The sequence below is a fragment of the Pantoea rwandensis genome (genome assembly GCF_002095475.1).
In the GTDB taxonomy this organism is placed as follows: Bacteria; Pseudomonadota; Gammaproteobacteria; order Enterobacterales; family Enterobacteriaceae; genus Pantoea; species Pantoea rwandensis.
In genome coordinates this window covers 1-52783 of the sequence record NZ_MLFR01000035.1, presented here as the reverse complement: position 1 = coordinate 52783, position 52783 = coordinate 1, and the positions used below count along the sequence as shown (strand labels likewise).

Annotated in this window: 41 protein-coding genes and 2 pseudogenes; 22 read left to right on the top strand and 21 right to left on the bottom strand. The window is 48.7% G+C overall.

Going from position 1 to position 52783, the window contains the following annotated elements; translation table 11 throughout:
• Positions 1-163: 163 nt before the first annotated feature.
• Entirely contained in the window at positions 164-898 is a 735-nt protein-coding gene (locus HA51_RS23530; RefSeq protein ID WP_084937493.1) for a flagellar brake protein, read from the bottom strand.
• Positions 899-1084: 186 nt separating this feature from the next.
• Here HA51_RS23530 and HA51_RS23525 point away from each other — a divergent pair, with 186 nt between their 5' ends.
• Complete coding sequence (locus HA51_RS23525) at positions 1085-1333, top strand: GlsB/YeaQ/YmgE family stress response membrane protein (protein ID WP_038647498.1); 249 nt, start codon at positions 1085-1087, stop codon at positions 1331-1333.
• Positions 1334-1395: 62 nt separating this feature from the next.
• On the opposite strand, the gene HA51_RS23520 is transcribed toward HA51_RS23525, so the two are convergent.
• Positions 1396-3492: a TonB-dependent siderophore receptor gene (locus HA51_RS23520; protein WP_084937491.1), complete on the bottom strand. Its 2097-nt coding sequence runs from the start codon at positions 3490-3492 to the stop codon at positions 1396-1398.
• 350 nt (positions 3493-3842) lie between these two features.
• Positions 3843-5522, bottom strand: coding sequence for an alpha,alpha-trehalase TreA (treA, locus tag HA51_RS23515; RefSeq protein WP_084937489.1), 1680 nt, complete (start codon positions 5520-5522; stop codon positions 3843-3845).
• A gap of 206 nt (positions 5523-5728) precedes the next feature.
• On the opposite strand from treA, the gene ghrA reads away from it, so the two are divergent.
• The 3 genes from ghrA to HA51_RS23500 are packed head-to-tail and all read left to right on the top strand — an operon-like array spanning position 5729 to position 8015.
• Positions 5729-6667, top strand: coding sequence for a glyoxylate/hydroxypyruvate reductase GhrA (gene ghrA, locus HA51_RS23510; RefSeq protein WP_084937487.1), 939 nt, complete (start codon positions 5729-5731; stop codon positions 6665-6667).
• 23 nt (positions 6668-6690) lie between these two features.
• Positions 6691-7428 carry a phosphatase gene (locus HA51_RS23505; RefSeq protein ID WP_084937485.1) on the top strand — a complete coding sequence of 246 codons (738 nt, stop codon included), beginning with the start codon at positions 6691-6693 and terminating at the stop codon, positions 7426-7428.
• A 26-nt stretch (positions 7429-7454) separates the two neighbouring features.
• Positions 7455-8015, top strand: a complete 561-nt coding sequence (locus tag HA51_RS23500) for a TorD/DmsD family molecular chaperone (RefSeq protein ID WP_084937483.1) — start codon at positions 7455-7457, stop codon at positions 8013-8015.
• On the opposite strand, the gene HA51_RS23495 is transcribed toward HA51_RS23500, so the two are convergent.
• On the bottom strand, positions 8016-9377 hold the full coding sequence (locus tag HA51_RS23495; RefSeq protein WP_084937481.1) for a CoA transferase: 1362 nt from the start codon (positions 9375-9377) through the stop codon (positions 8016-8018). It abuts the gene before it with no gap.
• A 47-nt stretch (positions 9378-9424) separates the two neighbouring features.
• A complete protein-coding gene (locus HA51_RS23490; RefSeq protein WP_084937478.1) occupies positions 9425-10309 on the bottom strand; it encodes a DMT family transporter in 885 nt (294 codons plus the stop codon).
• A 190-nt stretch (positions 10310-10499) separates the two neighbouring features.
• On the opposite strand from HA51_RS23490, the gene HA51_RS23485 reads away from it, so the two are divergent.
• A complete protein-coding gene (locus HA51_RS23485) occupies positions 10500-11219 on the top strand; it encodes a glutamine amidotransferase (protein ID WP_084937475.1) in 720 nt (239 codons plus the stop codon).
• Here the strand turns inward: HA51_RS23485 and HA51_RS23480 are convergent.
• Positions 11207-11770 carry a class I SAM-dependent methyltransferase gene (locus HA51_RS23480; protein WP_084937472.1) on the bottom strand — a complete coding sequence of 188 codons (564 nt, stop codon included), beginning with the start codon at positions 11768-11770 and terminating at the stop codon, positions 11207-11209. The genes HA51_RS23485 and HA51_RS23480 overlap by 13 nt on opposite strands.
• A 401-nt stretch (positions 11771-12171) precedes the next feature.
• Between HA51_RS23480 and exaC the strand changes: the two genes are divergently transcribed.
• Positions 12172-13692 carry an acetaldehyde dehydrogenase ExaC gene (gene exaC / locus HA51_RS23475; protein ID WP_084937470.1) on the top strand — a complete coding sequence of 507 codons (1521 nt, stop codon included), beginning with the start codon at positions 12172-12174 and terminating at the stop codon, positions 13690-13692.
• A 404-nt stretch (positions 13693-14096) separates the two neighbouring features.
• Positions 14097-14261, top strand: coding sequence for a hypothetical protein (locus HA51_RS27235; protein WP_169718798.1), 165 nt, complete (start codon positions 14097-14099; stop codon positions 14259-14261).
• A gap of 79 nt (positions 14262-14340) precedes the next feature.
• Here the strand turns inward: HA51_RS27235 and fumA are convergent, their stop codons facing one another.
• Together fumA and HA51_RS23465 are read right to left on the bottom strand one after the other, a co-directional pair.
• Positions 14341-15984 (bottom strand): class I fumarate hydratase FumA, encoded by a 1644-nt coding sequence (fumA, locus tag HA51_RS23470; protein ID WP_084937468.1) that lies wholly within the window; start codon positions 15982-15984, stop codon positions 14341-14343.
• 164 nt (positions 15985-16148) lie between these two features.
• On the bottom strand, positions 16149-17660 hold the full coding sequence (locus tag HA51_RS23465) for an anion permease (protein ID WP_084937502.1): 1512 nt from the start codon (positions 17658-17660) through the stop codon (positions 16149-16151).
• A 607-nt stretch (positions 17661-18267) separates the two neighbouring features.
• Between HA51_RS23465 and HA51_RS23460 the strand changes: the two genes are divergently transcribed.
• Together HA51_RS23460 and HA51_RS23455 are read left to right on the top strand one after the other, a co-directional pair.
• Positions 18268-21048: a flavocytochrome c gene (locus tag HA51_RS23460; protein ID WP_084937465.1), complete on the top strand. Its 2781-nt coding sequence runs from the start codon at positions 18268-18270 to the stop codon at positions 21046-21048.
• 344 nt (positions 21049-21392) lie between these two features.
• Positions 21393-22358, top strand: a complete 966-nt coding sequence (locus tag HA51_RS23455; protein ID WP_084937463.1) for an FAD:protein FMN transferase — start codon at positions 21393-21395, stop codon at positions 22356-22358.
• Here HA51_RS23455 and dcuR read toward each other — a convergent pair.
• From dcuR to HA51_RS23435, 4 genes are all read right to left on the bottom strand, one after another.
• Complete coding sequence (dcuR, locus tag HA51_RS23450) at positions 22352-23071, bottom strand: two-component system response regulator DcuR (RefSeq protein ID WP_084937461.1); 720 nt, start codon at positions 23069-23071, stop codon at positions 22352-22354. The two genes, HA51_RS23455 and dcuR, sit on opposite strands and share 7 nt — an antisense overlap.
• A complete protein-coding gene (locus HA51_RS23445; protein WP_084937458.1) occupies positions 23068-24699 on the bottom strand; it encodes a sensor histidine kinase in 1632 nt (543 codons plus the stop codon). Before HA51_RS23445 ends, dcuR begins: the two co-directional genes overlap by 4 nt.
• Before the next feature lie 117 nt (positions 24700-24816).
• A complete protein-coding gene (msrA, locus tag HA51_RS23440; protein WP_084937456.1) occupies positions 24817-25353 on the bottom strand; it encodes a peptide-methionine (S)-S-oxide reductase MsrA in 537 nt (178 codons plus the stop codon).
• A gap of 64 nt (positions 25354-25417) precedes the next feature.
• On the bottom strand, positions 25418-25984 hold the full coding sequence (locus HA51_RS23435; protein WP_169718797.1) for a flavin reductase family protein: 567 nt from the start codon (positions 25982-25984) through the stop codon (positions 25418-25420).
• 106 nt (positions 25985-26090) lie between these two features.
• On the opposite strand from HA51_RS23435, the gene HA51_RS23430 reads away from it, so the two are divergent.
• On the top strand, positions 26091-26594 hold the full coding sequence (locus HA51_RS23430) for a P-loop nucleotide/nucleoside kinase family protein (RefSeq protein ID WP_084937453.1): 504 nt from the start codon (positions 26091-26093) through the stop codon (positions 26592-26594).
• 14 nt (positions 26595-26608) lie between these two features.
• Here the strand turns inward: HA51_RS23430 and HA51_RS23425 are convergent, their stop codons facing one another.
• The 3 genes from HA51_RS23425 to HA51_RS23410 all read right to left on the bottom strand — a co-directional run bounded on the left by HA51_RS23425 (position 26609) and on the right by HA51_RS23410 (position 30256).
• Positions 26609-27037 carry a hypothetical protein gene (locus HA51_RS23425; protein WP_084937450.1) on the bottom strand — a complete coding sequence of 143 codons (429 nt, stop codon included), beginning with the start codon at positions 27035-27037 and terminating at the stop codon, positions 26609-26611.
• Between the two features lie 512 nt (positions 27038-27549).
• Positions 27550-29058, bottom strand: a complete 1509-nt coding sequence (proP, locus tag HA51_RS23415) for a glycine betaine/L-proline transporter ProP (RefSeq protein ID WP_084937445.1) — start codon at positions 29056-29058, stop codon at positions 27550-27552.
• Positions 29059-29653: 595 nt separating this feature from the next.
• Positions 29654-30256, bottom strand: coding sequence for a hypothetical protein (locus HA51_RS23410; RefSeq protein WP_084937444.1), 603 nt, complete (start codon positions 30254-30256; stop codon positions 29654-29656).
• Positions 30257-30922: 666 nt separating this feature from the next.
• Between HA51_RS23410 and umuD (HA51_RS23405) the strand changes: the two genes are divergently transcribed.
• The 7 genes and pseudogenes from umuD (HA51_RS23405) to HA51_RS27605 all read left to right on the top strand — a co-directional run.
• On the top strand, positions 30923-31345 hold the full coding sequence (gene umuD, locus HA51_RS23405; RefSeq protein ID WP_084937442.1) for a translesion error-prone DNA polymerase V autoproteolytic subunit: 423 nt from the start codon (positions 30923-30925) through the stop codon (positions 31343-31345).
• Positions 31345-31446, top strand: a pseudogene (locus tag HA51_RS23400) (Y-family DNA polymerase); the annotation flags it as partial. The gene umuD (HA51_RS23405) and the pseudogene HA51_RS23400, both read left to right, overlap by 1 nt.
• 71 nt (positions 31447-31517) lie before the next feature.
• Entirely contained in the window at positions 31518-32675 is a 1158-nt protein-coding gene (locus HA51_RS23395) for a tyrosine-type recombinase/integrase (protein WP_084937436.1), read from the top strand.
• 10 nt (positions 32676-32685) lie between these two features.
• Positions 32686-34296 carry a hypothetical protein gene (locus HA51_RS23390; RefSeq protein ID WP_084937433.1) on the top strand — a complete coding sequence of 537 codons (1611 nt, stop codon included), beginning with the start codon at positions 32686-32688 and terminating at the stop codon, positions 34294-34296.
• A 20-nt stretch (positions 34297-34316) separates the two neighbouring features.
• On the top strand, positions 34317-36152 hold the full coding sequence (locus tag HA51_RS27355; protein ID WP_245840258.1) for a site-specific integrase: 1836 nt from the start codon (positions 34317-34319) through the stop codon (positions 36150-36152).
• Positions 36139-36546: a TetR family transcriptional regulator gene (locus tag HA51_RS23380; protein ID WP_245840257.1), complete on the top strand. Its 408-nt coding sequence runs from the start codon at positions 36139-36141 to the stop codon at positions 36544-36546. Before HA51_RS27355 ends, HA51_RS23380 begins: the two co-directional genes overlap by 14 nt.
• A gap of 66 nt (positions 36547-36612) precedes the next feature.
• Positions 36613-36909, top strand: a pseudogene (locus tag HA51_RS27605) (integrase core domain-containing protein); the annotation flags it as partial.
• Positions 36910-37874: 965 nt separating this feature from the next.
• On the opposite strand, the gene HA51_RS23370 reads toward HA51_RS27605, so the two are convergent.
• Positions 37875-38204: a hypothetical protein gene (locus HA51_RS23370; RefSeq protein ID WP_084937427.1), complete on the bottom strand. Its 330-nt coding sequence runs from the start codon at positions 38202-38204 to the stop codon at positions 37875-37877.
• Positions 38205-38295: 91 nt separating this feature from the next.
• Between HA51_RS23370 and HA51_RS23365 the strand changes: the two genes are divergently transcribed.
• The gene (locus tag HA51_RS23365; RefSeq protein WP_084937425.1) at positions 38296-38502 is read left to right on the top strand and encodes a helix-turn-helix domain-containing protein; all 207 of its coding nucleotides are present in this window, start codon (positions 38296-38298) and stop codon (positions 38500-38502) included.
• Between the two features lie 604 nt (positions 38503-39106).
• Here HA51_RS23365 and umuC read toward each other — a convergent pair.
• A complete protein-coding gene (gene umuC, locus HA51_RS23360) occupies positions 39107-40369 on the bottom strand; it encodes a translesion error-prone DNA polymerase V subunit UmuC (RefSeq protein ID WP_084937423.1) in 1263 nt (420 codons plus the stop codon).
• Between the two features lie 2 nt (positions 40370-40371).
• Positions 40372-40791 carry a translesion error-prone DNA polymerase V autoproteolytic subunit gene (umuD, locus tag HA51_RS23355; RefSeq protein WP_084937421.1) on the bottom strand — a complete coding sequence of 140 codons (420 nt, stop codon included), beginning with the start codon at positions 40789-40791 and terminating at the stop codon, positions 40372-40374.
• A 434-nt stretch (positions 40792-41225) separates the two neighbouring features.
• Here umuD (HA51_RS23355) and HA51_RS27600 point away from each other — a divergent pair, with 434 nt between their 5' ends.
• The 4 genes from HA51_RS27600 to HA51_RS23340 all read left to right on the top strand — a co-directional run bounded on the left by HA51_RS27600 (position 41226) and on the right by HA51_RS23340 (position 48378).
• Complete coding sequence (locus HA51_RS27600; RefSeq protein WP_245840256.1) at positions 41226-41972, top strand: hypothetical protein; 747 nt, start codon at positions 41226-41228, stop codon at positions 41970-41972.
• Positions 41956-45648, top strand: coding sequence for an ATP-binding protein (locus HA51_RS23350; protein WP_342744886.1), 3693 nt, complete (start codon positions 41956-41958; stop codon positions 45646-45648). Before HA51_RS27600 ends, HA51_RS23350 begins: the two co-directional genes overlap by 17 nt.
• 65 nt (positions 45649-45713) lie before the next feature.
• Positions 45714-47090 (top strand): multidrug DMT transporter permease, encoded by a 1377-nt coding sequence (locus tag HA51_RS23345; protein ID WP_245840254.1) that lies wholly within the window; start codon positions 45714-45716, stop codon positions 47088-47090.
• 172 nt (positions 47091-47262) lie between these two features.
• Positions 47263-48378 (top strand): YecA family protein, encoded by a 1116-nt coding sequence (locus HA51_RS23340; protein WP_084937416.1) that lies wholly within the window; start codon positions 47263-47265, stop codon positions 48376-48378.
• A gap of 332 nt (positions 48379-48710) precedes the next feature.
• Here the strand turns inward: HA51_RS23340 and HA51_RS23335 are convergent, their stop codons facing one another.
• From HA51_RS23335 to HA51_RS27040, 3 genes are all read right to left on the bottom strand, one after another.
• Entirely contained in the window at positions 48711-49406 is a 696-nt protein-coding gene (locus tag HA51_RS23335; protein WP_084937414.1) for an SLATT domain-containing protein, read from the bottom strand.
• A 344-nt stretch (positions 49407-49750) separates the two neighbouring features.
• Positions 49751-51067: a hypothetical protein gene (locus HA51_RS23330; protein WP_084937411.1), complete on the bottom strand. Its 1317-nt coding sequence runs from the start codon at positions 51065-51067 to the stop codon at positions 49751-49753.
• Complete coding sequence (locus HA51_RS27040) at positions 51060-52121, bottom strand: hypothetical protein (protein ID WP_139810726.1); 1062 nt, start codon at positions 52119-52121, stop codon at positions 51060-51062. Before HA51_RS27040 ends, HA51_RS23330 begins: the two co-directional genes overlap by 8 nt.
• Positions 52122-52783 lie beyond the last annotated feature (662 nt).

Here is a 52783-nt window from a genome sequence, read left to right as displayed (position 1 = left end):
TGTCGGGGCGCCATTGACGGCGACCTTTGTCGTGAATATCCCCTGAACCTTGTCGGGGCGCCATTGACGGCGACCTTTGTCGTGGACATCCCCCGAACCCTGTAGGGTCGCCATTAATGGCGACCTTTGGCATGCAGTGATGTCAACGTGCGGGTTTCATGCATTACTGAAAACGGTTCGCCTTGTCGCGCGCCAAACGTTCCAGTGCAAAGATAACCTGCTGCAACTGACGCTCTTGCACCGGTTCGATAACGGTAAAGCGGAAGCTCAGACGTGGCGTGGTGCGCGTTTCATTTTTGCTGGTAATGGTGCTGCGTTCACCAATGTGCAGCAGTTGTGCCGTCACCTCAAAATGGCCATATTCGCCTAGCTCTACCCGCAACTTCTTAAAGGTGTCGCCACGATTTAACCCTTCAGGCAAAGCTTCATCCAGCAACACGCCAGCACCACCGAGCGAGAGATCTTGTAAGCGAAAACGTGCTTTGCTACCATCCGGCCATTCACTGTGACAGTAGAAGACGGGTTCCATCGGCGCACTGACACGGAAAAATTCACGGCGCTGAATCTGCCAAAGCAACTCGGGTAACGGGGCGGCAAAAGCGGGTAAACCCTCAAATTCGATGCGTTGTAATCCGGTCAGACCACATTCAACTTTGGCACCTTGGGTTTCGGCGGCGATATTCACTTCACCACCCTGCAGGGCTAAATCATTATCCAGCGCATTGCTACCAAGATCGAAGACAACCTGTTCTTCGTCGGCAGCGAGTAAACGGCTAATAAACTGGCCGCGAGAAAAATTGACCATCAACGGCGTCTGGTAACGTAACAGATCCTTCATCACGTTCAATACCGCCAACGTACCGCGTTTGAGGTATTGTTCTTTATCGGCTTCTTTCACGTCCTGCTCCACTTATCCGATTGTTATTATCATGAGTGCCAATGCCATCGATTTGTTATCGGCTTGGCTATAAAAAGCTTTAGCCTGCTAACGATTATTTTACCGTTGCGCTCACCAGGCAGAGTGAAAATCTCCGACTATACTTACCGCAGTGAACACATTGATTCATAACGTAAGGAGCAGTAAATGGGTATTCTTTCATGGATTATTTTTGGTTTGATTGCCGGGATTATCGCTAAATGGATCATGCCAGGTAAAGATGGTGGCGGATTTATTATCACCGTCGTGCTGGGTATTGTGGGTGCGGTGGTCGGTGGCTGGATCAGTACCCTATTTGGATTTGGCAAAGTTGACGGTTTCAACTTCGGCAGCTTTGTGGTGGCGGTGATTGGTGCCATCGTAGTGCTGTGGATTTACCGTAAAGTTCGCACCTGACAGTCCTCAATGATTTAACGAAATCCGCACCTCATTGGGGTGCGGATTTTTTTTATGGCTGATTAGAAATCGTAGCCCACGGTCGCCATCACGGTGCGTTCGGCACCTCGATAGCAATAACCCGTGCCGTAACAGGCGGTAAGATACTTTTTATCGGTCAGGTTATTAGCATTGACCTGTAACCATGCACCTTTCAGCTGTGAATCCCATGCACCCAAATCGGCGCGTACTGAAGCATCAAACAGCGTGACGGACGGCAAACGAGTGGTGTTTTCATTGTCCGCCCACTGTTTACCGATGTAACGCACACCTGCACCGGCACTCAAACCGTAATCAAACTGATAATGTCCCCAGAATGAAGCCATGCTGTTAGGGGTGACGTACGGTGTATGGCCGTCGTTACCGTCTACCGAATCCTTAAAGCGCAGATGGTTGAGGGTATAACCGGCGATAGTGCTGAAGCGTGGTGTCAGCTGGTTGCGCGCTTCCAGCTCAATCCCTTGTGAATGCACTTTTCCTGACGGGGTATAGGTGCTGTCGAGGACGTTGCGGTTAGCCACGTCGTTCTGCGTCAGGTCATACACGGCAATCGAGTACATATCCCGTGTACCCACCGGCTGATATTTCACACCCGCTTCGTACTGCTCGGACGTTGTCGGTTTCAGCTGGTTACCGTAAGGATCGGTGAGTGAGGCCGGGGTAATCGCCTGGCTCCAACTGACATACGGCGAGATGCCACTGTCAAAGGCATACAGCAGTGCAGCGCGACCACTGATGTGATCGTCCTGACGGCGGCTGGTGCCGTTATTCGACACGATGCGGTCATAGCGGCCAGAGAGATCCAGATGCCAGCGATCCAGTTGCAACTCATCCTGCAAATAGAGACCGGTTTGATAGTAGCGACGCGTGGACTCTGACCAGCTGTAATCGGGCATGGCGCCGACGGTTTCACCGGTCCATGGATTCAGTGAGCTGGCGTATCCGCTGGCCTTACTCAGATCGTTTTTGTAGCGATGGTATTCAGCGCCCAAAATCACCCGATGTTGCACTGCACCGGTCTCGAAATCGGCTTGCAGGCGATTGTCATTGGCCCATGCACTGAGTGATGAGCGTTCACCGGAGTAGTAGCGGGTCAGCAAATCAGGCTGAGTGGCATTCCAGCCAATTTGATATACCTGATCGAGATCGACATTCGAATGGCTGTAGCTGGCGGTGGAGGTGAACGACCAGACATCATTGAATCGATGGGAGAAGTCATAGCTGTAGATCTGTTCGTTACGCTTGAACTGATCGAGAGCGCTATCACCTTCGTAAAAGCTATCGCTTAACTTGCGTCCATTGTGGCTGTAGAGCGTTCCGTCAGCGGGTACTGAACCGTGATAACCGCCGGAAGGATCTTTTTGCAAATAAGCACGTAATAACAGGCTGGTGTCTTCGCTGGGTTGCCATTGCAACTGTGGCGAAAGGGCATATTTTTCTTCACGCGTGTGATCGTATTGCGTGTCGCTGTTACGCGTGATGCCGGTCAGGCGGAATGCCCATTGATCATTAATGGCATTGGTGTAATCAAAAGCGGCGCTGTTGGTGGCGTTGGTCCCAGTTGAGAGGCGGAAATGACCTTCCTCGGCAAATTGAGGACGCTTACTGACCATATTGACTAACCCACCTGGCACCGTCTGGCCATACAGCGCAGAGGAGGGGCCTTTGATCACATCGATACGGTCAAGGAACCAGTTGTCCACCTGCAGGATGTTGAAACTGCCACCGTCGCTCATGATGCGCAGGCCATCAAGGAAGGTGTTATCGACATCGCCGCCATGGAAACCGCGTAGTGCGATGGTGTCGTAACGCGTTGCCGCACCGCCGAAGTTGGTAAACACGCCTGGCGTATAGTTCAGTGCCTGGTTCAAATCCTGTGCGCCCTGATCCTCAATTTGCTGGCGCGTAATGACCGAGATGGATTGCGGTGTGGTGATTAAGGGCTGATCGGTTTTACTGCCACCGCTGCTATGTGTAGCGAGATAGCCCTGCGTGGGTGAGTTAGCGCTCTCCTGAGGTTGAGCGGACACGACCATAGAATCTTCGGCGAAGGTAGCAGCTGGCAGTGCTAAAGCTAAGGCGCAAAGCACGCGGCCACGACTGAGGGTGAAAAGCGACATCTGTAATCCTTTAACTAAAAGCCGTCTAAGTAGCGGTGATAGCTGAGATACCGCCACAAGTGTAAGAATGGGAATCGATATTAGAGTGATAATTATTATCTTTAAGTGAGGTGTGTTTCAAGATGTGAATTTGCGGGGAGGTGTAGCAGGGCGATTTATCGCGCAAAGTGCAATCGAATACGGCTGCAGAATGCGCGATAAATTGCACCGCTAGGGTTATTTTGCTGGGGCGAGCCTTGTCGCGCACCTGTTGGGCGGCCTGAAGGCCGTACCCTACAAATGCTTGACGTACAGGACGGTAGCCACTCCTCTTGCGCCCTTAAGTGGTGGTATTAACGAAAAAATTAAAGCTATTTCTCTGCACTCAACGCTGGGAGATTGGGAATATCACTGGCGTTGTTACAGGTCTTGTCTTTCGGACAATACTTATCCAACAACTTGAGCGTCACGCCATTGGTCCAGCCAAAACCGTCCTGCAAAGGATATTCCCCACCACCACCACCGCCGAGCTGTGCGCCTTCCACAACGTACTTCTCAACCAGCTTGTGTTCTTTGTCATAAGTGGTTTGCACATTTTGCAGGAAACGCTGACCAATCTCTTTTGCCAGCTTCGGCTGTTTATAGTGCTCCAGCCCCTCAACTGCCACCCACTGCAGAGGTGCCCAGCCGTTAGGTGCATCCCATTGTTGTCCGTTATTGACGGTGGTTGTCACCAGGCCGCCCGGTTTCAAGAGCTGTTTTTCAACGGCTGCAGCGGTACGCTCGGCTTGCTTCTCACTCGCCACCTGCATATAAAGTGGGAACAGCGTTGCAGCCGTGAGCTGCGGGTGAATCTGTTTTTTCTGCCAGTCGTAATCCGCGTACCAGCCCTGTTTCTCGTTCCACAGATACCGGTTAATTGCCGCCTGACGTTTTTCAGCATCGTGAGCAAACTGTTTGGCTTGGTCATCCTGATTCGCCAGTTTCGAGGCTTTCGACAACACCTGCTCAAGATGGAACATCAAACTATTGAGATCCACGGGTGCGATTTGTGTAGTACGAATCGAAGCCAAATTATGGGCGTCGGTAAACCAGCGTGAGCTGAAATCCCAACCCGATGCGGCACCTGCCCGCAGATCGCGATACACCTGCTGTTTGTTGCGATCCGGTGCCTTGTTGGCGGTATTGACGTCATCCAGCCAAGATTCGGTGCGCGGGGCATCACGATCATCCCAGTAGCGATTCAGCACCGTCCCATCGCTTAACTTGACTACGCGTTTACTGGCTTGTCCGGCAGCCACTTTATCGCTGTCTGCCATCCAGTAGTCATACTCTTTCTGCAACTGCGGCAGATACTGACGATAAACCTCATCCCCTTTATGTGTCGCCAGCAGATCCACCATCAAACTGAAGAACGGGGGCTGAGAACGACTGAGATAGTAGCTGCGGTTGCCGTTCGGGATATGACCATATTTGTCGAGCTCGGTCGCGAAGTTGTCCACCATATCCTGAACGCGATCCCAGTGCCCGCTCTCTGCCAGACCCAGCATGGTGAAGTAACTGTCCCAGTAATAGACTTCACGGAAGCGCCCGCCGGGAACCACATAGGGTTTTGGCAGCGGCAGCAGCGAATCGTATTGGCTGGCGCTGGGTGTGGAGCGGGTCAGCACAGGCCATAAACCGTTAATATGTTCGCGCAGGCTCTGTCCCGCGGGTGGCACATATTTATCCTGCTCTTTTGGCAGGGTGAAATTGGCATCGACAAAGTGCTTTAGGTCAAAGTTGCGCTGGCTTTTTTGCATCTGCCAATCGGCCAAAATCGAAGACGGATTGTATTTTGGCACCGCATCGGCAAAGGTTTTCTGGTCCGGATAAAATTTCGCCTGCTGCACAGCTTCAAAGAGCGGCCCTAAGCGAATATCGGGCGGCTGCGGTTGGCTGCTGAGCATACGGCTATCATCTGCAGCCTGCACGATGGGGGAACCGGCCAGCAGGGCCGCGCTCAATAAAAAGGTCAGGCGCGAGGGCGTAAATACGACATTTTTTATCATCGGTTTTTCTCCTTGTCCGAAAAGGTGGTGTGCTAACGCATTGACCACACGAACAACTTTAGTCGCTTATCTGCCGCTTATCCCCTTAAGGCGATGGAAATGTGAAGCGTTTGGAATTAATCACCGAAGAGATTGTACAAACCCTAAGGTTTTTGCTTGCCCCCAAACGGCATTTGCCTGAGTCTGAAGGAAAAAAGGAGAGCAGTATGGAAATCATCTGGTATCACCCCTCGATAAACCCGCAGAACTGGATAGACGGCATGCGCCAGCGAGTGCCACAGGCCACTGTCCGCCAATGGCAGCCGGGGGACAATGCCCCAGCGGATTACGCCATCGTGCGTTCACCGCCTACCGAGATGCTAGCGGGGCGATCCTTAAAAGCGGTGTTTGCCATGGGTGCAGGCGTGGATGAAATTCTGAGGCAGTTAAGTGCGCATCCAGAAATGCTTTCCGATGATATTCCGTTGTTTCGTCTTGAAGACACCGGCATGGCACGTCAGATGCAGGAGTATGCTAACTGGTGCGTGCTGGGTTGGTTCCGTCGCTTTGCCGAATATCGGCAACTGCAAGAGCAAGCGCAATGGTTACCTCTGGATGATCGTGAGCGTGAAAACTTTACGATCGGTGTCCTTGGCGCGGGCGTATTGGGGCGTAGCGTGCTGGAAAGCTTACGTCAGTGGGGATTCCCGCTGCGCTGCTGGAGCCGCACACCCAAAACCATCGACGGCGTGCAGGCTTTCCATGGACGTGAACAGTTGGACGCGTTTCTGGATGGCACTCAGGTCGTGATTGACCTGCTTCCTGCTACACCGGAAACCACTAATCTGATTGATGAGCGGTTACTCAGCGTGTTACCGCGTGGGGCCTTCTTCCTTAATCTGGCGCGCGGTGCGCATGTGGTGGAAGCGGATCTACTGGCCGCACTTAACAGCGGCCAGTTGGCGGGTGCGGCGCTGGATGTGTTCCAGACCGAACCCTTACCGGTGGATCACCCGCTTTGGTCTCATCCAGATGTCACAATAACGCCACATACTGCAGCCATGACGTTGCCAGCCGAGTCGATGGATTATATGGCGGGTGCCATACTTGCTCTGGAGCAAGGGCAAATGCCGAATGGCTTGGTCGATCGTCAGCGCGGTTATTAATTCACTAGTGTCAGGAGAAGAGGATGTATCCCGTCGATTTGCATATGCACACCGTTGCCAGTACCCACGCTTACAGCACACTGCATGATTATGTGGTGCAGGCGAAACAGAATGGCTTGAAGTTGTTTGCTATCACCGATCACGGCCCAGATATGGCCGATGCACCGCACTACTGGCACTTCGTTAATATGCGCATCTGGCCGCGTGTGATTGATGGCGTGGGTGTGTTACGTGGCATTGAAGCCAACATCAAAAATCAGCAGGGTGAGATTGATTGCAGTGGCCCGATGCTGGATGCGCTGGACTTGATTGTGGCCGGTTTCCACGAGCCAGTTTATGCGCCCCGTGATAAAGCCCATCACACTGAAGCGATGATTGCGGCGATGGCGGGTGGGTTGGTACACATTATTTCTCACCCAGGAAATCCAAAGTTCCCTATTGACATCCGTGCAATTGCCGAAGCGGCCGCGCATTATGATGTCGCGCTGGAGATTAACAATTCTTCCTTTACCCATTCACGCCCGGGTAGTGAACCGAACTGCCGCGCGATAGCCGAAGCGGTGCGTGATGCGGGCGGGCGCCTGGCCTTTGGCTCTGATTCGCATACCGCTTTCACGCTGGGTCACTTCGAACACTGCATCCGTATTACGCGCGAGGTGGATTTTCCTGAAGATCGCGTGTTAAATGTCACGCCACGCCGTCTGCTCGATTTTCTCGAACAGCGCACCGGCAAGCATATTGCTGAATTTGCAGACTTTTAACTTTTTACCTCAAGGAATTCTGTTGCATGAATGAGTTTTCCATTCTCTGTCGCGTCATCGGCTCGCTGTTCAACCGCCAGCCACAAGATCCGCTGTTAATGCCGTTATTCACCTTATTGCGTGAAGGCAAACTGAAAGAACAGTGGCCGCTGGAGCAGGATGAACTCTTGACGCGTTTGCAGCAGAATAGCGATCCGCAGGCGCTGGCTTCTGACTACAACGCGCTGTTTGTCGGAAGCGAATGCAGCGTGCCGCCATACGCGTCGCAGTGGCCAAACGGAGCGAAAGAGGAAGAGATTCGTGCGTTCCTGAGCTCACGGGGTATGCCGCTAAGCGAGGCACCTGCCGATCACTTTGGCGTGTTAATGCTGGCTGCCTCCTGGTTGGAAGATCAGTCAGCGGAGGACGAGTCTACTGCACAACTGGCGCTGTTCAACGACTATCTGCTGCCATGGTGCGGTGCGTTCCTCGGGAAAGTGGAGGCGCACGCCACCAGCGCGTTTTACCGTACGCTGGCAGCGTTGAGTCGTGAGGCTATTCAGGCCATGTACGATGAGTTGAACGAAGGCGACGACGAAGAAGCTTAATTACCAACTGGCTGCGCTGCTGCCGAGCTTCACGCCCGGCGTGGCGCAGATCATTGGCGTACCGGGCACATAGGCCGCGGCACGCAACCTCTCCGCTATCCCCCATGCATTAATCTCAATGGTGCCAACTGCATCGCCTTGCTGCGAGTGAATCCCGCTTTGTGGCTGTTGAGGCGCAGCGCCGTGCTGTTGCAACAACCGAGCGGTGCGCGCCAAAGACAAACGCGCCTGCCATCCCACATGATTCTCGCGTCGCTGACGCAGGCCTTCTAACACCGCGGCTGCCATTAAGTAGCCGGTGGCGTGATCGAGCGCCTGTACCGGCAGCGGAGTGGGTTTAGTGCCACCACTCCAGATCATGCCGCGTTCGGCAATGCCACATCCCATCTGCACCAGACTATCGAAGCCACGCCGATTGCGCCACGGACCGCTCCAGCCCCATGCATTAAGACTGACATCCACCAAACCGGGCGCGAGTTTACGGCGAGTTTCGGCATCCAATCCCAGCCTCTCCAGCGCATCCGCACGATAGCCATGTACCAGCACATCGGCGTGTTTGAGCAGGTCGATCAGTTGATCGCGTCCTGTTTTAGTTTTGAGATCGAGCCGCGCACAGCGTTTTCCACAGGTGATCTCCTCTTCCAGCGTGGGTTCTTCCCAGCCGAAGGGATCGATACGTAATACCTCAGCACCTAAGCTGGCGAGAAAGCGTGTGCAGACCGGGCCAGCGATGATGCGGGTCAGATCGAGAACGCGCACGCCGAGTAAGGGACGTGCGGTTGGGAGCCTCCAGCCAGGAGTGGGTGCGTCGTCAGTGGCTTGTTGCGCAATTAAGGCTTCGCTGTTGACGGCCATGCCTTGCGGATGGTGTTGCCACTGTTGCTCATTGCGCATTTGCGCCGCACAACCGCCAGCTTCAACCACTGTTTGCTCTAAGACTTCAGCCTGCCATTGTGCCACGACGCTGGCTAATGCCGCACGATCGGCGTGCTGGCCCAATACCTGTTCCATCGCGGCACGGTGATGTGGGGCATTGGTATGTAAGCGAATCCAACCATCTGCAGTGGCATAATCGCCGGCAAAGGGATCCCACAACGCAGCAGGCGGGCGATTGAGTGGCGTTAAGCTGTGTTGAAACCAACGCGAGGCGAGGCGCACATCGACGCTAACGGGAGTCGATTGGCCGAGTAAATCGCTCAGTGCCTGGCTCGCCAGCCCGATGCTGGTGGCTGCCAGTTCGCTGACGGCAAAAGCCGAGGAGAAGGTGTCGGTCTGGAGAAAGGTGAGTGCAGGACGTTGATCCGCACCCCGCAATCCCTGCCACAGTTGCTGCCATAACGCGGCAGCAGATTGAGTATCCATAGTGAGTCTCCGGAAAACACGCGAGACTCAAATATAGCAGAGTCGATTTAACGGCGACGCAACCGCGGGAAACGCGCGTGCATTCGCAAATTACGCAGGTTGATAACCGCAATCGCCGTGCCTAACACCACTAATGAAGCACCCAGAATTTTGAAGCTGTTCATACTATCGCCCAGCACCAGTACGCCCATTAAGACCGCTAAAACTGGCGTGAGTAGCGAATAGGGCATGATCAGATTGACGTTGTACTTTTTTAGCAGTGCGTACCATAGGGTATAGGCCACAATGGACGAGGCTAGCGCGCTATAAAGAATGCCAAACCAGCCGCGCCAGCCAGCATGGCTCAGCGCATAAAACTGCTGCGACTCAGTGAGCCAGGAGGCAGCACCGACAATCGGCACGGCGAGAAAAGAGATCCAGCCGGTGAGCGTGAGCGGTTTAATCGGCGGTGATTTCTTGACGATCATATTGCTGATGGCCCAGCCAAAGGCACTGCATAGCAGAATACACAGCACCCACCATGCGGGAATCGTCGGGCTGCCTGACAGCACTGCCACGCCACTGAGCGAGATCGCGATACCAAACAGCTGTACCAGACGCAGCTTCTCTTTCAGCACCACCATCGCCAACAGCATGGCAATGGGCGTACCCAGTTGCACGACAATCGCGCCCGTTCCGGCATCGGTATAGCGCATGCCGACAAACAGCAGAGAGAAGTGCATGAAACCAAAGGTGAAGGCAAGGGTAAGCAGCCATGGCAGTTGCTCGCGCGTGATGCGACAGAAAGGCACCAACACAATAGCCACCACCACAAAGCGCATCCAGGTGAGAAACAGCGGCGGAAGCTCCAGGAGTCCCCATTTTACCGCCACGTTATTGAAAGCCCAGATGGAGACCACCATCAGAACCATAAACAAATGCCGCACTGCCACAATGTTATCCTTTACATGAAAGGGGAGAATCACCGGTTAATCATGGCACGAAGCCATTCACTTCTGTGACATTGTGCAAAAATATTTTTCGATATCGCATGAGCATATGCAGGAAAAAAATAAGACAGGTCACTGATTTCCTGTCAAAGTGGATGTCCGAAAGCTGACTCCGTTAAGGAATGAATTCGGAATGACACATGCCCGCGCTTTACCTCTTGCCTTGATTCAACTCGAAGTGCCGCCACCGCAGGTTGTGGCGCAAATTGGTGAACAACCCGTCTGGTTTATCGATGCGCTGCAATTGCAGCCTGATGACTATGTCATTGTCCGTCCACACCTCGGCGAAGAACTGCCGACGTTCGATCGCGTCAGCGGCGCGATTCTCAGCGGTTCCTGGGCGATGGTCACCGATCATGCCGACTGGAGCGAGCGCACTGCAGCGTGGATTCGCGGCGCGCTAGAAGCTGAGCTGCCGTTGTTGGGGGTCTGTTACGGCCACCAGCTGATGGCGTATGCGCTGGGCGGTAAAGTGGGCGATAACCCGCATGGTTGGGAGCGTGGTTTGAAAACGCTGACGCACAATACCAGCCGCGATCCTTGGTTAGCTCCGCTGCCTCAGTCGTTTCAAGCGTGGCTTTCACATCGCCAGTCGGTGATCACGCCGCCGCCGCACGCTGAGGTGCTGGCGCATTCCGATCTTGATGGCTGCCAGATTTTGCGTTACTCCCCGCAGGCGCTCTCCGTGCAGTTTCACCCTGAATTCACTCGTGACATTATGACGGCCTGCTTACCGGATGGCCTCCGAGATGATGGTGCAGAGGTGACCGGGGAGGATTGGTCGCGCGAGTTGCTGCGCCGTTTCTGGTTACAAACGCGGCCGCAGCCGCGCGTGCAAGCTCAGGGTGCGTAATGCCGTGTGCAGCGATAAACCCAAGCGGGTGGCATGTTTTTAAGCACCCGCTGGCGCTGCCAGGTGAAGTAGCGTGACAGCGTCGGCTGGGTAAGCGAGGTGTATTGAAACTGCACAAATACGCCACGCGGGCCCAGCACATCGTGTACCGCGCTAAGGATCGCTTCACGCGTTTCTGGCGGCAGTGATAACAGGGGTAACCCGGAAAAGATCACATCATATTCGCCGGACAAATACTCGGCGGAGCAGGCACGCACTTGCATGCGCGGGTCGGTCCAGCCGCGCAGGTTCTCAACCAGTTCCGGGCTAATTTCAAACACATCCAGCTGCGCTTGCGGAGACATTCTGTCCAGAATGTGGCGAGTTAGTACACCGTCCCCGGCACCGAGTTCGGCAATACGCAGGCTGTGATCCCAGTTGGCGGCATCGCACATGGTGCGGCACAGCGCAGCAGAGGAGGGCGTGATGCTGCCCATCTTGCGCGGGTTTCGAATAAATTGCTGAACAAAGTTCGCTTTGGCGCGCATCAACGTCAGGGCTGAAGCCAACATCTCTTTCTCCTGATGAGTATCCTGTTTCATATTGACCAAAATCATTGCGCTTGTTTCGCTTTTCGCTGCGAATCAGTCAAAACTCGGAATTATCCGCAACGAAGCGGGAGGTTTACGCGTATTTCAGATGCGCATAAATGCGCATCCTACGAAAACCCTGCACGATGGTCGTAGGGTTGCCATTTATGGCGACCGAAAAAATGTTGTGACGAATGCTTCTCCTTAAATGGCAACCTTGGTTTAACACCTGTGCTAAATCTCAAAACAACAATCCCGGAATTTTCCTTCGATGCGGTCACAGTTTCCCGCTCTGCGATCTGACAGGCTGACATTGATCGATCAATGTTAATAACAGGTTTCATAGTTGTTATTCGCCACCCTGTCCCGCAAGGAGAAACACCATGCGTTACGCTGCTCCGGGAGAACAAGGTTCTCTCATCACTCTGCAATCGCGTTATGGCAACTTTATCAACGGCGAATTTGTTGCGCCGGTGAATGGTAATTACTTCGTCAACACCACACCGATCAATGGTTCCACCATCGGTGAGTTTCCGCGTTCCGATAAAGCGGATATCGATAACGCCGTGGCGGCAGCACAGGCCGCCGCTGATGCTTGGGGCAAAACCTCACCGCAGGCACGCTCGCTGGTGCTGCTGAAAATCGCCGATCGTCTGGAAGAGAAACTGGAATATATTGCGGTCAATGAAACTTGGGATAACGGCAAGCCGGTCCGTGAAACGCTGGCAGCAGACCTGCCGCTGGCGGTGGATCACTTCCGCTATTTCGCCGGTTGCGTGCGTGCGCAGGAAGGTACCGCCGCAGAAATCGATGAATTCACCGCCGCTTACCACTTCCACGAACCGCTGGGTGTGGTTGGGCAAATTATCCCGTGGAACTTCCCACTATTAATGGCGGCGTGGAAGCTGGCGCCAGCATTGGGTGCCGGTAACTGCGTGGTGCTAAAACCGGCAGAGCAAACGCCGCTGTCGATTACGCTGTTTATGGAAGTGATCAAAGATCTAGTGCCACCAGGCGTGATTAACGTGGTACACGGTTACGGCAAAGAAGCGGGTGAGGCACTGGCCTCACATCCGGGTATCGCCAAAATCGCCTTTACCGGTTCTACAGCAACCGGCGGTCACATTCTCGAACTGGCGGCGAAAAGCCTGATCCCATCTACCGTCGAGCTGGGCGGTAAATCCCCGAACATCTTCTTCGAAGACATCATGGACGCGGAAGAGAGCTTCATTGAAAAAGCGGCAGAGGGCGTGGTGCTTGGCTTCCTTAACCAAGGTGAAGTCTGTACCTGTCCGTCGCGCGCGCTGGTGCAGGAATCGATCTTTGAGCCGTTTATGGCGGCGGTGATGAAACGTATCAAAACCATTAAACGTGGCGATCCGCTGGACACCGAAACCATGATTGGTGCCCAAGCGTCCCAGCAGCAGTTCGATAAAATCCTCTCTTACCTGGAGATTGCGCAGCAAGAGGGTGCACAGGTGCTGCACGGCGGCGGAGTGGAGAAAATCGGTGAAGCGTTCGATAGCGGCTACTACATCCAACCCACGCTGTTGAAAGGCGATAACAGCATGCGCGTCTTCCAGGAGGAGATCTTCGGGCCGGTAGTCGGTGTGCTGACCTTCAAAGATGAGGCAGAAGCCCTCGCCATCGCCAATGATTCGATCTACGGCTTGGGCGCAGGCGTCTGGACGCGTGATATCAATCGTGCTTACCGCATGGGCCGTGCGATCAAAGCCGGGCGCGTGTGGACCAACTGTTATCACCTCTATCCAGCGCATGCGGCGTTTGGCGGCTACAAAAAATCGGGTATCGGCCGCGAGACCCACAAAATGATGCTCGATCACTATCAGCAAACCAAAAACCTGCTGGTGAGTTACAGCACCCAACCTCTCGGTTTCTTCTAAGCCCGCTGGCAGCGGGTCACACCGCTGCCATTTTTGTCATATGCCACTCTGGGCTGCTGGAGCCCAGAGTGGGTTCGTCCAGCGCGATCGGCGCTTCACACCGGATAATCCTGTTTTACTCACATGGCGGTGACCGTCGTGCGGCGAATCTAGCCTGATTATCCGGCGCTTAAACTGGATACGCAGCTACCACGTTGACGTGATCAGATGACTGGCGAACAAGATTGGCCCTGAATTGTACTGCGCATTCATCATCACCGTAAGAAATGTGCGTTACTTCTTTAATCTGACTGTCATTTAGCCGTGCCACAGTGCCAACATCACGAAAGCAGAATATTCCGCTACATTTTCGCCACAATTTGTCGATATTAAGCACTGTGGACACGGACTTTTAAGGAGAAAACATGAACACACTGTACAACTTTCAGGAACAGCATGACGACGTGCTGGATGCAGATGACCAACATATCATTACCGTGAATTTGCCGGGTCGTCAGGCGATCTACGTGATTGGTCAGAATGATGATGATGCCGATATGCTGTTAGACGTGCAACTCGGTGGAATGTAACTACCGCGCAGGTCCCAACCCATAAAAAAATCCGCAGCCCTTAGCCGCGGATTTTTTGTTTTTAACACGGCTTAAAGGCTTACTTTACGCAGGCTGAACACTGATTGTGAATCTGCTGGAAGAAGTCATTACCCTTGTCATCCACCAAGATGAATGCCGGGAAGTTCTCCACTTCAATTTTCCAGATCGCTTCCATTCCCAGTTCTGCATACTCCACGCACTCGAGGCTCTTGATGCTCTGTTGCGCAAGGACGGCTGCTGGGCCACCGATACTACCCAGATAGAAGCCGCCGTGTTTGTGGCATGCATCAGTGACTTGCTTACTACGGTTACCTTTCGCCAGCATCACCATGCTGCCGCCGTGTTCCTGCAACAGATCCACGTAGGAGTCCATACGGCCAGCGGTGGTAGGACCGAGTGAACCGGACGCGTAACCCTCTGGAGTTTTGGCCGGACCCGCGTAATACACCGGGTGATCCTTGATGTACTGCGGCAGACCTTCACCGTTGTCGATGCGCTCTTTCAGCTTGGCGTGAGCAATGTCACGCGCCACGATGATGGTGCCATTCAGTGAAAGACGAGTAGAAACCGGATACGCCGACAGCAGGGCCAGTATTTCGCTCATCGGTTGGTTCAGATCGACATTAACCACTTCACCTTCGCCCTGCTGACGCAGTTCCTCCGGAATGTAGCGTCCTGGATTGTCTTCCATCTTCTCAATCCAGATACCTTCACGGTTGATCTTGGCTTTGATGTTACGGTCCGCAGAGCAAGATACGCCCATACCCACCGGGCAGGATGCACCGTGGCGTGGCAGACGCACCACACGGATATCATGCGCGAAGTACTTACCACCAAACTGCGCACCCAAGCCCAATTCCTGTGAGGCTTTCAGCAGTTCTTGTTCCAACGCCACATCACGGAATGCCTGGCCGTGTTCGTTACCTTCGGTCGGCAATGAATCGTAATAGTGGGTGGATGCCAGCTTAACGGTTTTCAGCGTGCTTTCTGCTGAAGTGCCGCCAATGACGAAGGCGATATGGTATGGCGGGCACGCGGCAGTACCCAGCGACATCATTTTATCGACCAGGTAGTTCTTCAGCTTGGCCGGGGTAATCAGCGCTTTGGTTTCCTGATACAGATAGGTTTTGTTGGCTGAACCGCCACCTTTGGCAATGCACAGGAATTTATATTCGTCACCATCCACGCTATAGAGATCAATCTGCGCGGGCAGGTTAGTGCCGGTGTTGACCTCTTTATACATATCCAGCGCCGCGTTCTGCGAGTAACGCAGGTTGTCTTCGATAAAGGTGTTATAGACACCTTGCGACAGCGCAGCTTCATCGCCGCCACCGGTCCAGACGCGTTGACCTTTCTTGCCCATGATAATGGCGGTGCCGGTATCCTGGCAGGTGGGCAGTACGCCTTTGGCGGCAATTTCCGAGTTACGCAAGAACTGTAGGGCAACGTACTTGTCGTTTTTACTGGCTTCGTCATCCGCCAGAATCGCGGCAACCTGTGCCTGATGCGAGGCGCGCAGCATAAAGGAGGCGTCATGGAACGCCTGCTTAGCCAGCAGCGTCAGCGCTTTAGGATCAACTTTCAGGACCTCTTCACCATCGAAATTTGCTACCGACACGTAATCGCGGCTCAGCAGATAGTATTCGGTATCATCTTTGGCGAGAGGAAAGGGATTCTGATAATAGAAGGGTTTGTTCGACATGTTGGCTCACTTAGCTTCGTGTCGCCCGTCAGAGTGGCTGGCGACAAATTATGCGATCTGTTTTTTGATTTTCTCTCGCCAGCCCTCCGCAGGGGCTGACTGGCGAGCATCATAACACTTTCACGGTACTGCGCGGCTCCGTTTTTAACATCGGAGCAACATCATCAGAAGATCATCACCATCCATGGGTAGGCAATAACCATCAGAGCAACCAGGAACAGACCACCAAAGATGGTGCCGAGGCGCCAGTAATCTTTGGTTGGCAGGTAGCCGCTACCGTAGTAAATCGGGCTTGGGCCAGTGCCGTACGGGGTGATAATACCCATCACACCCAAGGACACACACATCATTAAGCAGAATACCGGCATGTTGATGCCAGGAATGGAGGCGGCGATGGTCAGCATGGCGGGCAACAGTGCAGTCGTGTGCGCTGTAGTACTGGCAAACAGATAGTGCAGTAGGTAGAAGGCGATGAGCAGCACCACTGCAGAGACCTGGGGATCATAGCCCTGCAACAGCATCGCCCCTTCTTTACCTAACCAGGCGATAAAGCCCACACGCGCCAGACCATCGGCCAGCGCCACCAGAGTGGCGAACCATGCAAAGGTGTTCCACGCCGCTTTATTACTGGTGATGTCATTCCAGTTCAGCACGCCGGTCCACAGCATTAATACGATGACAAGCAGAGCAGCCATCGCCGGTTCAATCCATGATGCAGCGAAGATCCACATCATCAGTGCTGAGACCACGAATATCAGCAACAGAATTTCATTGCGGGTCAGCTTGCCCAGCTTCGCCAGTTCAGCGGTCGCCCAACGTGGCACTTCATCATTGACTTTCACTTCCGGCGGATAGAGCCAGTAGGCCAGCAGCGGCATGATGAGAATCAACAGCACGCCCAGCGGCAGGAAGGCGAGGAACCACATGCCCCACGAGATTTCAAACCCGACGATGCTTTTTACCAGCGCAATCGCCAGCAGATTAGGCGCTAACGCCGAGAGGAACATCGAGCTGGTGATACACGCGGCGGTAATCGCGACCCACATCAGGTAAGAACCAATCTTACGCGCGCTTGGGTCGTTGGGTTTTGAGCCGTACAGCGGCGGCAGGTTAGCGATGATCGGGTAGATGGTCCCGCCGCTGCGCGCGGTGTTGGACGGCGTAAACGGTGCCAGCAACAGATCAGCGAAGGTGATGGCGTAACCGAGCGTCAGGCTGCGGCGGCCGAGATATTTCACCAGAATCAGCGCTAGGCGGCGACCGAACTGGGTTTTATCGTAGCCGGCGGCAAACATAAAGGCACCGAAGATTAGCCAGACGGTGGAGTTGCCGAAGCCGCTCACTGCCCATTTAAACGACTGCGCCGCGGTTTTGAACTTGGGATCTGCCAGCTCCGCCGGGCTAAACAGTACCCATTGGCTGAACAGTGAAATGACCACCACGCCGGTCAGGCCGATAACGGCACCTGGCAGCGGTTCAAAGATCAGTCCCACAATCACGCCAACAAAGATGGCAAAGAAGTGCCATGCATAAGGTTCCAGCCCGGCAGGGGTAGGGACCAGCAGCAACAGCACCGCCACAATGATTGGCAGGCACAACATAAGCAGGCGATTCTTTTTCCCCGGCGCCGCAGGAGGCACTACGGGGGAGGCACTCTGGGTTGTTTGTGTGTTCATAGTTTTGGTCTGCAAGTTAGAAAGAATGCGATTGATCGTCACGGACACACTGTTTTTTTACTTTCAACATGCGTGCAGCAGATGAGCCGTAACAATTTAAACTTTGCTCTTAAATGAATCTTTACTTTGCAAATTCGATACGCGAATTATCAATTGAATGCAGCTATGATGCGATTAATTAAAATATCTATTTTGATCTAGATCAATAAAAAATATGCACTCTTTTTTAGTTTTTAATCTTTGCTTTTTATTTATCTTTATGTCTGCTGTGGATTAAGCGCTGCACTTTAACGAAACGCAAAAAATCAAGCAAAATGAGGAAGGTGGATGGCTTTTATCTTTATGATAGTACTACATTTGTTTTAAAGGTAAGGAAAAAGTTGATTTTTGTCAAGTCTTGGTCAAAACTTAGCGGAGCGCCAATTCCAGCAATGAGCATCAAATATTAATTTTTATCGTAAAACTTATATAACTAACAATCTGGGTTATGTAATTAAATAAAATGGTATATTTGCGCCATGAAGTCGGACCACTTAAATAATTATAAATACTCTCCGAACTGCCAAAGAATTGAATACACAATTTCTTAATTCTGGAGTTGCTCATTATGAATACGCTCACCCCGATCCTCAACCCGCTCACGCTACCGGACGGTGCGGTGCTGAAAAACCGTCTGGTTATGGCACCGATGACCACCTGTACCGGTTACTTTGATGGCGGTGTCACCAGCGATCTTGTCGAGTACTACCGCGTGCGTGCGGGCAGCATCGGTACGGTCATCGTGGAATGCTGCTTTATTGATAACCGTGGTCCTGCCTTCCCCGGCGCACTGGGTATCGACAGCGACAACAAAATCGCCGGCCTGGCAAAAATCGCACATGCCATCAAATCCCAGGGTTCAAAAGCCATTTTGCAGATTTACCACGGCGGCCGCATGGTGGAACCAGCGCTGATTGGCGGTAAAACTCCGGTCGCTCCAAGCGCCATTGCTGCACCGCGTGAAGGCGCCACCAAGCCACAAGCGTTGACGGCGGAAGAAGTCGACGTAATGATCACCAAATTTGGTGATGCGGTAAACCGTGCGATCAAAGCCGGCTATGACGGCGTGGAGATTCACGGAGCCAACACTTATCTTATCCAGCAGTTTTACTCACCCAACTCTAACCAGCGTGATGACAAGTGGGGCGGCAGCCGCGACAACCGCGCACGCTTCCCGATGGAAGTGCTGGAGATTACCCACAAAATGGCCGATCGCTTTGCGGCGGCTGACTTCATCATTGGCTATCGCTTCTCACCGGAAGAGCTGGAAGTCCCCGGCATCCGTTGGGACGACACGCTGTACCTGCTGGAAAAACTGGCGGCGCGCGGTCTGGATTATGTGCACTTCTCGGTTGGGCAGCTGCTGCGCCCATCGATTATTGACACTCAAGACCCTACGCCACTGATTACTAAGTATCTGGCTGAGCGCTCTGAGACCTTGGCAAAAGTGCCGGTGATTGGTGTCGGCGGCGTGGTGAATAAAGAAGATGCGGAGAATGCGCTGGCGCACGGCTTCGACTTGGTGGCGGTGGGTAAAGCCTGTATTGCCTATCCGGACTGGGCCGATCGCATCATCAAAAATGAACACATGGATCTCTACATCGACAGCACCAAGCGTGAAGCGCTGACGATTCCAGAACCGCTGTGGCGCTTCTCGCTGGTGGATGCAATGATCCGCGACGTCAGCGATGGCCATCGCAAATACAAAGCCGGTGTTTATCAAGCCAAAGTGGAAGCCGAAGCGCTGAAGTTGAAAATCAACGTCACGCTCGACACCGACCGTATCACCGACATTTCACTGGTGCCGGATCCAAGCCTGGATGTGGACTTTACCAGCACCTTTGAAAGCCTGCGTGAACGCATGTTGGTGGCCAACAGCCCACACGTGGATGCAATTACCGGCGCGACCACCCAGAGTGAGGCGCTGAAAAAAGCGGTATCACGTGCGCTGACCACCTCCAGCAAAGAGTATGTGATTGACGAGGGCGGCAACCCGAATGCGCCGGTCAATTACGATGTGGTGGTGATCGGTACGGGCGGCGCAGGTCTGGCGGCCGCGATTCAGGCGCACGATGACGGCGCGCGCGTGGTGATTATCGAGAAGATGCCCACCATCGGCGGTAATACCATCAAAGCATCGGTGGGTATGAACGCCGCCGAAACGCGTTTCCAGAAACTGAAAGGCATCGAAGACAGCAAAGAGCTGTTCTATGAAGAGACGCTAAAAGGTGGCAAGTTCAAAAACAACCCGGTGCTGCTGCGCGAATTCGTCGAGCAAGCGCCGGAAGCGATTGAATGGCTGGCGGCGAAGGACATTGAACTGTGCGATATCACCATCACCGGCGGTATGAGCATTGACCGTACGCACCGCCCAGAGGATCGCTCTGCGGTGGGTGGCTTCCTGATCAGCGGCTTGGTGAAGAACGTCAACCAGCGCGAGATTGAAGTGCTACTGGAAACCTCGGTGGCAGAGATCCTGATGGAAAACGGTGCCGTGACCGGCGTGAAAGTGGTCGATGAGTATAACGACAGCCGTATTCTCAATGCTAAGAGCGTGATTGTCGCTACCGGTGGTTTCAGTGCCAACCGTGAGATGGTGGTGAAATATCGCCCTGAGCTGGATGGCTTCGTCACCACCAACCACAAAGGTGCCACCGGCAGCGGTATCGCCATGTTGCAGAAAATTGGCTCGGATACCGTGGATATGGGCGAGATCCAGATTCACCCGACGGTTGAACAAACCACCTCGTATCTGATCTCAGAGGCGATGCGTGGCGGCGGTGCCATTCTGGTGAGCCAGGCCGGTCACCGTTTCTACAATGAGATGGAAACCCGTGACAAAGTCTCTGCTGAAATCATTGCGCTGCCAGAGAAAAGCGCGTGGATCGTGTTTGACGAGCAGGTGCGTGCCAATAACAAAGCGGCTGACGAGTATATCGCCAAAGGCTTTGTGATCAGCGCGCCAACGCCGCACGAGCTGGCGGTGAAACTCAACATGGATCAGGAAGCGCTGCAAACCACTCTGGGACGTTACAATGAGTTTGTGATTAACCAGAAAGATGAAGATTTTGGTCGCACCACGGCGCTGCGTCATCCGCTGAACCAGGGGCCTTACTTCGCAATCCGTATTGCCCCAGGCGTGCATCACACCATGGGTGGCGTTACCATCAACACCGATACTTCGGTACTGGATGCGCAGAAACAGGTGATTCCAGGCGCATGGGCAGCGGGTGAAGTGGTCGGGGGTATCCACGGTGCTAACCGTATCGGCGGTAACGCGGTGGCGGATATCATCATCTTCGGTATTAAAGCCGGCCATAACGCGGCTAAGCTGGCGTTAGGTCATTAAAAGGCAGAAGGTCACCATGAAGCGTGTCATGCTTGTCACTTGAGCGTGTTTCGGTCGCCATTAATGGCGACCCTACGTTGATCGGTGCAGTGCGTATTAATGGTGACCTTAAATGAGTTGGGCGCGCATTAATGGCGTCGTACGTTGATCGGTGCAGTGCGCATTAATGGTGACCTTAAATGAGTTGGGCGCGCATCAATGGCGTCGTACGTTGATCGGTGCAGTGCGCATTAATGGTGACCTTAAATGAGCTGGGCGCGCATTAATGACGTCCTTAAATTGTTCGGTGTGATTTTTCGTAGGGTGCGCATTCATGCGCACCTTGCTCCATTGTTGAGGCGCTCATGATTTCAGACGCTGGCGTCTACTCCTACTCTGCCGTACTCATGGGCTCGCCCATTCTGCTCAAACTGTTTGATGACAATCCCACCTTAGCTCGGCAGGTGTTCCAGCTGATCAAGCAGCAGGAAAACCTGTTCACGGTGAACCGCGCTGAATCGGAAGTGATGTCGATCAACCATGCCGCAGGGCGCCATCCGGTGCGCGTCAGTGAGAGGGTATTTCAGCTGATTAGCGTGGCGCACGCCGTGAGTGTGATGCCAGGCAGCGCTTTCAATTTCACCATTGGTCCGGTGGTTAAACGCTGGAAAATTGGTTTTCAAGGCCGTGAAGTCCCACCCGCCAGCGACATTGCCGCACTTCTGCCGTTCACCGATCCGCATCAGGTGATCCTTAACGCTGAGGATCGCACCGTGTTCCTGCAGCAGGCAGGCATGGAGATCGATCTCGGCGCCATTGCCAAAGGCTATATCGCGGATGTGGTGCAGGCATTTTTGCGTCAGCAAGGCGTGCCGCACGCACTGATCAATCTGGGCGGTAACGTGCAGACGCTTGGCGCGCCGCCGCACGATCCACAAGGCTGGAGTATCGGCCTGAAAAAGCCGTTTGGTCGCGATGACGAGTTATTGGGGGTGTTGCAGGTGCAGGGAAAATCGGTGGTGACATCGGGTATTTACGAACGCTACTTCGAGTTGGCAGGCAAGTGCTGGCATCACATCTTTGATCCCAAAACCGGCTACCCGCTGGATAACGAACTGTTAAGCGTGACGGTCATCTCCGATCGTTCGCTGGATGGCGATATCTATACCACGTTGCTGTATGGCATGGGGGTGGATCAGGGGCTGGCCTATCTCGCCGACCAGCCCGATCTCGATGCGATATTTGTCACGCGCGACCACCAGATCATCTGCTCTACACCGCGCCATTTCCACTTTCAGCAGCGCGATGTCAGCTGGCAGCTGCGTTACTGACAGTACTGTTGTAGCAGCGAGTGATATTCCGGCTGTAAACGATAGCGGTATACCGGACGACCGGTGGCGCCGTAGTGAATACTGGTAAACAAAATATTAATCTGCGCGAGCCAAATCAGATATTTACGGCAAGACACGCGCGAAATGTTGACTTCTGCTGCCAGCTCATCGGTAGAGAATTCGTGGCCGGGATGGGCATCGATCCACTGACACAGCGTGCGCAGCGTTTGCGGCGTTAACCCTTTTGGCAAACGTTTATTATCGTGCTGGGTGGCTGGGCTACCATGAATCAGTAAATCCACATCCGACTGCTGATAGTAGTGCTGATTGTCCATCAACGACTTCTTCTGCCGCCAGCTGGTCAGCGCCTCTTCAAAACGCGGGAACTGGAACGGTTTAATCAGGTAATCCACCACGCCGTAGTGCAGCGAGGTTTTGATATTCTCCGCATCGGCCGCAGACGAAATGATGATCACTTCTACCTGGCTCTGGGCTTGGCGTAATTCAGGCAACAGATCGAGGCCATTTTCCTGCTGCATGTAAATATCCAGCAGCACCAAATCAATCGGCGTATCGCTGTTGAACAGGATCTCTTTCGCCTGTTGCAGGGTTGAAGCGGTGCCGCAGCAGTTAAAGCCTTGCACCTGACCGATAAAAGAGCGGTTCAGCTCGGCGACCATGGCGTCATCGTCGACCACTAACACGTTGATCATGCGGATTGGTTTCCTCCATCCCAGGGAAGTTGTACTAAAAATTGCGTAAACACGCCAGGTTCTGACTCTACACTCACGCCGCCACCGAGATTGTCCGTTTGCTGTTTCAGCAAGAACAGGCCCACGCCGCGATTTTCACCTTTGGTCGAGAAGCCCTTGTCGAAAATAGTGGCGAGATTCTCTGGCTCAATGCCTGGGCCGTCATCGCTCACTTCGCATGCCAGCCAACCGTTTTGATAGTGCAGCATCACGTGAATTTCGCCTTCGGTCTGCTCACTCAGTGCATCAATGGCGTTTTCCACCAGATTGCCAATCACGGTGATCAGTGCAGCCATCTGGTCTTCATTGCCGCTGTCTGGCACAAAGCTGGCATCGCTGATGGTAAGGCGATGACCGCAATCCGAAGCGCGGTTAATCTTGCTCAGCAGAAAACCGGCGATCACTGGCGACTTAATTTTATCCAGCAAATAGCCAATCTCGGTCTGGTAATTATTGGCGGTTTTCAGGATATAGCTCTCAACCTGCGCATAGTTTTTCATGTGTAGCAGGCCAAGAATCACGTGCAGCTTGTTCATAAATTCGTGCGAGCGCTCACGCAGCGCATCGACGTAGTTTACCATGCCGGTCAGACGCTGCATCAATCGGCTGATTTCGGTCTTGTCCCTGAAGGTACACACCGCGCCAATAATCCGCCCTTGACTGCGCACCGGCACCGTATTGCTCAACAGCAAGCGACCATTCACATTCAGCTCTTCATCCCGACGTGCGCGACCGCTGTGCAGCACATCTTGCAGATGATGGTTGATCACCGAAGCATCATCGATCCCTTCGGCGCTGAACAGGCCGTCTGACAGCGGATCGTTAAGCAAAGTGCGCGCAGCCTGATTCACCAGCGTCACCTGCGCCTGGTCATCCATCGCCACCACGCCTTCTTTTACTGAGTTGAGGATCGCCTGACGCTGCTCAAACAGCGTGGAAATCTCGTAAGGTTCGAGGCCAAATAAAATGCGTTTCAGTACACGCACTAATACTAACGTACCGACGGCGCCCGCCAGCGTACCAATCAGGATGGTCCAGAGGATACTCCAGCGGCTTTCGTTGATTTGATCGGTGACCGCATCCAGTGAGATACCAATCGCTACTACGCCTATTTGCCGGTCCTCGGCGTTATACACCGGCGTGAAGACGCGCAGTGCTTTTGCTAGCGATCCTTGATTAACGGAGACGTTTTCATGACCGCGCAGGGCAGGTTCGATATCTTCGCCAATAAAGTGTTTGCCAACCAGCTCAGGATTACGGTGTGAATAGCGGATGCCGTCCATGTTGGTGACGGTAATGAACAGCAGATTATTGCTCTCTTCAACGGCCTTGGCGATGGGTTGGACGTTCGCCGTCTCCGCGGGCAGGGTAAGTGCATGCTGGATCTCTGGCGACTTCGCCAGCGTGCGCGCCACGGCCATGGCTTTATCTTCTAATTGAGCGCGCGTAGAGGCACCAATCTGAAAGAAATAGAACATGTGCACGCTGAGTAGCACCATGACAATCACCGCGCTGAGCATCAGTGTCACCAGCGTATTGAGTTTCATAGGGCGCTTGCGCGCGGGGATTGCGGGTTGTGGCGTGCCCATCATCGCTCCCGAAGAGAAGAGGGCGCTATTATGACGGTTAAATGTAAAAAGGTCGTCATAAATGACGACCTTTCATGGCGATGAGCGGCCGGGATGCATCGCACCCCAAGGGCAGGATTAGCCCTGTTTCACGCGATTCGCAAAACTCTTACGCAGTTTCTGCAATTTCGGTGGGATCACTGCCATGCAATAACCATTGCGCTGACCGGCACCATCCCAGTAATCCTGATGATAATCTTCGGCGGAATACCACTCTTGCAGCGGCTCAATGGTGGTCACCACCGGCACGTTCAGTTCCGCTTGTGCACGTGCAATCGCGGCAATCGCTTCTGCTTCCTGCTCAGGATTGGCGGGGAAAATCGCTGAACGATATTGGGTACCGACATCGTTACCCTGACGGTTTAGCTGGGTTGGATCATGCGTGGCAAAGCTGATATCCAGCAAATCGCCATATTTCACTTGCTCGGGGTCGAAACCAACACGGATCGCCTCAGCATGTCCGGTCGCACCGCTGCATACTTGCTCATAAGTGGGATTCGGGCGCTCCCCGCCGGTATAACCACTTTCGACTGACTCCACGCCAATCACATCTTTGAACACTGCTTCGGTACACCAGAAACAGCCACCGGCGATGACCGCATATTCGGTTGCCATTGTTATTACTCCTGTCAGGTCGAAAGCATTACTGTGAGGGCGCTGTAGCGCGATTTCAACAGACTCAAATTAACATTTCTGGCTTAAAGTCTTGATGTTTGTCGAGCACGCTATTGCTCATAACGGTAAAACGTCCTTCGCCAGTGTAGTGCAGGGTGGGTGGAAATTCCGGTTGCGTGGCGACATGCGCTTTAACAATCTCGAAAATGAACAGGTTGTAGTTGTTCACCATGGAGTCGTCATACAGCTGGCATTCAAAGCTGGCAAAGCATTCGTCGATTAACGGCGCATTGACCACGCTGGCAGGCTCGGGCGTGAGTTTAAAGGCATCGAACTTATCGATGCGATCGCCATGGCTGTTACCAATTGCGACCACGCTATCGATCAACGCCGCCGATGGCACATTGATCACGCACTGACCGCTTTGCCGAATCAGCTCGTGGCTGTAGTTGCCACCAGCGATCATGCAGCCCACCAGTGAAGGTGAAAACTCCAGAATGGTGTGCCAGCCGAGCGTCATGATGTCGTGGTGATCTTCAAATTGGGAACTCAATAACACCACCGGACCGGGCTCCAGATATTTCCGCGCCTTGCTGACCGGAAAATCAATTTTGTGCAGGCGTTGACTCATCGTGTCTCTCCTCATGTTGGCTGAGATAGCTTAAGTGTAGCTGCCAGGCTTTACTGGACCGGCATTTCACGGCATGTTAGAGCGTCATTTTATCTGGAGCTGGCTAATGGAATCTGCGTCTGTGCCCACATCTCGTCCTGTCTTACATCTGCTGTGCGGCAAAATTGCCGCGGGAAAATCAACGCTGGCCCATCAGCTGGCGCAACAGACGGGTGCCGTGATCATCAGCGAAGACGCTTGGCTGTCACATTTGTTTGCGGAAGAGATGCAGGATGTCAGCGACTATGTGCGCTGTGCGGGCAAACTGCGCAATGCGATGACGCCACACTTAATCGCCTTGCTACAACGTGGCGTGTCTGTGGTGCTGGATTTCCCAGCCAATACCGTCAACCAACGGCAGTGGATGACAGCGGTGATCCAGAGTGCTCAGGCCGAACATCAGCTGCATTTTCTCGATGTGCCAGATGCGGTGTGCAAGAGCCGTTTGCATGCGCGCAATGCCTCGGGCAATCACGACTTCGCGGCGACGGATGCGCAATTTGAAGTGATCAGCAGCTACTTTGTCGCACCGCATGTGGATGAAGGCTTTAATGTGGTGGTGCACGGATAAGCGGATGGAGCTGGCTATTTATTGAGTTGATTGATGATTTTCTTGAGGGTGTTGTAAGGACCTTCGAGAATCATGCTATTGCCATCGTTGCGGATATAAATGCGCTGAGACTGAAAGCGTGTCAATTTCGCTACCTGAAGCTCATAGTAGTCATGGTCCGTTTGTCTGTACTTATATTTGTTTAAAACGGTGACTAATTCGTCTGTGTAAATGGGTGATTTAATCGTGAGTTCCGATATGTTGGTAAGCCAAAAGTTAACGAGGAGTCCGCTAATCATGCCAGAAAACCCGCCGATAACATTACCATGAGAAAATAGCGGTAAAATCCATTTAATGATGACTGAAAATAGCATCATGGTGAATACAAAAAATAAAACTCTAAAGCTGTCTTTCTGCCATTGAGCTTTCAGATTAAGTCTGTGAATTGAATAGTTGAATTTCAATTTTGAGTTCCTTTCAAAATATTCTCTCGGTGTGTCCCGCGAATGGTGGTTTCAAAATCTATTTTTTCACTAAATACTTATAGAAGAACCAGCTGAAGAAGATTGCTTGAATATAAACTGAGATTAGGTGCCAGTAAGCGTGAGGCTTCGTGCTGGAGAGCACATCGGATGTCTGAATAATCGCATTACAGACATAGATAGAAATGAGAAAGATGGCAATAACCTTGGTTAACTTTGTTGATAATTTCGTCATGAAAAATTCCCTCCTTGGTGATGTGGCTTACCTATTCCCTCTGCGAATGTACCATCGTTTAGCGATGATGATAATGGAATATTCTGCATGGGATTTATAGCCATGTAGAATTTAAGTCTTTAGTTACTGAGTTTCATTATGGACGTGTTCTCCTCGAATAGAGGACTGCCTTGATGATTTTTAGGTTGAGCAGGCTAGTTTAAAGCTGTGATTATACGACTGAGAAAAACCGCTACCAGTGAGGTAGCGGTGAGTATCATTACTTGACGATGTCAGGATGCTGAGCGACTAAATCCCGGCGCTTGTTTTTGAGCACTTCAATTTTTTCATCAATGTCCTCGATACGCTCTTCAATACCATCATGATGCTCTTGTAATAACTCTTTAGCTTCTTCAAGAGAAGAGGCTGCAGGTGTATCGCCATAGAGAGGCTTGTTAGCCGTTTCTCTCACTGTAATACCTGTCACTACGCCAATGACGCCCACGACCATTAGATACCAGGCTGGCATGTACAGATTGCCTGTTACTTCAACTAACCAGGCGGTAAGTGTCGGGGTAATACCCGCAACCAGAATAGAGATGTTATAAGTGCTCGCTAAGGCACTGTAACGAACCTCTGTAGGGAACAGCGCCGGTAAAGTTGAAGCCATCACCCCTATCAGGCAGTTCAAGATTACGGCCTGAATCAATAACCCAAAGAAGAGGGCCACTAAGCTGTGATGGGTTATCAGCATAAAGGACGGGATTGAAAATAAAACCATTGCCGTGCTGCCGATAATGATAAATGGACGACGTCCAAATTTATCACTGAGCAATCCCATCACGGGCTGAACAAAAAGCATCGCCAGCATAATGACAACAATAATCAGGACACCGCGGTCCTCTGAGTAATGCAGATTATGTGTCAGGTAACTCGGTACGTAAGTCAGCAACATGTAATAAGCCACATTGGTGGTAATCACGATTCCGATGCAGGAGATCAGATTCCGCCAGTGTTTACGCGCTATGTCTTTAAAGGGGACTGAGGGCCCTTCACTGAGCCCCTGTTTGGAGCCCTCTTCAAGTGAATCAATATGCTTCTGGAATGCCGGAGTTTCTTCGAGCGCATGACGCAGATACAGACCCACTAATCCTAATGGCAGTGCCATAAAGAAGGGAATACGCCAGCCCCAGTCATTAAACGTTTCCTGCCCTAATATTGTCGTCAGTAAGACAACAATCCCAGCACCACACACGAAACCCACCAGTGAGCCGAAATCTAACCAGCTACCCAAAAAGCCTCGTTTCCTGTCAGGGGAGTACTCTGCAACGAAGATGGAAGCGCCGGTATATTCTCCCCCGACAGAAAAGCCCTGTACCATTTTCGCGATGAGCAGCAGAACCGGCGCCCAGAAGCCGATGGTTGCATAAGACGGGATTAGGCCAATGCAGAAGGTGCTGAGTGTCATCAGAATAATGGTGATGGCCAGAATTTTTTGGCGACCGTATTTGTCACCTAACGCCCCAAAGAACATGCCACCTAAAGGTCGAATGATGAAGGGAACGGAGAAGGTGCCTAACGCAGCGATAATCTGAATGCCCGGTGAAGCATCGGGGAAGAAAACCTTACCCAGTACGGCTGCAACATAACCATAAACACCAAAATCAAACCACTCCATGGCATTGCCCAACGCGGCGGCGGTAATGGCTTTCTTTAAACGCGCGTCATCAATAATGGTGACGTCCTTCAGGCGCATGGGTTTAACTTTTTTACGTCTAATGCCTAGCATTTTTGTTCCTTTGAAATCCGAGACCCTTGGTTAAAAATCAAACAATTTAAACAGGTTGCAGAGTGTTTACTTGCCTCTGTGGCTGTTTGAACGGATTAAGGATAGACATAAATTTACAAACTGCCTGAGAACATTGAATTGTTGCCATTATTTCTCGTTTGGGTGGGGGAGTAGTGATGATAAAGATGCGAGATAAAGATGAGTTGTTGCGTATATGTGTGGTTTTTATCGTTGGTCGATTTAGGTTATGGCGGGACGGAAGAGGGGATTTTACACACTGGCAAATATTTGCAGACGAAAATGCCACGGTGTATTTATTAGGAGAGGAGTCGGCCTGCCTTAAGACCTAAAGGCGTTTGATCTAAGAATTTTCAGGTACGAATATAGTCCAAATAAGACAGTGTTCATGGTGGTGACGGGACGTTGAACTCACAGCGAAAAGTGGATATTCAAAGGCGTGAAACCATTTCGATAAAAAGACATCTTTGGAAGCCTCAATGTTATTTGAAAGCTTTTCGATGTCGCCTAATTTATTTTTAATAAAAACTGATCGTCAATGTCAATTAAAAAGGGTTAGATTACGGATTGCGTTATTCTAAAATTTCCCTTTGCATATATCTGACTTTGATAAGATATCATCGTCTCGACAGGCATTCTTAATTGCATTAACTTCATTGCCTTGGGCGAGAGGAGTCCAGTAGTTATCAACGACCATGTACTTTTGTCTTCTGTTAGTATCTCTGATCATAAGAAAATCCAAAGCTCGTTCAATATTCCTTATGACTTTGTTGTTAGAGCTTGTTTTATAATCAGCGTATACAATTATGGCCTCTGGAGTCATATAATTTCTTGCTGTGAGAGGAGGAATACGAAAGCTAACTTCTGACTTTGCTTCCAATACATAGCCATTCATTTCCTTATATTCAAAGGCAGGCATATAGGTAGAGTTCCCTCCTGGCAAAGTGATGCTATTTCCAGAAACAGTACCATAAACGGGCTTGTTAATTTTGAATAATATTGGCTGACCAAATTCAGGGGAAATCCTAAATTTATCAATTACTTGATTTGTAGAGCTTTTATTTATAAGTTTAAATTCATACCCTCGATCAAAAGATTGAATGTATTTGACCTGAACATCTCCTGTAAAGAAATCAAAAAGATAGCTGCTAAATACAGGTAAGATACCTATTGCTGCCAACCATAGGATGATTTTATTTGTTTTTCTCAGAGGGTTCCATTTTGTTTTGATCTTTTTTTATTATTTTTCGGTGTTCTCTGTTGTCTTTTATTTTTTTTCATTGCCATTTTATTTAATAATTACACTTTAATGATTGCTTATCTTGTCATGGATGAGACAGGAAGGTTACTAGGGTTTTTGTTATATTACAATATGTTATTAATAATGTGTCGTTAAAACATAATTTCATTTTCTACTTATGCTAATTAATTTGATCTCTCTTAACATACTGCAGAAATCATTCACGCATCTCCAGAGCAAAGACTCAATCAGCCCTGCAAATGCTAAGTTCATAAACGATACATGGCACATCGTAGTGCTGTTCTATCGGGAGAGTCATCTCCATAAATCAACCTGTCACGTTGTAAGCGACATCCGCTCCTGGCAGATATCACCTTCCATCCTCCAGCGACATCGACTTTCCCCCACCCGGCGGCAAGCCAAACAGCCCGCTGGTTGCACCCAAGGTGAAGATGGGTAGGGTAGCCATTTCGCCGTTAAAGATAGTCAAAACTAAATCTCCTTTCCTTCCAGTCATTTTGCAAAACGACGTGGAAGCGGGGCTTGATCAAACAAGGGGGATTAGTAATACTGTGTTTATATACAGTAAATTTAAAGGCCATTAACATGGTGTTTTATCAACCGGCGGAACTCCGCGCCATCCTCAATTTTCCCTTATTTATCAGCCGTGTGCCGTGCGGCTTTCCGTCACCGGCGCAGGACTACGTTGAGCAGCGTATTGACCTCAATGATCTCTTGGTCAGTCATCCCAGCGCCACCTACTTCATCAAAGTTAGCGGTGACTCAATGATCGAAGGTGGCATCAGTGACGGCGATATGCTGATCGTGGATAGCGCGCAGAAACCTGAGCAGGGGGATGTGGTGGTTGCCGCCATTGCGGGGGAGTTTACGGTAAAGCAATTGATGCTGAAGCCATATTTACATCTTAAACCGATGAATGCCACGCACGCGATTATTCCCATTCCTGATCCAGACTTGTTTGAGATATTTGGTGTTGTCAAACATGTCGTCAAAACGTTGAAAATGTAATGTTCGCCTTGGTGGATGTGAACTCATTCTATGCTTCATGCGAGACGGTCTTCAGGCCCGATCTCAGGGGCAAACCGGTGATTGTCTTAAGCAACAACGATCTGAGTGGTGAGAAACGTTAGTTAACCCTATGCTTTTAACATCATCTTATTCTTGATGGCGTGGGTGTGATATGAGGCTTGTATTTGCAACTCAAGATTTGACACTGGCTAACCGCTCCTTCGAGGGCTTTCCATTGCTGATTGGAGCAGATGGGTGGCCAGTTCAGCCAGCACAATCCTTTCTTTGGCACATCCTCATCGAATCAGGTGAATCACTAAGCACTCTGACCTGGGAAGCATATGGTCGGCGTTTGTATGACTACTTTGCTTTCTTGGAAGCCAATACGCTAGCCTGGAATGATGAAACCCCAGCTCACGGCCTCAGCGTTCTTTCGAGATACAGAGATTGGTCAATCGGCGAACTAGCGCTTAATCCGCGTACTGTTAACAACCGTCTGGCGTTGATTGTGAGATTTTATCGATGGGCGAAGCTGAACAACCTAATAAAGGTGCTGCCTTTTGGTGAGAAAAAAACTCATGTTGTTCCCCACGCAGGTCTTTTAAGCCATGTAACTCGGCCAGGAAAAGAAAGAAGTAAGATTTCATTAATGCTCCGCGAGCGAAAACGTCTAATAAAATTATTGACCAAAGATCAAGTCAAAGTATGCCTTGCCTTAGATGCCGATCCAAGCCATCAGATACTGTTCCACCTCATGGTGCGAACTGGACTTCGCTCCTGTGAAGCCAGATCTTTTCCTCTCAAATATGTGTTTAATCCCAGGTTGAAGAATGGGCTGCGCCATGGGCAGATGATAAGCGTTGCTCTAGATCCTTCAGATATGCAAATTAAGTATGACCGACCCAGAATCATTGATGTGCCTTGGTCGCTAATGGAAGACATGTGGTCTTATTCCCTTCATCAACGTGAGATGCGTAATTCTAGGAGAGATGGAAGTGTTACCGCGTTATTACTCACAAATGAAGGAAGGCAATACTCAAAAGATGCTGTCGTAGACATTATGAAGTCCTACGAACGTAAGTGCGGTTTCTATGTACGTGCCCATATGCTGCGTCACACCTATGGAACATATACTTTGCTTGCCCTCCGAAAAACTCAAGAATTTGAAGGTGAGCCACTAATGTATGTAAGAGATCGGCTGGGCCATTCAGATGTTCAAACAACGATGATCTATTTGCATCTTATCAATCAACTGGAAGCTCAATCCGTACTTGCGTATGAAGATGAAATTGACATGATGTTTATGGCCACCTCCATTAATCACGACTGAGGTAAATATATTGGCTCAGAAAAAGAACTATAAGGCAGTTCTGCAACCAGGCACTAAAAATTTAGAACCTGCCGTTGAAAATATCAAAATTGACTTACCAAGAAACCCGAGAAACCATAGGCAGATTGATCATTCTCAATACTTGGGTCTGGGTTTTGACGCTTGGGCAATTCAAAGCATTCATGTTATCAGAGCATTATTACAAGGAGGTAATTTTTCTGTCGCCACTTTAATTGGCTATTCGGGAACAGGATTGAAAAACTTTATGAAATTTTTAACTGGAAATATAATTGAATCTCCGCCTGCTACGCCAAGTGCTCTGACAAAACGCCACGTGCAACGTTATATATCTTGGTTGAAAATTAAATACCCAAACGGTTCGACGGCTAAGGATTATTATACAAGCCTCAAGTCACTGATTATTATTATGGCGGATTATGGGTTTATAGAAAACGTTCTTGACGAGCTCCTACCGCCTAATCCGTTCCCCAATAATGCGAAAAGTGCAAAAGATGCAGATCCGTTTACCATGAGTGAGATGCAAAGGTTGCTTAGTGCATTAAAGTGCGATTTTATTGATATATATAAAGGCACGTTTCTTGGTAATGAAGCTGAGAAAATGACAGTACTACTACTAATAACGGCTGCAAGGTCCGGTCTTAATACAACACCATTATTAGAGATGGAGAGAGACGCTTTAACACCACATCCGTTTCTACCAAATCTCAAACTTATTAACACTATCAAGCGTCGTGGAAAAGGTGCTCAGAACAAAACAATACGTCAAACAAATCTGCTGGATGAATATAGCTCCATTCCACTTGATGGGGTTGCAGTCTTGAATAAGGCACTTGCAATCAGCAAACCGCTTGTGGAGCTGGCATCAGACGAGATTCGTTCATATATATGGTTATATCGCTCAGGACAACGTGGGGGTGAGAACAAAATTGTTGCTCTTAAACCCAGTGCTTTATATATGTGTAGCAAAAGTATTTGTGAGCGTCATTCACTCCAAGATGATCAAGGAAATAGACTGAATGTCACTCTTAGTCGTCTGCGGAAAACAATGGAAAGCCGCCTATGGAAATTGAGTGGTGGAGACATCATCGAAGTGTCTTCGATTATGGGACATACCCCACAAGTTGCAGATAATCACTATTTGAAAATAAACGATGAAATCAAGACTGAGGGCGCGGTTTTCATCGGTGAGACTTTCCCTGATAAACTTCGTGGCATCACCATTACACCGACCCCATCAGGAGGTTGCAAAGACAGTCTTTATGGCAGTCTGGCGCCTATGGATGGCATCAATCATTGTTCTGAATTCATTCACTGTCTTGCTTGTCCTAGCTATGCAATTGTAGGAACTTTGGAGGATTTATACAGGCTGTTCAGCTACCAACAATTTTTATATGCCGAAATAAAATACTTTCTTACTGATGAGTGGGATGCATGGCGTAGGCGGCAGTTTAATTTTATTAAGTTAATAGATGATTTCACATCCCGAAAGTTCGATCTTGCGTTGGTCTTGCAAGCAAAGACTAAAGCTGAATCCTCTCCACACTTGTTCTGGAGTAAAAAGATCGAGTTCATGAAGAAAAAACTAGGTGGTGAAATATGAGCACAAGAAGCGCTAATGCTATGTTGCAGGCATATGATGTCCTCATCTCCCAGCCAGCTACAGCTAATGGACTAAGTTCTGCAGAACGGGATGCAATCGTCATCAGCGCTATTGTTAATGAAGTTGGTGAAACGCTGGTTCTTAGTCGGTTTGGCGATTCCCAGTGGGATCTACGCCCGTTTTTTGATCAGGCAAACGTTTCTTATTCTTATAAATTTATCAACTGGGATATGAGCATGCCTCGGGCGCTCATTGATGACAGTAAAGCTGTTGCTTATGCTTGGTTTAAGAGAGGAATGCCTGGGTCTAAACCACCTATCGCACGGGGCATCACTATTCTTGCTGTTGCCAGCGTGATGCCTTTTATTCGCTGGCTAAATAATTTGGGCGTTTCAAGTTTTGCAGAGATCACACCAATCCATATCAGCAATTACGTTCATTATTGCAAAAGTGAGTTGAAATTAAGGCCTCTTCCGCTGTATGGCCGATTAAGGATTATTGATTTTCTCTGGATATTCTCTACCGATATGATGTTCCCCCTCAAAAATTATCCCTGGGGGAGTTCAACATTGTGGCGTATTTGCGGGATTGCCAATATTAAAGGGTTAGATTCAGCAAATAAAAACGTTGGGCGAACGGATATCATTCCTCCTGATGAACAATCCAAGATCTTCAATTATTGTGAGGAAATTGTCCAAGATATGAAGGCTGAGTTGGCTGTCAGTGGCATTGGATATCATCCTAGCGATGAACAGATGTCAATTCGTTGTAGAGACGCTGTGCTGTATATAGTTTCAATCACTAGCGGTATGCGCAATGACGAAGCTATTGGAATTGAGGTCGGTGCTTGGCGTAAGGAGTTAAAGAATGGCATCACCTTTTACTGGGTAGCTACAGTCGAGCATAAAACAGGCAAAGGGCTAGTCGAGTATCTTGTACCGGAACTGACATTTGAAGCACTTAATCTTTTGGCGAGATATTCCGCATCTATCAGAAAAGAGTTGGAGCAAGAGATTAGGTTGCTTGCAAAAAATCAGAATTGTTCGAATTCAACCGAACACATTCTTAGGCTCGAAAAAGCTCGTAAGGATTCGAAAAAACTATTTCTGGGACGAAACAGCCAAGGAGGAAAAATTAAGGAAGGTTATCACGTTGAAGCGCTTAGCGGCCAAGGTTCTAATGTTGCATTTGGCCGTTTAGCTAAAGCTGCTGGAAGTAATTGGCCGTTAAAGACACATCAATGCAGAAGAACATATGCAAGGTGCTTTGTGGAGTCCTGTATGGGAAGAACTTCGCTTATTTTTCTCAAGTGGCAGTTTAAACACAGCAGCATGAGCATGACCCAACTGTATGCGTCTAACCCGCAGCAAGACTTGGCACTTTTTGATGAAATCTTACAGCAGATGACAGAATTCAAAATTGATTTGATCGAATCATGGCTCGATGAACAACAGCCTTTAGCAGGTGGCGCAGGTGAAAAAATCGTCAAGACGCGAGCTATTCCAATCAAAGATAGGGCCGCATTGCTTACCCAAACCGTCCCACATGCAAACATTCGTGCGACCGGACACGGCTGGTGTATTGCAACAGAGCGAGGTTGTGGCGGAGCCGGATTATACGAGGCAACACGCTGCCCAACATGTAAAAACGCGGTGATTGATGAGCTTTTCGCGGATACGTGGCAGGACATATACTGTCAACAGCAGGAGTTGCTTAAAATCGATGATGCTGGGCCTGGTGTAAGACAGCGGGCAGAGCGCGATTTACAGGTTGCATTAGATGTCATCACGAGCTTAGGTCTGTCTCCTATCAATGACAATATTGACGAGGCTGGGAATGGCGATGAAGTCCATTAAGCGGCAGACTCTTGTCCGTTCACGGTCAAACACACTAGATGTTCTTGATAAAGTCATTAATGGCCTTGTAGAAGGTAACGAAAAGATTTCCATCACTTTGGTTGCCCGAGCAGCGGGCGTTACACCCGGACTCATTCATAACACCTACCCAGCGGTGGCGGAGAGAATCCGCATTCTCATGGGTAAGTCAGTGCGCGCCCAGCGTGATTCGAAACATCAGGCGCTGTTGGCTGAAAAGGAAAAAAACAGGGTGCTCCGTGCAGAGAACGACCAACTCTTAGAGGATCTGGCCCGAATTGCTTCTGTAAATCAACGCTTGTTGTTCGAAATAGCCGAGTTGAAGGCAGCAGGTAGTGGGGAAGTGATTTCCATTTCTTGCAAGCCCCGTAGATAGGCTCTATTAGCAGTCGATGTCATTGGGGCTTATCATTCGGGCCTTTTACAGCGAGCAGGTCACTGCGGCTTTCCGGCCACGATGAGAACTGACTATAGTGCCCAGAATTTTCCTACCGTGCGCTAGACCAGTGAGCCTTTGAGCATGGTGTGGGCTTGCACTTAATCCAACCGAGTAAGCCAAGTCAGAACGAATTAATTGATAGTTTTAACGGCCTCGTTCAGGGTGATGCATGAAGGAGCATTGGTTCAGCGGTGTACTTCATGCCCAAAACGTCATTAATGATTGGGCGTTGTACTATAAAGAGTGCGGGCATTGAATCGTCTGATGCCATCGAAGTTAGCAGCAGACTGGATAAATGGTAACGTACTTGCCGCGCTAAGCAGCTCCATGACCGAGGTAGGACACACCGTTGAAGATACCAGCCGCGAAAGTGAACTCTCTTATGAACAGGTAGAAAACGCATAGGATGTGTTTTACGATACCGATTCGGAACAAATCAAACTCGTACCTAACACTGAAGGCTACTGATTTTTTAGCGGGTTAAGCACGAATCATCCCAATAAAATGCATAAACTGATTTCGAGAAAAAGATAAAATGATCATCAAAAAGAAAGACGTAAATGTACTAGACACCTTGTAAGTAATTTTACTTATGAGGAATGATATGAGCACGTTTAACACCCGAAAGGATCGAGCTCCTGACGGCACCCCAAAACCACATAATCTTAAGCAGTATGATCGCTACCCCAGCATGCGGGCTTTTTACAATAAGTCCCCTGCGTGGTGGAACCGTATGCATACAACCAAGAGGCGCAGGGCCAACGACCGGCAGAATCTCTCTCGCATAATAGAGGGCCAGGACCCGGAAAGTTTACTCTGGATGCGTGACTGTTTACCTCAGATTTTTTACTGGTAACGACAGAAAATATTAACAGTCGTATTTAAATAAATAAAGTCGGGTAGATGCTCGGCTTTTTTTGATGATGATTATTCTGTTGAACATCAGTAATGCTGCTTAGATACTCATTTATCTTATATATGAACCATAATCATTACAAAGATAATGTTAATCCCTATTACTAATGCACAGTTATGGCTGTTTTAGCAGCCCCTAGTGCGGATATATGTAGTTGATAATATACCCCATGCAGCGCTAACAAATTATAGATAGTCAATAAATATTTAGAGTGACGTTCTCAATCCAGTTTTTCGTCAGAGTTAACGGGGTAAACCCCCTTATTCTGTTTTGCAGCCGAACCTGATGATAATTTGGGTGGGGAATTATATTCTTGGCTAGCTTCTCTTATGAATTAATAAATCGTTATTTACATCGCGAGGTGTAGATCAACAGGAGGTAGATCACACCAATAAAGTGCTAACCAGTCAGGTATCTGTTCTTTAGAATATAGAAATGCATCAAAAGCAAACCTGCCTTTTCTGTCATAGCAAGGAACTACTGCATATCCTTCATAAAACTCAACATCAAGCCAATCGACTGTGCATGGATGTCGCCTCTCAATTCTAGCCATATTTCTTTTAAGAGTAACTATTTTTCGAAACTCAATTTCTTCATACATTGTCATATGCTGAGATGATGCTGCTTTGTAAACCTTAGTTAACCACTGTTTACTTCTCAAAATTAAAATTCGCTTCATAAATCACTTCCGCAGGAAAATGAGGATTATAGTCCGTGGATTTTTAGTCCGCAACTGCTGATAGTTTTGTAATTTGGAATTATGAAATTTCATGCAAAATTTGAGCAAAAGGTTGGGTGAACGGATAAAAAAAGAGCGGATTGCGCAGGGCATTTCGCAGGAAGGACTTGCACTTTTAACCGGGATTGATCGTAGCTATGTTGGACGTATCGAACGAGGGGAAGCCAATATAACCGTTGAAAAACTTTACCAAATAGCTTCTGTTCTTAACTGCCCTCCAGAGGAGCTATTACCGTAACAACTACGCAGTAAATATCCACATTAAGCAGCATTCATTATAAAATTCACATTTAGCCAAAATCATCTCCTAGAAGTTTTTTCATATCATCATCAATTTCCTCACCAGATGCTGAATTATTCTGCGAAAAATTTTCAGCAGTTCTCATATTAGCGGGCTAAACTCATTATCGTTGCGTAGACGAACTACAGCTCCCTCCTCAATATCATTAGACTCAAGTAATCGGATTGGCTCCTCCATTCGCTCAACGTCTTTTTCTGATGCTCAAGCCATCGAACCGCCCATAATAACAGTCCTCCATTCCTTTTGCCGTCTTAGCTAACTCGCTAAGAGTGTTATTTCTGAGAGTTCTCAGGCGGTTTAGCTTCGCCTAATTTCCTTTAATACAAACCTGCTCGGTGCAATTAATGCAATCGAGATGTTTCTGGCAAGGGATTATTGAAAAATCACGAACACATAATCCATGCTTGCGAATAATAGTTGATGCACCTTATTTTAGTCAGAAAGTCATCGAAGACGCTCTCGCTGATTTTCGTGACTGTGGTGAACGTGAGTGGCACTCACCAGAGGTTGTTTACTTCCCTAGTTACATTCCTAAATAATTTCATCTCGCCACTGGTAAGTCTGAATATCGAGTTGTGTAAGCGGGAGAAAGCATCTCCCGTTTCATAGCCCAGGTTTTTTCGATTCCCTGCCCTGCAAACCAGACCTTTCCTTTCCCTGAGTTATTTAATTGATCGATAACCTCCATTAAAGCTGCACTATTTTTTCGTGGTGAACTATCGTCAAATAAGTTTAGTTGCGCCACGCCATTACTAAAAAAATCAGCAAGCATGACACCAGCTTTCATATATCGATGGCCATCAACCCATATCCTCCTCAGGGAGTTTGTAGCCGAATTTATAATGTCACGAGTATCATTAGAAGGGGTCAGTAGCTTCATGGAAGCTTGATTTGCATAGTATACTTCATTATCTGCATGTGGGCTGGTACGAAGGAAAACACTGACGAAACGACAGAACTGGCGCTCACTACGCAGTTTTTCTGATGCTCTCTCTGCATAGGAACAAATCGCTTGGTGCATATCTGAATACTGAGTTATCCGGCTACCAAAAGATCTGCTGCAGATGATCTGTTGTTTTGCTGGTGCAAACTCTTCTAATTCAAGGCATTGTTCCCCTCGAAGTTCACGAACAGTCCTTTCGAGAACAACATTGAAGTGTTTCCTTATTACCCACAATGAGCTTTCAGCTAGGTCAAGTGCTGTATTAATGCCCATTGAATTAAGTTTCTTACTAATTCTCCGACCAACGCCCCAGACATCCTCAACAGGGATAAGTGCTAGTAACCTTTGTTGGCGTTCAATATTCGATAAGTCGACAACGCCACCAGTACAACGCCATTTCTTGGCTGCATGGTTAGCTAGCTTTGCTAATGTTTTTGTTTGCGCAATACCAACTCCCACAGTTAAACCTGTATTTTTAAAGACTTTATTTCTCATTTCATGCCCGAAGTAACTTAGTGGCATGCAATTCATTACCCCAGATAAATTAACGAAAGCTTCGTCTATTGAATAAATTTCGATCGAAGGAGACATTTCAGTTAGCGTTTGCATAACTCGCTCACTTAGATCGGCATAAAGTGCATAATTAGAACTGAATACATAAATTTTGGAGCTATACATATTGTTTTTTATTTTAAAAAAAGGCTCACCCATTTTTATACCAAGGGATTTTGCTTCAGCTGAACGAGAAATAATGCAGCCATCATTATTGGAAACGACGACAATAGGCTTTCCCTGCAAGTCTGGCCGAAAAACAGTTTCGCAAGAAGTATAAAAACTATTTACGTCGACGAGAGCAAACATAATTATTTATGCGCCTTAATACTAAAAATGACCACTCCAAATATTTCTAATTCTTCTGAATTTTTAAATGAAATCGAAGAATAATCATGATTGTGAGGTACTAGCTGTAGATAAGGATGAGTACGAAGTTCTTTCACTGTAAATTCACCTGAAACAGCAGCAATAACAATATCGCCATGTACAGCCGAAAGTGAGCGATCAACCACTAAAAGATCCCCATCACTGATACCGGCGCCATGCATGGACTCCCCACTAACTTTTATGAAGTAAGTGGCACTCGGATGTCTTATCAGCAATTTATTGAGATCCAGTCTGTCCTCAACATAGTCCTGCGCTGGGCTCGGAAAGCCACAGGGCACTTTCTCAGAGAAGAGAGGAAGCATGATCGGTTGAGAAATCTCGGTTGCTCGGGTGAATTGCATGATGTTGATCCTGATTAGCTGTGTTTATATACAGTATTGCTAAGTACACTTAAGGATCAAGGAGCTTGTGAAGCGATTCCTGAAAGCGCTTGAAGTATCTAATAATTTAGATGGGCGGTGTTCAATATAGTTGTGTTGCTTAGCTTAAATCTGGTTCAGCGAAACGGTAGCACTCTGACGGTAAGTCATGTCGATACCCTGCTCTTCGATAAAGAACAAGCTCTCACCCGAATTCATTCACGGGAATTGGACGTGCATGTGCGGTAAGTGCATCATCAAGTGAAGTATTCTGCATAACCGCCATGCAATTTTTAGTTGCCAGTTCAAATAACTGAAAAGCATGCCCCTGAAACGAGGTCCTGTCCATTCAGAGACAGGGAGCAGGTCAGCTACGAGAGCGGTGGTCAAGTATCCAAAACACAGGTGGTCCTTTAATGTCTGAACAAATCAAAAATACTGCGATCACTGCTGCAGGCTATGTCTATCAGAACAGGCAGGGGCTGAAACTGCTGTGTGACTGGCTAGATGCGCCTTCTCGCTATATCCGAGTGAAGTTTGAGTGCGACGACGAGGCTGTTGCGCCGACCGGCCTGGATGACATCGTCGCCGAACGCTCTGACAATCTCGTTGACCTCCAGCAGGTCAAATTTACTCCTAATCCTACAGAACACACTCTGAACTGGGCGTGGATGTTGGAGAAAACTGGTAAGACTGAACGATCAAGATCGATGCTGCGTAAGTGGTTTGACGCTTTCGTTAAATTGGATTCTGCTCGTGTCGGAGAGCTCTCGTTGAAGACCAATCGCCGACCTGATGCCGATATTGAGGCTTGCCTGACTGATGGAAAAATCGATTTATCCAAAGTTCCAGAACCACGGCGATTAGAGGTTATCGCCGAACTCGGCGACGAAAAGAAATGCGAGTTCTTTTTCACGCAGTTGCAGATTGTTCATAGCGATAAGAGTTTCGAATCACTTGAACACGAGATCGATGCACGATTGCGCTTGCACGGTACACCAGAAGGAGTTGCGAACTTAAAAAAACGTCGCCTTGAACTGGTCGATTCAGAAAAACTTTCCGCCGCCAGAAGGGTGGATTTCTCTGGAGCAAGTCCGCACTATTCTGCGGGCAATACCGCCGGCCCCCCTGCCGGAAGATTTTGTAGTGCCTCTCGGATATGAGGTGCCTGACGAGACGTTTCACCGTGAATTCGTATGTGACACTGTTGCCGGGTCTGGGCAGACAATCGTGCTCACAGGGCCGCCAGGTCGAGGGAAGAGCACATACTTGAGCGCGATGTGCGAAGTGCTTGCTGAATCAGGGGTTCCCACGGTACGGCACCACTACTTCCTCTCGACGACCGAGCGGGGTCGAGACCGTGTGAACAGCTACGTGGTTGAGCAATCTATCGAGGCGCAAGTCAAACGGTTACATCCGGAAGTTAATGCGCCTGGTAGTGACCTGCGGGGCCTCCTCGAAGCGTGCGCAACCTACTACAAGACTAAGGACAAGCCGTTCGTACTGGTCCTTGACGGCCTGGACCATGTCTGGCGCATTAACAACGCTGACAAACGTCCGCTGGACGATGTGTTCTCCCAGATTATTCCCTGCCCGGATAACATGGTTCTGTTGGTAGGCACACAGCTGGTCGACGACACTCAGCTGCCTAGGGATCTCTTGTCAGTTGCACCTAAGGCTAATTGGCGAACATTGCCGGCGATGTCCGAGAACGCCATCTTGTCCTACCTTCACAAGGCGGTTGACGAAGGCAGGCTCTTGATCCGGTTCAACGATGAAGATCAGATAGAACGCCAGCTACAGGAAGCTGCGACCGCACTTCGCAATAAGACCAACGGTCACCCGCTGCACGTCATCTATGCCACGGCTGAGCTTGAGCACGCAGGACGAGACCTGGATAGCTGGAATATTGAGCGGCTACAGGGTGACATGACCAAAGAGGCAAAGTTCTACTACGCATCGTTGTGGGAAGAGCTGCCACCAAGTCTCAAAGACACGCTGCGATTGGTATGTGCGTTTCCCTTCTTTTGGCCCAAAGCCGCTTTTCTGGAGATCTCCGCTAAGCAGGGCACTGCGCCGCCAGATGTCGCGAAGGTGGAACATTTGCTGCACTCATCGGCTGCTGGTCTGAAGGTCTTCCATGAGAGTCTGGCGGTTTTTGTACGCTCGACCTCTGACTACGGCGAGCATATCAAGAACCTGATGCCAGCGGTGGCGGTCTGGCTGGAAATTGAGGCGCCACCTTCTCTTCGCGTTAACTGGCTCTGGACGGTCCAGGCAAGGTTGGGTAATCCTGAAAATCTCATCGCTGGGCTAACTCGTGACTGGATCATGCTTCGTTTAGAGGAAGGCTATCCAGAATCGCTCTTTGACACGCTGCTATCCGAAGCACTGGTTTCGGCTCTGGAGACCAACGCGTTTGCGGACGCATATCGGCTCGCACACCTGCAGTCCCGGATGGTTGGCGGTAGCGAATTTCAGATGCAGAGCGACGACATAGCCCGGCTTGTGTCATTTACTCTGACGCTGACAGCCAATGAAGGGGTCGTCCAAGAAGCCATGGCATCCCGGCACGAGACAGATATTTTGGATGTGGCCGCTCTCGGCTTAGCCTTGCAAGCACGTGGACAAACTGTACTAGCCGAGACCTGCGGTGAGGAGACCCTGCGTCGTTTTAAAGGCCTCAGCCGCTTCTCCAATCGATATTCAACCAACGCGGGGTCTGACGAATTCCAGTTTCTGGTCGATGTGTTCACACGCCTTGGTGCCATCGGGGCGACCCCAGAGACGTTTGCCCAGTTAGTTAGAGAAAATAACCCTATTGTATGGATGCCAAGAGCCCGAATGTTGGTTGAGAACGGTTGCCTGGATGACTTGATGGGTGCGGCTGTTTCGCTACAACCTGATTCGGACACGAGTGTTCTAAGTGACTTCTGCGTTCGCGCGGCCGCAACGGCCGGAGTAAGCATCGTCGACCACGATGACTTCAGCAAGCTGACGCGAACTCCCTTTGTTGCAGCGGTGGAAGCGGCCTGTAAGCGGACTTCGAAGCCACTAAATGAGCCTATTCCGGTCGAGTGGCTCAAGGGGAACTATTACGAGCGTAAAGACGATCTGAACACGCTGGTACACCATTGGTTCTTCAGCGGTGTGCACTTGGGCCTGTGCATGAAAGCCGAGGAGCAAATCGACTTCGAGTTCGTACTAGCACCCAGCTACGAGGAGAGGAAGAACATCAGCCGCTTCCTGGATGCTCTCTCTGCGATTGCTGCTCAAGTTGCAGAGTGTTGGTGGCAAAGGGAATTTGTAGACTTTCATGAAATATTCGAACTGCTCAAACCAGTCAAGTTCAGGGATTTCAGGCAGGATCACAATGCGAGTTCAGCGGCGAAGGATTTTCGGGCTGGGTTACATCGTGTTGCCTGCGACATTCGACTTGTAAGCTGCCTGCTCTTCAATCGTGACGATGTGGCACTTACTGAGACAACCCTGGCAGCAGCAGGCAAATCTGAGTGGTTTGACAGTGCATCTTTCCGCACTCAGTACGCGGCAGGATTGCTGACAAGGATGAGTGATGAAGCGGCCGCAGCTTTCGTCCATTCTCAACGCGTCATGCTGGATGCAGATATCCGCGAAGAAACTAGCGTGCATCTGCAGACGCCTCTGCAGTTATGTGGCATCACTTTGGCCCATGGATTAAACGTCAGCGCTCAAGAGCTTTGTAAACAGGTCTGGGAGTTAACGACCGGCTATGGGCACCGTAAAGATCCCACGTTGAGTAACACGGTCGATGCCATTGGCTACCTTGTAGATACATCACCAGATGATGCTCGGCGGCTACTCAGTCTGCTTTCGCCACAAATCCATCACGTGCTGGACTACACAGACGGAAAAGGCACGAGGCACCTGCTTGAAGTTGCGGACCACCTGCTGGCAAAACTCAGCCCGATGGCTTTGGTTGTAAAATACGAAGAACACACGCACGCAGGTGAATGGTCGCATGCGGAGAACAGTTTACGGATATATGTGCAACAGGGCGTCAGGGATGGCTGGCCGCTGGATGCGCTTATGCGAACGGGAGTTCATCCTGACGTTCAGGACGCGTTGATACAGCTTGAACGCGATGGTCAGAATGGCGCTGCAGAACGGCTGCGTGTTCTTAGGGAGTGTGCTGGCTGGGACATTGGTGTGCTGCAGGGTACGAGTTCATCCAGCAGCGATAACGACAGCAATCCGTTCACTGGCAATGTTACCACCTTTTCCCCGGAGCAACTTGATCAGTTGCTGGTAAGTCTCTCAGCTAGCTACAACGACAAGAAGAGACTGCTTCGAACCTGGTATGAGCACTGGGATCGCGCCGGTCATGGCAAACGCTTACTCGCGGTTCTGGATGGTTTGCTGCAGTCAGACGAGGGGCGGCAAAAGGGCATCTTCGAGCTGTCTGACCTTGCCTTTGAGACCAAACGCAGGTTGAGTGGCTCGAAAGCTGCGTGGAAATATCTTGTCCAGGCGCAGATTCGAAATGGCGGTTGGATGAGAATGATGGAGAGAGAGGCGGATACCTGTAAAAGGTTTGACATGGTAGTGAAGCACTTCCCGAGCCGTTGCGATGAGTTTGTTGATGCTACTACCTACAGCTGGTTCGGAGAGCCCGAACTGCAGCGTGTAGCGCCGACAGAGCTGATGGTCTATTTCTATGTGCAACAGGGGCGTGTAGAAGATGCCGTGAAGTTTGCCGAAATGATGGTCAACTGCGTGCGTGAAGACACCCGAACCCTACCTCTGGAACGCCCTCGTTGGGCGAAAGAACTTGATGCTTCGATGACAATGGGAAAATGATGGATGACCTAAGTATTCTAATCGCCAGACTCGGCTGGCCATCAACCGCTACAAGATGGTGGACCATGCAGGAACTTGCCACCCGGCTGGGTGAATCGGCATCGAAAGCTACAACGGAGGCTGCGTTACTTAGGTTTCTGAGCTCGCGTAAGCTTGAGGCCGAAGTGGTGGAGGCACTTTGCGTCTTCTGGATAGCGGTGCAGATGCATCGTTACAAGGCGAGCCAGAAATTGGCGCAAAGCATTCCTAAACCGTCCATTCTCTCTGATCTATTGCTGGAAAGCCTTGGCCTACAGACTGATAACCCTATAACCGGTCTGGAAGAGGTGACTGAGAGCTTCGCTATTCCACAGGATTTTAAAGGTGTTCAAGGAGCGGATATTCCAAGGATTTTTCACACCACTATGGTTAACCTTGAGCATGATAGCGGCTTCCCATTCGTCCGCCAGATGGCGTTCGAATGGTCAGTAAACAGCAATGTCTATCCAGATGCTCCTTATCAGGGTGACCCTTGGCATTTTATGAGGCCACTTGGCGACGGGTTCATTGGTCACATCTCTTCCAGGGTTGCCATACGGATGATCTCTGCCTATCTCCGCACGTTGTCGGTTGCCGAAGAGTTATGGAGCATGCCTTCAGAATTGGCGGAAGAAATGGCTCTGCTGGCATTGCCTGTACACCCAACGCTTGCGTTGCTCAGACCTCGACGTCCGTCTTGGTTTCCCTGCGTAACTGATTTCGATGGTGACCACGAGGCAATAGGTGCAGCTGTACGCAGTCTAATTGAACAAGCCTCAATCGAAAGTCCCGGAGACGAGCTGATAGCCTTCACGTCGCCCATCGTAATGTCAACTGAGCGTTGTGTAGAGGTATCGATCGTCCGCTGGAGTCAGGTGGTAGGTGGTTGCATCAAGGATGAGAGTTTAGCCGAGCATTTGAAAGACTTTTGGAGTAACGGACAAATGCTTCAGAGCTATGCTTCAGAGCCGCTAAGTACGATGACCGTCTTGATGTCGCCAACCCTTTACTCTGTAGTGGACAGTAGGAGTAGAGCTTGGCCTCTAGCTATGCCGATCGGTATTGACCGTTTGGGTTACCTCCAACATGATCTGTACCCAGGACGACTGTTATTGCCCACTATGCCTGGCCATGAACTGATCGAGATCGTTCCTCGTAACGGGCAATTGGAGGTGAAATTAGATAATGAGGTTGTCGCCGACCTTTATTACTGGAATGTGGGCTGGGGACCAGTTCGCCCTATGCATTTAGATGGAAACTGCGGTACGGCTCTTGTTTCTAAAGGTAAAGCCTATCGAGAGTTAACCGATGTGCCAGGCCAAGATATGCGATCGTTTTACTTCTGGCGTGTACGAACACTTCATAGAAAGGGCTCCTATGAAAGTTTCGACGGGACGCTAAGCTTCGGAGTGGTGTTCGTGTGAAGGAGTGAATTATAGTCATTTAAGTTAATAGGTTGATGACTATAACAGTCAACTAAGTTTGAATGACCTGTTAGAAGTATGGACTGTTCCCATCGCAGTCAGATGGGAACATACCTATATTTTTATAAGGTGTGCATTAAAATTTTTAAACGTCACGTGTTAGAGGTTTAAAATGAGTAAAATAGGTAGAAATACAGAGTGTTGGTGTGGTTCTGGGAAAAAATATAAAAAATGTCACTCAGGTCGTGATAAGCAAGTGCCTTTGTCGCGTGGAGATGCCCAGGGTGTGCTCAGTTTATTTTCGAATGTGAGCAAATGTAGCGTTCCCGAAGGAGTCAAGCACGAATGTCAGACTAGAATAGTTAAGGCTCATACTTTGTCTAAGGGGAATAGTTTGAAGGCTATAGCTCATGAGGGGCATGTTCTGGGGCTAAAGCATGGTTTAAGCAGTTTAGAGAGAAACAGTGGGCGATTAACTTTAGAAAGGATAGGTATCAATCAGGCATCTACCTTCACAGGTTTTTGCTCATATCATGACAAAGAGCTTTTTTCTTGTGTGGAAGACGAATCTTTTAAAGAAACAAAAAAACAATGCACTATGCTGGCATATAGACCACTTATGAGAGAGGTCTACGTTAAAGAAGCAAATTATAAAGTAATGCAAGAGTTGAGAGGTTTTGATCGAGGATTTTCATTTTCTGAGCAATTAGCATGGGCTAAAATTTCCAATGTTAATATAAATGGTGCAAAACTAAGCTTGGCCGATCTCAATTATATAAAAAATCGAGTCGAAAGCTCAATTGAAGATCATTCATTCGATGCCCTTAATCATTTGATATTACATCTAGAACATGTCCCAAGAATTATGGCCTGTGGAATTCATGGGCCGATTGTTGATATATTTGGTAATGGACTGCAAGAAATTACATCTTTAGATGACAAGCGGCCTGCATACATGACTGTTAATCTTTTGGCGTTAGATGATAATGGTTATATGATATTCTCATGGTTGCCAGAGGATGGTGAGGTCGCCATGAAATTTATAGAATCCATTAAAAATTGTAGTCTTGATATTTTAGGTGATAGGCTAACAAATTACATATTCACATTTTTCGAAAATATATTTGTATCTTCAATGTGGTGGGAATCATTAGGGGAAAAACAAGAGCGTATAAATGAACTTATGATGCAGGGTGTTATTATGCATGTTTATGACCTTTCCATGATTGAGAATGAGAGCTATCATTATAATGCTATAAATGTAAGAGGTATTGTTGAGCTGTATTAAAATCTTTGTATTGTGTATTAAATGCGGATTTTGATATCTAATAATGAAATAAAACTAGAATTTTGGTGCCATAATAACTAACTAGACGTTAGTGATTCATAGTATGCATGACCTGTTCCCAATACTTTGACATGCTAAGGTATTAGCAACGGCTGCTTCTGGCACAAAGTAGTCTGAGGCTGACGTAGGGTACGTTACGAGCGAAAAGCAGAAGTTCGAACAAAAATGTCTTATTAAAGCTGCCATACGGAGAACAGCAGGGAGCTGGCCATAGGCGCAAGAAACTGAAGGGATTCCGGTGGTTATTTCTCCTGATACTTACCATTTTAATTCTATTTAATTTCCGCATTCAAAAAAGGTGATAGTATTTCTGTTATAGACAACATGTCTGTTATGAATATAATCTCAGCCCCCAAAAAAATTGCCGGAAGAAGATATGGGAAGTAGCACTGAACTAAGGCTGTGAACAATAAAAATAATCTTTTTAATCCAGTTATATTATAGTCACCCGTCATTTCCAGCTTAGATAATTTGTAATCAGACCGAGAGTGATTTTCTGACTCTTTCAATACCTGGTTGTATTCTGTATTTATTTTGTCTAGATCAATTTTGGTTTGTTCCGGGTTTTTTTCATTTAATGTCCTAACGTCACGTATTAATCTTTTTATTTTCTGTCCACACTCATCAAGCTCTCTCGATCTTAAATCATATCGTGCTGTTCCTATCGTCACCGAATAAATAAGGACTGATACAGCAAGAAATATTTGGAGCATATTTAAAACACTAGCCGTGAAGTTTAACTTCACACCGGAGTTTTGGAGTAATGGAATGAGTATTAAACCAAGGGATAGTATTGTAGTTATGAAAAACGATGTTTTGCTTCTAAGCGATAGTCTATTTGATGCATTAAATCTACACTTTGAAGTTATTCTCATGCTGTCTATTAATTTTTCTGTCTGGCTGGTTTTTTCTCGTTCTTCAGGATATCGACTGAAAACCCAAACAAATACGTTTCTTATTTTTTCCATTATCTATCCTAGTTCATAATGTGAGTTATTTTTTTAAGTTTGTATCTTTCATTGCACATAGCTAGTTTAACAACAGCGCAGTGCCAAGTCAGTTCTCGCAGTTTGCATTAATCGGCACACAATTTCAAGATTCTTCCTTCTAAAACAGTATTAATAGAATCTGAAAAAGGTATTTTCAACCTCCCTTCATAATAATTATCGGATGAAATACAGAAGCTGGACTTAGCGGGGATCGCGTATACAGTCCAGAGCGATAACACGGTCATCTAAAATTTTGATGCAGTCAATAACGCCAACAGACCTAAGCTACATGATTTGTTGGCTATTTATCTTAAGGGTAAATTCTAATTTCTCATGCTTGTTAACAAATTATCAGCGATTTTTCTTAAAGCGACTTCATCACCTTTAGCACTGGCCTCGAGTAATTTTACTATGTTCCTATTTTTGGCGGCCTTTGATTCAAGTTCAAAAGAGGCGACCAGTTTTATCCAACGATTTCCTGGCCCAGTATACCAAGCTAGTTTTTGTAAAATCAGCTCATCACCAGGCAAGCACTCATTTAAATAATACTCCCATTGATTAACAGTCAGGCGTTCTAATAAGTTATTAGCATCTGGCTGTGCAGCGTTTGATACGCCGTATTGATTCCCAAGCTTAACAGCTAATATAGCAGACATGCTTATTGGAAATGCTGGCCACGGGATTGTTGTTCCAAGCTTCGAAAGTGCAGATATTGCGGCGGGCTCGTTGTAAAAGTTATTCATTTCAGTATGAACATTGATTACATTAGAAGCAGCAGCAGAAAATGTTTGTGAGCGAAGAGATTCAGGAACATAATCAAACCCCTTCATCGATGTTAATGCTTTTTTTAAGGCTGTAACTGCTGGAGCATGACCGGAGTTAACAGCTTCTGCATATGATTGGCCAATGGACCATTTCTCAGCATCTCGCAAACTGGTCCATAAAAATGGTACAAGCACAACAATATTGCCCAGTGTATGTTCAAATTGAGCTCCAGATTTAGTCTTAACTCCTGAGAGTAAAATACTCAATGTGGTTTTTTTGAAAAAATACGGTGCTGCTCGTAGAGTCTCAACTTCGGAATCTGATATTTTGAATGTACGGCTTTCTAAGGAAGTGCGAAAGTCCATAAACTCTGCAGGCGCAATATTGCCATCTCTTCCCAGAACTGCATTTACACAGGTTCTTAAGAAAGATAAAGCTTCCTCTCTAGACATTTCCTCTGCTTCAGAGTCTTCCAAATTGAGACTATCAAAGTGTGCTAATAATTCAAGGTGTTGAGTTAAACGTTTGGCGTCTGTAGAATTTATTAAACCTAATTCTCTTGCAAGAGTAATTGCTTCATAATTTGAAATACTTACTGTTGGAACCGAGTCCTCTGTGAGATCTGCACGACCAAGCATTTCACCAACGAAGGCCATTCCGAGTGATGCTAATGCTCTTTTGAGCTGAGAAAGTGCTTTATTAAGAACAAAACCAGCCATCATTTCGTAAGAGTCGGATTGAAATGCAGTAACAATTTGTTTTTGGTCACGAGAGCTTAGATTATTAGCGACTCCCGCAATATCCGAAGCTGTTGATGCTGTTTTCGGTACAACTGAACCTGTAGGTTCTCTCCAAACGACTACCGAATTATTCATTTGTACTAGCCTCACTATTAACATGAAGGTCTGTTCGTCCATCTTGAGAACGAAAATAAGCAGCTGACAGTTCTGAACCTACAAGCTGTTTCATCGAAGCATAAGCACGACTTCTTGCACCTCCAGAAATACTTGTGGTTTCTTCACTACGAATAAAAGCTCGATATCCTAAAACACAACCTGCATTATTAAAAACAGTAATGCCATCGCTTCCTATAAATCCCGATACTAATTCAGCAGCAGCTTGTAAGCGACTTACTGAAGTGGCGGTTCTTCCTTCATCCAAATGGAATGTTATTTTCTCAAATAAATCGATGACTGGATTGAGTTGCACAGCGTCGTTAAGTGAAGTTGGTAGCACTTTTGCATCAGATGAAATAACAGCAATTAATGTCCCGTGGCTATTATTTACAGCAGATCCAAGTAGTCGACCAACAAAGCTAGAAAACATTTCCGAACTTTCACCTAGGTTCGAAGAAATAGATTTAGCTAAGCCTTGAATGTGTTCCTCACCGTTTAGTTCAGTAACGTCTGCATCATTATTAAAGCGAAACTCAACACCACTTCCTGCGTTCGTTTTAACTTCTACCTTATTAATTGCGCTTTGAGATATTTTAATTACAGGGAAACCATCTGGAGTGCCATCTAATATCGCTTCATCGACAGTCAATGAAGATGGGTCACTACTTCCACAGAATACTCCAAATTTGCACGTTAGATTTGCAGAAGATCGCTCAATATATATTCGCCAGTTATCTCGACAAAGAGGTGCAGCCGCCTTCAAAATTTTAGAACCGGCATTTTCTAAATTAATCTCATCGGACAGTGGAACATGTTCACCTACACCTGCTCTCTGTAGTAACTCTGAAATAGAATTACAAATAAATACTGATGGTTTTAACGGAACACCTTCTTCAGTATATGCTGCAAGTTGGGATACTATCCCAGCGATGAGTCTTGAGGTCACACTACATTCAAGACCTATCTCTGTCATAAGATCCATCGTGTTAGAGGTTAAGTCTGCTCTGAAAGAAACACTTTTTGAATATGCCATTCAATTACCCTCGAAACAATATAGTATGTATTTTTCGATAAGCACTTGCTGTCCAGTTCTATTGTTACCCATAAAATTTTCCCACAAAGGATGATTTGAGAGCATATCTACAACATCATGCTGCATCATTTCATATGAGTCTCGTGAAGTAAGTTGTCCTTCGTGTGTAAGCAACCTCACATTTTTTGAGTTAACGAGTGAGTGCGAAGGTTTATTACTTCTAAATCATGATCTTAACATGAAATTAACCTAAAGGTGGTCTTTAAATTCGATGGCAAGCATTACATACTAAAACTTCATAAAGACTAATTCAAAAAATTTTATACGCTTTGATTCAGATAGTTATTGTCAATTCCCACGGGTTTAACGGGTACCTCAGATTCATTTAAGATGACAGAGTGGTGCTCATGAGCGGTATGAGTCATTCCAGAGAGCTTAAAATTAAGCGGTTAAAGAGGTCATTGATCGTGGACATTCCATCGCCAGCGGTCTTGACATCACCACGTACAGCCTCTATGTCAGCACGGTCCTGATTCATCAGCCACTAAAGCGCAGTTTTATGCCCCGTATAAGATTCGGCAACTTCAGAAAGAACTAAAGCGGTTTTGATCTGCTCACCACAAGTTAATGCAGATAGAATGTTATCAATGTCCGCTGTTGGC

Coding starts and splice junctions, on each gene's coding strand:
- HA51_RS23525 (WP_038647498.1), top strand. CDS start 1,085: ATGGGTATTCTTTCATGGATTATTTTTGGTTTGATTGCCGGGATTATC.
- HA51_RS23520 (WP_084937491.1), bottom strand. CDS start 3,492: ATGTCGCTTTTCACCCTCAGTCGTGGCCGCGTGCTTTGCGCCTTAGCT.
- treA (WP_084937489.1), bottom strand. CDS start 5,522: ATGATAAAAAATGTCGTATTTACGCCCTCGCGCCTGACCTTTTTATTG.
- ghrA (WP_084937487.1), top strand. CDS start 5,729: ATGGAAATCATCTGGTATCACCCCTCGATAAACCCGCAGAACTGGATA.
- HA51_RS23505 (WP_084937485.1), top strand. CDS start 6,691: ATGTATCCCGTCGATTTGCATATGCACACCGTTGCCAGTACCCACGCT.
- HA51_RS23500 (WP_084937483.1), top strand. CDS start 7,455: ATGAATGAGTTTTCCATTCTCTGTCGCGTCATCGGCTCGCTGTTCAAC.
- HA51_RS23495 (WP_084937481.1), bottom strand. CDS start 9,377: ATGGATACTCAATCTGCTGCCGCGTTATGGCAGCAACTGTGGCAGGGA.
- HA51_RS23485 (WP_084937475.1), top strand. CDS start 10,500: ATGACACATGCCCGCGCTTTACCTCTTGCCTTGATTCAACTCGAAGTG.
- HA51_RS23480 (WP_084937472.1), bottom strand. CDS start 11,770: ATGTTGGCTTCAGCCCTGACGTTGATGCGCGCCAAAGCGAACTTTGTT.
- exaC (WP_084937470.1), top strand. CDS start 12,172: ATGCGTTACGCTGCTCCGGGAGAACAAGGTTCTCTCATCACTCTGCAA.
- HA51_RS27235 (WP_169718798.1), top strand. CDS start 14,097: ATGAACACACTGTACAACTTTCAGGAACAGCATGACGACGTGCTGGAT.
- fumA (WP_084937468.1), bottom strand. CDS start 15,984: ATGTCGAACAAACCCTTCTATTATCAGAATCCCTTTCCTCTCGCCAAA.
- HA51_RS23465 (WP_084937502.1), bottom strand. CDS start 17,660: ATGAACACACAAACAACCCAGAGTGCCTCCCCCGTAGTGCCTCCTGCG.
- HA51_RS23460 (WP_084937465.1), top strand. CDS start 18,268: ATGAATACGCTCACCCCGATCCTCAACCCGCTCACGCTACCGGACGGT.
- HA51_RS23455 (WP_084937463.1), top strand. CDS start 21,393: ATGATTTCAGACGCTGGCGTCTACTCCTACTCTGCCGTACTCATGGGC.
- dcuR (WP_084937461.1), bottom strand. CDS start 23,071: ATGATCAACGTGTTAGTGGTCGACGATGACGCCATGGTCGCCGAGCTG.
- HA51_RS23445 (WP_084937458.1), bottom strand. CDS start 24,699: ATGGGCACGCCACAACCCGCAATCCCCGCGCGCAAGCGCCCTATGAAA.
- msrA (WP_084937456.1), bottom strand. CDS start 25,353: ATGGCAACCGAATATGCGGTCATCGCCGGTGGCTGTTTCTGGTGTACC.
- HA51_RS23435 (WP_169718797.1), bottom strand. CDS start 25,984: ATGAGTCAACGCCTGCACAAAATTGATTTTCCGGTCAGCAAGGCGCGG.
- HA51_RS23430 (WP_084937453.1), top strand. CDS start 26,091: ATGGAATCTGCGTCTGTGCCCACATCTCGTCCTGTCTTACATCTGCTG.
- proP (WP_084937445.1), bottom strand. CDS start 29,058: ATGCTAGGCATTAGACGTAAAAAAGTTAAACCCATGCGCCTGAAGGAC.
- umuD (WP_084937442.1), top strand. CDS start 30,923: ATGGTGTTTTATCAACCGGCGGAACTCCGCGCCATCCTCAATTTTCCC.
- HA51_RS23395 (WP_084937436.1), top strand. CDS start 31,518: ATGAGGCTTGTATTTGCAACTCAAGATTTGACACTGGCTAACCGCTCC.
- HA51_RS27355 (WP_245840258.1), top strand. CDS start 34,317: ATGTTGCAGGCATATGATGTCCTCATCTCCCAGCCAGCTACAGCTAAT.
- HA51_RS23380 (WP_245840257.1), top strand. CDS start 36,139: ATGAAGTCCATTAAGCGGCAGACTCTTGTCCGTTCACGGTCAAACACA.
- HA51_RS23370 (WP_084937427.1), bottom strand. CDS start 38,204: ATGAAGCGAATTTTAATTTTGAGAAGTAAACAGTGGTTAACTAAGGTT.
- HA51_RS23365 (WP_084937425.1), top strand. CDS start 38,296: ATGCAAAATTTGAGCAAAAGGTTGGGTGAACGGATAAAAAAAGAGCGG.
- umuC (WP_084937423.1), bottom strand. CDS start 40,369: ATGTTTGCTCTCGTCGACGTAAATAGTTTTTATACTTCTTGCGAAACT.
- umuD (WP_084937421.1), bottom strand. CDS start 40,791: ATGCAATTCACCCGAGCAACCGAGATTTCTCAACCGATCATGCTTCCT.
- HA51_RS27600 (WP_245840256.1), top strand. CDS start 41,226: ATGTCTGAACAAATCAAAAATACTGCGATCACTGCTGCAGGCTATGTC.
- HA51_RS23345 (WP_245840254.1), top strand. CDS start 45,714: ATGCAGGAACTTGCCACCCGGCTGGGTGAATCGGCATCGAAAGCTACA.
- HA51_RS23340 (WP_084937416.1), top strand. CDS start 47,263: ATGAGTAAAATAGGTAGAAATACAGAGTGTTGGTGTGGTTCTGGGAAA.
- HA51_RS23335 (WP_084937414.1), bottom strand. CDS start 49,406: ATGGAAAAAATAAGAAACGTATTTGTTTGGGTTTTCAGTCGATATCCT.
- HA51_RS23330 (WP_084937411.1), bottom strand. CDS start 51,067: ATGAATAATTCGGTAGTCGTTTGGAGAGAACCTACAGGTTCAGTTGTA.
- HA51_RS27040 (WP_139810726.1), bottom strand. CDS start 52,121: ATGGCATATTCAAAAAGTGTTTCTTTCAGAGCAGACTTAACCTCTAAC.